9 protein-coding genes and 1 pseudogene (2 of these 10 running past the window's edge) are annotated in these 57,671 nt (G+C 74.3%); 4 read left to right on the top strand and 6 right to left on the bottom strand.

The window, feature by feature from the left end; translation table 11 throughout:
* The 3 genes and pseudogenes from ACF09J_RS11685 to ACF09J_RS11675 all read right to left on the bottom strand — a co-directional run.
* A protein-coding gene (locus tag ACF09J_RS11685; protein ID WP_392305216.1) for an SDR family NAD(P)-dependent oxidoreductase crosses the window boundary here: on the bottom strand, positions 1-29,539 show its 5' portion. It extends 3,182 nt beyond the left edge of the window; the window shows 29,539 of its 32,721 coding nt (coding positions 1-29,539); it begins with the start codon at positions 29,537-29,539; its stop codon lies beyond the left edge, outside the window.
* A gap of 17 nt (positions 29,540-29,556) precedes the next feature.
* The gene (locus ACF09J_RS11680; RefSeq protein WP_392305215.1) at positions 29,557-39,144 is read right to left on the bottom strand and encodes a type I polyketide synthase; all 9,588 of its coding nucleotides are present in this window, start codon (positions 39,142-39,144) and stop codon (positions 29,557-29,559) included.
* 45 nt (positions 39,145-39,189) lie between these two features.
* Positions 39,190-43,857, bottom strand: a pseudogene (locus tag ACF09J_RS11675) (type I polyketide synthase); the annotation flags it as partial.
* A gap of 382 nt (positions 43,858-44,239) precedes the next feature.
* Between ACF09J_RS11675 and ACF09J_RS11670 the strand changes: the two are divergent.
* The 4 genes from ACF09J_RS11670 to ACF09J_RS11655 are packed head-to-tail and all read left to right on the top strand — an operon-like array spanning position 44,240 to position 48,156.
* The gene (locus ACF09J_RS11670; RefSeq protein ID WP_392305214.1) at positions 44,240-45,631 is read left to right on the top strand and encodes a glycosyltransferase; all 1,392 of its coding nucleotides are present in this window, start codon (positions 44,240-44,242) and stop codon (positions 45,629-45,631) included.
* Between the two features lie 15 nt (positions 45,632-45,646).
* Complete coding sequence (locus tag ACF09J_RS11665; RefSeq protein WP_392305213.1) at positions 45,647-46,708, top strand: DegT/DnrJ/EryC1/StrS family aminotransferase; 1,062 nt, start codon at positions 45,647-45,649, stop codon at positions 46,706-46,708.
* On the top strand, positions 46,705-47,904 hold the full coding sequence (locus ACF09J_RS11660) for a cytochrome P450 (RefSeq protein ID WP_392305212.1): 1,200 nt from the start codon (positions 46,705-46,707) through the stop codon (positions 47,902-47,904). Before ACF09J_RS11665 ends, ACF09J_RS11660 begins: the two co-directional genes overlap by 4 nt.
* A 51-nt stretch (positions 47,905-47,955) precedes the next feature.
* Positions 47,956-48,156, top strand: coding sequence for a ferredoxin (locus ACF09J_RS11655; RefSeq protein WP_376551975.1), 201 nt, complete (start codon positions 47,956-47,958; stop codon positions 48,154-48,156).
* A gap of 111 nt (positions 48,157-48,267) precedes the next feature.
* Here the strand turns inward: ACF09J_RS11655 and ACF09J_RS11650 are convergent, their stop codons facing one another.
* The 3 genes from ACF09J_RS11650 to ACF09J_RS11640 all read right to left on the bottom strand — a co-directional run.
* Complete coding sequence (locus tag ACF09J_RS11650) at positions 48,268-49,458, bottom strand: cytochrome P450 (RefSeq protein ID WP_392305211.1); 1,191 nt, start codon at positions 49,456-49,458, stop codon at positions 48,268-48,270.
* 150 nt (positions 49,459-49,608) lie between these two features.
* Entirely contained in the window at positions 49,609-55,707 is a 6,099-nt protein-coding gene (locus ACF09J_RS11645) for a type I polyketide synthase (protein ID WP_392305414.1), read from the bottom strand.
* An 81-nt stretch (positions 55,708-55,788) separates the two neighbouring features.
* Positions 55,789-57,671 carry the 3' portion of an SDR family NAD(P)-dependent oxidoreductase gene (locus tag ACF09J_RS11640; RefSeq protein WP_392305210.1) on the bottom strand. The gene runs 15,001 nt beyond the window's last position, so only the last 1,883 of its 16,884 coding nucleotides appear in the window; its start codon lies off the right edge, out of view; its stop codon occupies positions 55,789-55,791.

Raw genomic sequence — 57,671 nt, 5'->3', positions numbered from 1 at the left:
CACGGACGTGACGCACCCAGTACTCCGGCGAGCACAACTCCTCGGCCGTGGCCAGGGAACCCGTCAGGTTCGACACCACCGGAATCACCGGGGCGGCGAAGGACAGTCCCTCGGCCACCGTGCGGAACTCGTCCAGCATCGGATCCATCAGCGGCGAGTGGAACGCGTGCGACACCCGAAGCGTCGTCGCCTTGCGGCCCTCCACCTCGAAGCGTGCCGCGACCTCCAGTACGGCACCTTCAACACCCGAAACGACCACGGACGTCGGTCCGTTGAGTGCGGCGATCGACACCTCGTCGCTGAGGTACGGGACGACCTCGTCCTCCGTGGCCTGCACCGCGACCATCGCACCACCAGCAGGCAGCGCCTGCATCAGACGACCACGGGCCGCCACCAGGCGGGCGGCGTCCTCCAACGAGAACACCCCGGCCACATGCGCGGCGGCGACCTCACCGATCGAGTGGCCGGCCACGAAGTCCGGCCTCACACCCCACGACTCCACCAGCCGGTAGAGAGCCACCTCAACCGCGAAAAGCGCGGGCTGAGTCCAACCCGTCTCGTTCAGCAGACCGGCGTCCTCACCCCACATCACCTCCCGCAGCGAACCCCCCAACTCACCATCGAGCACCGCCAGTACGGCATCCAGCGCCTCCGCGAACACCGGGAACCGGCCGTACAGCCCACGACCCATCCCCAACCGCTGCGAACCCTGACCCGAGAACAACGCCGCCGAGCGGCCGGACGCCACCGTGCCCGACACCGCCGTCGGATCGGTCGCGCCCGCCGCCAGGGCGGTAAGGGCCCGGACCGTCTCCTCGGGCTCACCGGCGAGCACCACCGCGCGGTGGGCGAACAGCGAGCGGGTGGCGAGCAGCGAGTGGGCCACGTCGACCGGACGCGGTGCCGGCTTCTCGGTGACCGCGGCGAGCAGGCGGGCGGCCTGGTCGCGCAGCGCTTCCGGCGACTTGGCGGACAGCACCCACGGGACCACCACGGGCTCCACCACGTCCGCCTCCGGCGCCGAGGCAGCAATCACTGTTCCCTGGATCACCTTCGCCGGCTGCTCCAGGATGACGTGCGCGTTCGTACCGCTGATGCCGAAGGACGACACACCGGCACGACGCACCCGGTCCGTCTCCGGCCACTCCGTCTGCTCGGTGAGCAGCTCGACCGCGCCTTCCGTCCAATCCACGTGGGACGACGGCGCGTCCACGTGCAAGGTCTGCGGGAGCACGCCGTGCCGCATCGCCATGACCATCTTGATGACACCGGCGACACCGGCCGCGGCCTGCGTGTGACCGATGTTCGACTTCACCGAACCCAGCAGCAGCGGCTGCTCCGGATCACGGTCACGACCGTAGGTGGCAAGGAGCGCCTGCGCCTCGATCGGGTCACCCAGCGTCGTCCCCGTACCGTGCGCCTCGACGACATCCACGTCACCCGCCGACAGCCCGCCGCTGGCGAGCGCCTGCCGGATCACCCGCTGCTGCGACGGGCCGTTGGGGGCGGTCAGACCGTTGGAGGCGCCGTCCTGGTTGACGGCCGAGCCCCGGACGACCGCGAGGATCTCGTGACCGTTGCGAATCGCGTCCGACTGCCGCTCAAGGACCAGCATGCCGACACCCTCGGACCAGCCGACACCGTCGGCCGAGTCCGAGAACGCCTTGCACCGTCCGTCGGGCGACAGACCCCGCTGGCGGGAGAACTCGACGAAGGTGCCCGGGGTGGAGATGACCGTCACGCCGCCGGCCAGGGCGAGCGAGCACTCGCCCGCCCGCAGTGCCTGCGCCGCGAGGTGCATCGCCACCAGGGAGGACGAGCACGCGGTGTCGACCGTGACCGCGGGACCCTCGAAGCCGAAGGTGTACGAGACCCGGCCGGAGGCGACGCTGCCCGCGCTGCCCTGGCCCTGGAGGCCCTCGAACTCCTTGCCGCCGAGGATGGAGCCGTAGTCGCTGTACATCACACCGGCGAACACACCGGTCGCGCTGCCCCGCAGACCGACCGGGTCGATCCCGGCCCGCTCGATCGCCTCCCACGACGCCTCAAGGAGCAACCGCTGCTGCGAGTCGGTGGCCAGCGCCTCACGCGGGCTCATCCCGAAGAAGCCGGGGTCGAACTCCCCCGCGTTCCGCAGGAATCCGCCGGAACGGGTGTACGACGTGCCGAGGTGCTCGGGGTCCGGGTCGTAGACCGACTCGATGTCCCAGCCGCGGTTGGTGGGGAACTCGGTGATGGCGTCCGTGCCTTCGAGGACCAGTCGCCACAGGTCCTCGGGCGAGGCGACGCCGCCCGGGTAGCGGCAGGCCATGCCCACGATGACGATCGGGTCGTCGGTCGTGGTCGGCAGCGGCTTGACCGGGAGGGCCGACTGGGTCTCGGCGCCGAAGAGTTCGTCGTGCAGGTGGTTCGCGAGCGTGGCCGCGTTCGGGTAGTCGAAGACCAGCGTCGCGGTCAGGCGGAGTCCGGTGGCCGCGCTCAGCCGGTTGCGGAGTTCGACCGCGGTGAGCGAGTCGAATCCGACGTCCCGGAACTGGGCCGCGGCGTCCACCGACGCGGCGTCGGCGTGGCCGAGGACCAGGGCCGCCTGGGTGCGGACCAGGTCGAGGAGCGCCTCCCGGCGTTCCTCGGCCGTGAGCGCGGTCAGGCGTGCCACGAGCCCGTCGGCGGTGACGGTTCCGCCCGCGACCGTGCGCCGGGTGCGGGTCCGGACGAGACCGCGGAGCACGGCGGGCACCTCGCCCCGCGCGGCGAGCGCCGCCAGGTCGAGCCGGACCGGGACGACCAGGGCGGTGCCGGTGGTGTCCTCTGTGCCGGTGCCGGCCGCGAGCGCCGCGTCGAAGAGGGCGAAGCCCTGCTCGGCCGCGAGGGGCGGCATCCCGGCCCGCGCCAGCCGTTCGGCCTCGGCGTCCGAGAGGGTTTCCGTCATGCCGCCCGCCTGGTCCCAGGGGCCCCAGGCCAGCGACAGACCCGGCAGGCCGGCCGCCCGGCGGTGCTCCATGAGCGCGTCCAGGAAGGCGTTGCCGGCCGCGTAGTTGGCCTGACCCGCACCGCCGAGGACGCCCGCCACGGACGAGAACACGACGAACGCGTCCAGGTCCAGGCCGCGGGTGGCCTCGTGCAGGTTCCAGGCCGCGTCCGCCTTCGGGCGCAGCACCCGGGCGAGCCGCTCCCCGGTGAGGGAGCCGACGACGCCGTCGTCGAGGACGCCCGCCGTGTGCACGACCGCGGTGAGCGGGTGTTCCGCCGGGATCCCTGCGACCAGGGCGGTCACGGCGTCCGGGTCGGCGACGTCGCAGGCCTGGACCGTCACGTCGGCACCGTGGGCGATGAGTTCGGCGACGAGTTCCGTGGTGCCGGGGGCGTCACCGCCGCGCCTGCTGACCAGCAGCAGGTTGCGGACCCCGTAGGCGTCGACGAGGTGCCGGGCGAACTGGGCGCCGAGGCCGCCGGTGCCACCGGTGATCAGGACCGTGCCGTCGGCCTGCCACGCGGTGGGCGCGGCAGTGTCGGCGGGACGGGCCGTGCGGGTGAGCCGGGCGGCGTGCGGCCGGCCGGCGCGCAGCGCGAGCTGCGGTTCGGCGGAGCCGAGCGCCGCGGCGAGGGCGGCGGCGGACTCGGGGGTCCCGTCCAGGTCGACGAGGCCGAGGGCGCCGGGGTTCTCGGTCTGGGCCGAGCGGACCAGACCGTGGACGGCCGCGGCGCCGACGTCCCGGACGTCGGCCACGCCACGCGTCACGAGGACGAGGCGGGCGCCCGCGAGCCGGTCGTCGGACAGCCGGCTCTGGACGGTGTCCAGCGCGTGGGCGGTGAGCCGGTGTGCCGCGCCGGAGGCCGGCTCGTCGTCGTGCGAGGCGACGCCGAGGACGACCACGTCCGGCGCGGGCCGGTCGGCGGCGACCGTCGCGGCGACCAGGTCGGCGACGTCCGTGCAGGTACGCACGGTCGCGCCGGCGCCGGTGAGCGCGGCGGCGAGTCCGAGCGGGTCGCCGTCCGTGTCGAGGAGCGCGACGGTCGCGGGGGCCGACCCGGATGCCTGGACCGGTGTCCACTCGACGCCGAAGAGCGCGTCGCGCGGCAGCGTGTCGGCGCCCGTGGTGTCGAGTCCGGTGACGCTCCGGGTGACCAGGGAGCCCACCGAGACGACCGGTGTGCCGGACGGGTCCACGGCGGTGAGGGACAGCGTCCGGTCGCCGGTCGGCGTCAGCCGGACGCGGAGCACGGTGGCGCCGGAGGCGAGCAGCGAGACGTCCGTCCAGGAGAACGGCAGTCCGGCCGTGCCGCCGTCGGCGGCCGGGGTCAGCAGCAGGGCGTGCAGCGCGGAGTCGAACAGGGCCGGGTGCAGACCGAAGCCCGCGGCCGTGTTCTCGGTGCCCTCCGGCAGAGCCACCTCGGCGAACCACTCGTCGCCGCGGCGCCAGGCCGCGCGCAGACCCTGGAAGACGGGTCCGTACGCGAATCCGGCCTCGGCGAACTCCTCGTAGCACCCGTCGGCGTCGACGGCCTCGGCGCCCTCGGGCGGCCACACGGTCGTGTCGAGGGCGGCGGGGGCAGGACCACTGCCGGCGGGGGCCAGCACACCGGTGGCGTGCTGCGACCAGGCGGTGTCGCCGGTGCCCTCGGAACGTGCGTACACGCCCACGACGCGGCGTCCGGCGGCGTCGGGCGCCTCGACGGCGACCTGGACCTGGACGGCGCCCCGCTCCGGCAGGACCAGCGGCGCGGTGATGGTCAGTTCCTCGACCCGGTCGCTGCCGACCTCGTCGCCGGCGCGGATCACCATCTCCAGCAGGGCCGTGCCCGGCAGCAGGACGGTGCCCTCGACGGCGTGGTCGGCGAGCCAGGGGTGCGAGTGCAGTGCCAGCCGGCCGGTGAACAGCACACCCTCACCCGCGGCGAGTTCGACCGCGGCGCCGAGCAGCGGGTGCTCGGCGGAGCCGAGACCGGCGGCACGGACGTCACCGCCGCCGAGCGGTGCGGCGGGCCAGAACCACTGGTGCTGGAAGGCGTACGTCGGCAGTTCCGCGCGGCGCGCGCCGGTACCGGCGAACAGGGCCGACCAGTCGACCCGCAGTCCCCCGGTGTGCAGACGGGCGAGCGCGGCGACCGCGGTGGCCTCCTCGTCGCGGTCCTTGCGCAGGACCGGGACGGTGACGGCCTCTTCGCCGGTCAGCGACTCCTGCGCCATCGCGGAGAGCACTCCGTCCGGACCCAGTTCCAGGAACGTGGTCACACCCTGCTCTTCGAGCGTGGCCACTCCGTCAGCGAAGCGGACTGCCTCGCGGACGTGACGGACCCAGTACTCGGGCGAGCACAACTCCTCGGCGGCGGCGAGGGAACCGGTCAGGTTCGACACCACCGGAACCTCCGGGGCGGCGAAGGACAGTCCCTCGGCCACCGTGCGGAACTCGTCCAGCATCGGGTCCATCAGCGGCGAGTGGAACGCGTGCGACACCCGAAGCATCGTCGCCTTGCGGCCCTCCGCCTCGAACCGTGCGGCGACCTCCAGCACGGCTCCTTCGGTACCGGAAACCACCACGGACGCAGGTCCGTTGACGGCGGCGACCGACACCTCGTCGCTGAGGTACGGAGCGACCTCGTCCTCGGTGGCCTGGACGGCGACCATCGCACCACCAGCAGGCAGCGCCTGCATCAGACGGCCACGGGCGGCCACCAGGCGGGCGGCGTCCTCCAACGAGAACACCCCGGCCACATGCGCGGCGGCGATCTCACCGATCGAGTGACCGGCCACGAAGTCCGGCCTCACACCCCACGACTCCACCAGCCGGTAGAGAGCCACCTCAACCGCGAAAAGCGCGGGCTGAGTCCAACCGGTCTCGTTCAGCAGACCGGCGTCCTCACCCCACATCACCTCCCCCAGCGAACCCCCCAACTCACCATCCAGGACGGCCAGTACGGCATCCAGCGCCTCCGCGAACACCGGGAACCGGCCGTACAGCCCACGACCCATCCCCAACCGCTGCGAACCCTGACCCGAGAACAACGCCGCCGAGCGACCGGTGCGAGCCGGGCCCGACACGGCCGCGGGGTCGGACTCGCCCACAGCGAGGGCCGCCAGGGCGCGGGCCGCGGTGTCCACGTCGGTGGCGAGGACAACCGCGCGGTGCTCGAACAGCGACCGGGCGGTGACCAGGGAGGAACCGACGTCCACGAGCGGGCGGTCGAGGTGTGCCTCCACCGAGGCGAGCAGCTTCGCCGCCTGGCTGCGCAGCGCTTCCGGCGACTTGGCGGACAGCACCCACGGGACCACCACGGGCTCCACCACGTCCGCCTCCGGCGCCGAAGCACCGACCACCGTGCCCTGAATCACCTTCGCCGGCTGCTCCAGGATGACGTGCGCGTTCGTGCCACTGATACCGAAGGACGACACACCGGCACGGCGCACCCGGTCCGTCTCCGGCCACTCCGTCTGCTCGGTGAGCAGCTCGACCGCGCCTTCCGTCCAGTCCACGTGGGACGACGGCGCGTCCACGTGCAAGGTGCGCGGGAGCACCCCGTGCCGCATCGCCATGACCATCTTGATGACACCCGCGACACCGGCCGCGGCCTGCGTGTGACCGATGTTCGACTTCACCGAACCCAGCAGCAGCGGCTGCTCCGCGTCACGGTCACGACCGTAGGTCGCGAGCAACGCCTGCGCCTCGATCGGGTCACCCAGCGTCGTCCCCGTACCGTGCGCCTCGACGACATCGACATCGCCCACCGAGAGCCCGCCGCTGGCGAGCGCCTGCCGGATCACCCGCTGCTGCGACGGGCCGTTGGGGGCAGTCAGACCGTTGGAGGCGCCGTCCTGGTTGACGGCCGAGCCCCGGACGACCGCGAGGATCTCGTGACCGTTGCGAATCGCGTCCGACTGCCGCTCAAGGACCAGCATGCCGACACCCTCGGACCAGCCGACACCATCGGCCGAGTCCGAGAACGCCTTGCACCGTCCGTCGGGCGACAGACCCCGCTGACGCGCGAAGTCCACGAACACCGCGGGCGTCGACATCACGGTCACACCGCCGGCCAGCGCGAGCGAGATCTCACCCGAGCGCAGTGCCTGCATCGCCCAGTGCATCGCCACCAGGGAGGACGAGCACGCGGTGTCGACGGTGACCGCGGGACCCTCCAGGCCCAGCGTGTAGGACACGCGGCCCGAGGCGAGGCTCGGGGAGCTGCCGCTGCCCTGGAAGCCCTCGAACTCGGGGCTCGCCAGCATCGCGCTGTAGTCGCTGTACATCACACCGGCGAACACACCGGTCGCGCTGCCCCGCAGACCGACCGGGTCGATCCCGGCCCGCTCGATCGCCTCCCACGACGCCTCGAGCAGCAACCGCTGCTGCGAGTCCGTCGCCAGCGCCTCACGCGGGCTCATCCCGAAGAAGCCGGGGTCGAACTCCCCCGCCTCGTGCAGGAATCCGCCGGAACGGGTGTAGGCGGTGCCGGGGTGGTCGGGGTCCGGGTGGTACAGGTTCTCCACGTCCCAGCCGCGGTTGGTGGGAAAGCCGGAGACGGCGTCGGTGCCCTCGGTGACCAGGCGCCACAGGTCCTCGGGCGAGGCGACCCCGCCGGGGTAGCGGCAGGCCATGCCCACGATGACGATCGGGTCGTCCGCCACAGCCGCCGTGCCGCGCCGCACGAGCTGCACTTCGACCTCGGTGCCGAGGAGCTCGTCCAGGAGGAAGTCGACCAGGACCTCGACGGTCGGGTAGTCGAACACCATCGTGGCCGGCAGGCGCAGTCCGGTGACCGTGTTCAGGCGGTTGCGTAGTTCGACCGAGGTGAGGGAGTCGAAGCCCAGGTCCCGGAAGGCGCGCGTGGGGTGGACGGCCGTGGCGTCGGCGTGGCCGAGCACCAGGGCGACCTGGCCGCGGACGAGGTCCACGAGCACTTCCCGTCGCTCGACCGCGTCCAGGACGGCCAGCCGGTCGCGCAGACCGGTCGCCGTCGCCGAGCCCGCGACCGCCGCACGGCGCGAGCGGCCCCGGATCAGCGAACGGAGCAGCGGCGGCACCTCGCCCTGACCGCGCAGGGCGGGCAGGTCGAGCCGTACGGGCACGAGCGCGGCGTCATCGGTGGACAGCGCTGCGTCGAAGAGGGCCAGACCCTGTTCGACGGCGAGCGGGGGCACTCCGGAGGCGGCGAGCCGTTCGAGCTCCGCGTCGGAGAGCGTGCCGGTCATGCCGCCGGTGCCGGTCTGCTCCCAGGGGCCCCAGGCCAGCGACAGACCCGGCAGACCGGCCGCACGCCGATGCTCCATCAGAGCGTCCAGGAAAGCGTTGCCGGCCGCGTAGTTGGCCTGACCCGCATTGCCGAACACACCGGCCACCGACGAGAACACCACGAACGCGTCCAAGTCCAGACCGCGCGTGGCCTCATGCAGGTTCCACACCGCGTCCACCTTCGGACGCAACACGGCCGACAACCGCTCCGCAGTCAGCGAGACGACCATGCCGTCATCCAGCACACCGGCCGAATGCACCACCGCCGACACCGGATGCGCGGCCACCAACCCGGCCACCGCCACACGGTCCGTCACATCACACGCCACCACCGTGGCCCGCGCACCCGACTCCGCCAGCTCCGCCACCAACTCGGCCGCACCCACGACCTCACCACCACGACGACTGACCAGCACCAGCTCACGCACACCATGCACAGCCACCAGATGACGCGCCAGCACCGCACCCAGACCACCGGTACCACCCGTCACCAGCACCGCACCCTCCCCACCGAACGCGGAGACCGCCTCGGTGGCAGGAACAGGGCGACGGACCAGACGGGCCGCACGAAGTTCATCGCCCCGCACCGCGAGCTGCGGCTCATCGCCCAGAAGGGCGGCGAGCGGGAGCGGACGGGTGGTCTCGGCGTCGAGGTCGATCAGGCCGAAGCAGCCGGGGTTCTCGGACTGGGCGGAGCGCACCAGGCCCCAGACCGCGGCGGCGGCCGGGTCGTGGCCGGTGGTCGCACCCCGGGTCACGAAGACGAACTTCGTGGCGGCGTGGCGCTCGTCCTCAAGGCGGGTCCGCACCAGTTCCAGCACGTCCCGGGTGAGGGCGTGGGTGACGGCCGGGATGCCGGCCGCCTCCTCGTGCTCCTGGGCGGTGACGGACAGCAGCAGCAGGTCGGGCAGTTCGGCGTCGTCCGCCAGGGACGCGCGCCGGCCGATCCCGGTGCCGGCCGCCCGCAGGCTCTCGGCGAGCCCGAAGGGATCCTCGCCCACGATCTCCGCCGTCGGCTCCGCGGACTCGGCCGGGGTGACCGGGGTCCAGTCGAGGCGGAACAGGGAGTCGCGGACGAGTGCCGCGGCGGAGCTGAGCGCCTCCGCGGACACGGCGCGCATGGTGAGCGCCCGGACGGCGGCCACGGGGGCGCCGGTGGTGTCGGCGACGGCCAGCGTCAGCGTGCCGTCGGTGTCGCGGCCGAGCCGGACGCGGACTGACGAGGCGCCGGAGGCGACCAGCGAGACACCGTTCCAGGAGAACGGGACGCTGCCGGTCGTGCCGTCACCGGTCGGGGCCGCGAGCCAGGCGGCGTGCAGGCCGGCGTCGAGCAGCGCCGGGTGGAGGCCGAAGCCCTCGGCTTCCTTCTGCGTGCCGTCCGGCAGCGTGATCTCGGCGAACACCTCGTCGCCGCGGCGCCAGGCGGCCCGCAGGCCCTGGAACACGTGACCGTAGGCGAAGCCCTCGGCCTCGCGTGCCTCGTAGAAGCCGGTCAGGTCGACGGGCTCGGCGTCCGCCGGCGGCCACGCCGTGGCGTCGAACGGGGCGGCGGCCGTCGGGAGCCCGGTGGCGAGGACGCCGGTGGCGTGCTGGGTCCAGGGGGCGTCGGTGGACCGCTCCGGGCGCGAGTGGATCGTGACGGTCCGGCGTCCGGCGGCGTCCTCGGCGCCCACCCGCACCTGGGTGCGGACCGCGCCCTGTTCCGTGAGGACCAGCGGGGCGGCCAGGGTGAGTTCCTCGACGTGGTCGCAGCCGACCTCGTCGCCCGCGCGGAGCGCCAGTTCCAGCAGGGCGGTGCCCGGCAGCAGGACGGTGCCCATGACGGCGTGGTCGGCGAGCCACGGGTGCGAGTTCAGCGACAGGCGCCCCGTGAGGACCAGGCCCTCGCCCTCGGCGAGTTCGACGACCGCGTTGAGCAGCGGGTGGGCCGCGGCGGTGATGCCGACGGAGTTGACGTCCGTCGCGCCACGCTTGCCGGTGGGCCAGAACGGCCGGTGCTGGAAGGCGTAGGTCGGCAGGTCGACGGTGCGGGCGCCGGCCGGGGCCAGGAATCCGGCCCAGTCGACGCGGGTGCCGGTGGTGTGCAGTCGGCCGAGGGCCGTCAGGGCGGCCGTCTCCTCGTCGCGGTCCTTGCGCAGCAGCGCGACGGTGACGGTCTCGTCGCCGGTCAGCGACTCCTGGGCCATCGCGGAGAGGACCCCGTCCGGGCCCAGTTCCAGGAAGGTGGTCACGCCCTGCGCCTCCAGCGCGGCCACCCCGTCAGCGAAGCGGACCGCCTCACGGACGTGACGCACCCAGTACTCCGGCGAGCACAACTCCTCGGCGGTGGCGAGGGAACCGGTCAGGTTCGACACCACCGGGATCTCCGGGGCGTCGTAGGACAGTCCCTCGGCCACCGTGCGGAACTCGTCCAGCATCGGGTCCATCAGCGGCGAGTGGAACGCGTGGGACACCCGAAGCCGGGTGGCCTTGCGGCCCTCCGCCTCGAAGCGTGCGGCCAGCTCCAGCACCGCGTCTTCCTCACCGGACACGACCACGGACGTCGGTCCGTTGAGTGCGGCGATCGACACCTCGTCGGTGAGGTGCGGGACGACCTCGTCCTCGGTGGCCTGGACGGCGACCATCGCGCCACCGGCCGGGAGCGCCTGCATCAGGCGGCCACGGGCGGCCACCAGGCGGGCGGCGTCCTCCAACGAGAACACCCCGGCGACATGCGCGGCGGCGATCTCACCGATCGAGTGACCGGCCACGAAGTCCGGCCTCACACCCCACGACTCCACCAGCCGGTAGAGAGCCACCTCAATCGCGAAGAGCGCGGGCTGAGTCCAACCCGTCTCGTTCAGCAGACCGGCGTCCTCACCCCACATCACCTCCCGCAGCGAACCCCCCAACTCACCATCCAGGACCGCCAGTACGGCATCCAGCGCCTCCGCGAACACCGGGAACCGGCCGTACAGCCCACGACCCATCCCGAGCCGCTGCGAACCCTGACCCGAGAACAACGCCGCACGACGGCCCGACGTGGCGGTACCGATGGTGACGGAGGGGTGGGGCTCGCCGTCGGCGAGGGCGGCCAGCGCGCGCACCGTCTCCTCGTGCTCACCGACCAGCACCGCACCGCGGTGGGCGAACAGCGAACGCCGGGTCGAGAGGGAGAGCGCCACGTCGACCGGACGCGGTGCCGGCTCCTCGGTGACCGCGGCGAGCAGGCGGGCGGCCTGGTCGCGCAGCGCCTCCGGCGTCTTGCCGGACAGCACCCACGGCACCACCGCGGGCTCCACCACGTCCGCCTCCGGCGCCGAGGCACCGACCACCGTGCCCTGAATCACCTTGGCGGGCTGCTCCAGGATGACGTGCGCGTTCGTACCGCTGATGCCGAAGGACGACACACCGGCACGGCGCACCCGGTCCGTCTCCGGCCAGGCGGTCTGCTCGGTGAGCAGTTCGACGGCGCCGGCGCTCCAGTCCACGTGCGAGGACGGCTCGGAGATGTTGAGGCTGCGGGGCAGCACACCGTGCTGCATCGCCATGACCATCTTGATGACGCCGGCGGCGCCGGCCGCGGCCTGCGTGTGCCCGATGTTGGACTTCACGGAGCCGAGCAGCAGGGGCCGGTCCTCCGGGCGGTTCTGCCCGTAGGTGGCGATCAGGGCCTGGGCCTCGATCGGGTCGCCAAGGGTCGTACCGGTTCCGTGCGCCTCGACGGCGTCCACGTCACTGGTCGAGAGTCCGCCGCTGGCGAGGGCCTGGCGGATGACGCGCTGCTGCGACGGACCGTTCGGAGCGGTCAGGCCGTTGGAGGCGCCGTCCTGGTTGACGGCGGAACCGCGGACCACGGCGAGGACGCGGTGGCCGTTGCGGATCGCGTCGGACTGCCGCTCGAGCAGGAGCATGCCGACGCCCTCGGACCAGCCGACGCCGTCCGCCGACTCGGAGAACGGCTTGCACCGTCCGTCGGGCGACAGACCCCGCTGGCGGGAGAACTCGACGAAAGTGTCCGGGATCGACATGACGGTGACACCGCCGGCCAGCGCGAGCGAGCACTCGCCCGACCGCAGCGCCTGCGCCGCGACGTGCAGGGCGACCAGCGCCGACGAGCACGCGGTGTCGATGGTCATCGCCGGGCCCTCGAAGCCGAACGTGTACGAGACCCGGCCGGAGGCGACGCTCAGCGCGCTGCCCTGGCCCTGGAAGCCCTCGAACTCGTCGCCGTCGAGCGCGGTGCCGTAGCCGCTGTACATGACGCCGGCGAAGACGCCGGTGCGGCTGCCCCGCAGGGTGACGGGGTCGATGCCGGCCCGCTCGATGGCCTCCCACGTCGACTCGAGCAGCAGGCGCTGCTGCGAGTCGGTGGCCATCGCCTCACGCGGGCTCATGCCGAAGAAGTCGGCGTCGAAGTCGGCGGCGTTGTGCAGGAAGCCGCCGGAGCGGGTGTACGACGTGCCGGTGTGGGCCGGGTCCGGGTCGTACAGCGAGTCGACGTCCCAGCCGCGGTTGACGGGGAAGTCCGAGATGACGTCGGCGCCTTCGCCGAGCAGTCGCCACAGGTCCTCGGGCGAGGCGATGCCGCCGGGGAAGCGGCAGCTCATGCCGACGATCACGATCGGGTCGTCGTCCGGGAGCGCCTCGGCCGGTACGGCCTCCTCGTCTCCCGGCTCGGTGTCGGGGCCCAGGAGTTCGGTGAGCAGGTGGTCGACGAGGGCGACGACGGTCGGGTAGTCGAAGACTGCTGTGGCGGAGAGGCGGACGCCGGTGGCGGCGCCGAGCCGGTTGCGGAGTTCGACCGCGGTGAGCGAGTCGAAGCCGAGGTCGCGGAAGGCGCGGGACGGGTCGATGCCGCCGCCGCCGGAGTGGCCGAGCACCAGCGCGGCCTGTTCGCGGACCAGGGTGAGCAGGGCGTCGCGCCGTTCGGCGCGCCGCAGCCGGGTGAGCCGCTCGACGAGCCCGGTGTCGCCCGTGGCGGCGGTGGCCGCCGCGCGCCGGGCGGGGGCGCGGACGAGCCCGCGCATCAGCGGTGCGACGGTTCCCCGGGCGCGCAGCACGGCGAGGTCCAGGCGGACCGGTACGAGGGCGGCGCTGCCGGTGGTGAGTGCGGCGTCGAAGAGGGCGAGGCCCTGCTCGACGGTGATGAGCGGCATCCCGGACTCGGCGGCCCGGCGGACATCACGCTCGTCGAGCCCGGCCGTCATGCCCGCACCCTGCGCCCAGGCGCCCCAGGCGAGCGAGAGGCCCGGCAGTCCGAGGGACTGGCGGTGGGCGGTCAGGGCGTCCAGGAAGGCGTTGCCGGCGGCGTAGTTGGCCTGCCCCGCGCCGCCGAAGACACCGGCGACGGACGAGAACACCACGAACGCGTCAAGGTCGAGGCCTCGGGTGGCCTCGTGGAGGTTCCAGGCGCCCTCCACCTTGGGCCGCAGAACGGCCGCGAGCCGCTCCCCGGTGAGGGAACCGAGCACACCGTCGTCCAGCACACCGGCCGTGTGCACCACCGCGGCGAGCGGGTGCTCCGCCGGGATCCCCGCGATGAGCGCGTCCACCGCGTCCCGGTCGGCGACGTCGCACGCCGCGACCGAGACCTCGGCGCCCAGGCCCTCAAGCTCCGCCACCAGCTCACGTGCGCCCGCGGCGTCCGGACCGGAGCGGCTGGTCAGCAGCAGACGCCGCACCCCGCGCTCCGTGACGAGGTGACGGGCCACCAGACCGCCCAGGCCACCCGTGCCGCCCGTCACCAGCACCGTCCCCTCGGACGACCAGGCGCGGGGCACGGTCAGCACGATCTTGCCGATGTGCCTGGCCATGCTCATGTGGCGGAAGGCGTCACTGGCGTGCCGGATGTCCCAGGCACGGACCGGCAGCGGGTGGAGGTGTCCGGCGGCGAACAGTTCCGTCAGCTCGCGGCCCATGGCGCCGATCGCCTCCGGGTCCACGTAGGCGAGGTCGAAGGACTGGTAGGTGATGCCGTCCGGGACCAAGTCGTCCTCGCGGATGTCGGTCTTGCCCATCTCCAGGAACCGGCCGCCCGTGCCGAGCAGCCGCATCGAGGCGTCGACGAACTCGCCGGCCAGGGAGTTCAGTACGACGTCGAGCCCGTTCTCGCCCGCGACGGCGGCGAAGGCCGCCTCGAAGTCGAGGGTGCGGGAGGAGGCGATGTGGTCGTCGGCGACCCCGAGGGAGCGCAGCACGTCCATCTTGGCCTCACCGGCCGTCGCGAAGACCTCCGCGCCGAAGTGGCGGGCGATCTGGATCGCCGCCATGCCGACACCGCCGGCACCGGCGTGGATGAGGACCTTCTCCCCCGCTGTCAGTCCGCCGAGTTCCTTCAGCGCGTGGTAGGCGGTGAGGAACACCAGCGGCAGGGAGGCGCCGGTCTCCCAGGTGCAGTGCTCCGGGAGGCGGGTGAGGCGGCGGGCGTCGGTCACGGCGAGCGAGGCGAAGCTGCCGGAGACCATGCCCATGACCCGGTCGCCGGGGGCGACATGGGTGACGTCCGGGCCGACCTCGACGACCACACCGGCGGCCTCGTGGCCGAACTGCCCGGCATCGCCCGGATACATGCCGAGGGCCTTGAGGACGTCGCGGAAGTTGAGGCCGGCGGCGCGGATCTCGATACGGGCCTGGTGGCCGGTGAGCGGCTCCAGGGCCTCCGGGTACGGGGTGAGGGCGAGGCCGTTGATGCTGCCCGGCGTGACGCTGTCGAGGCGCCAGGCCCGCTCGGCCGGCAGTGTGAGGGCGCCGGCGGAGTCGAAGCGGGCGAGGCGGCCGGCCAGGACCACGTCGTCGCGGAGCGCGAGCTGCGGTTCGCCGCTGCCGAGCGCCGCCAGGAACAGGCTCCCGCGTGCGGCGGCGTCGCCGGCGGCGTCGGCCGCTTCCCGGTCGACGAGCACGAAGGTGTCCGGGCTCTCGGACTGGGCGGAGCGCACGAGGCCCCAGACCGCGGCGGCTGCGACGTCGGTGACCTGGGAGCCGCCCGCCTCGACGGCGCCGCTGGTCGCGAACACCAGCCGGGCCCCGGCGAACCGGTCCTCGGCCGTCCACTGCTGGGCGAGGGCGAGGGCGTCGGCGGCCACGGTGTGCGCGGCCTCGGCGACCGGTGCGGCGGTGCCGTCGACGGTGACGACGACGGTGCCGGGGATGTCGGTGCCGTCCGCCGCGAGGGCGGTCAGGTCCCGGTGGGCCGTGACGGCGGCGCCGGCCGCGGTCAGGTCCGCGGCGAGCCCGGTGGTGTCCGGGCCGACGAGCGCGACGGCTGCCGGGATGTCGCCGTCCTGCGGGAGCGGGGTCCAGCCGAGGGCGAACAGGGCGTCGCGGGCGATGCCGGCGGCCTCGTTGAGCTGGTCGCCGGTGACGGGCCGTACCAGGAGCCGGTCGACGGAGGCGACCGGCTGACCGGCGGTGTCGCAGACGGCGATCGAGACGGACTGCCCGGCCTCGTCGGTCGGGGTCAGCCGGACCCGCAGCGCGGTGGCGCCGGTGGCGTGCAGCACCGCGCCCTCCCAGGCGAACGGCAGCCCGCCGTTGCCCTCCTCGCCGTCGTGGGCGACGAGCGAGGCGTGCAGGGCGGCGTCGAGCAGCGCGGGGTGCAGGCCGAAGCCGGACTCGTCGTCGGCGGCGCCGGCCTCCGGGAGGACGACCTCCGCGTAGAGGACGTCCCCGGCTCTCCAGGCGGCCTTCAGACCCTGGAAGGCGGGGCCGTAGCCGAAGCCGAGGGCGGTGAAGCGGTCGTAGCAGCCGTCGGTGTCGAGGGCTTCAGCGCCGGCCGGCGGCCACACGGTGGCGTCGAAGCCGGTGTCGCCGGGGGTGCCGCCCGGCACCAGGGTGCCGCCGGCGTGCTGCGTCCACGACACGTCGGCCGCGTCCTCGGGGCGCGAGTGGACGGTGACGGCGCGCCGGCCGGTCTCGTCGGCCACGCCGACCCTGACCTGGATCTGGACGGCGCCGCGCTCGGGCAGCACCAGCGGGGCGGCGAGGGTGAGTTCCTCGACGCGGTCGCAGCCGGCCTCGTCGCCCGCGCGGAAGGCGAGGTCGAGCAGGGCGGTGCCGGGCAGCAGGACGGTGCCGTGGACGGCGTGGTCGGCGAGCCAGGGATGCGACTGGAGGGAGAGGCGGCCGGTGAACAGCACGCCCTCGCCCTCGGCGAGCTGCACCGAGCCGTTGAGCAGCGGGTGTCCGGCGGCGGTGAGGCCGACGGCCGCGGCGTCCCCGGCGGAGTGCGCGCCGCTGGGCCAGTAGGTGGTGTGCTGGAACGCGTAGGTCGGCAGGTCGACACGGGTGGCGCCGGTGCCGGCGAAGAACGCGTTCCAGTCGATCCGCAGGCCCGCCGTGTGCAGCACGGCGAGGGCGGTCAGGGCAGCGGTCTCCTCGTCGCGGTTCTTGTGCAGGACCGGGACGGTGACGGTCTCGTCGCCGGTCAGCGACTCCTGGGCCATCGCGGAGAGGACCCCGTCCGGGCCCAGTTCCAGGAAGGTCGTCACACCCTGCTCTTCGAGCGTGGCCACCCCGTCAGCGAAGCGGACCGCCTCGCGGACGTGACGGACCCAGTACTCGGGCGAGCACAACTCCTCGGCCGTGGCCAGGGAACCCGTCAGGTTCGACACCACCGGGATCACCGGGGCGGCGAAGGACAGTCCCTCGGCCACCGTGCGGAACTCGTCCAGCATCGGATCCATCAGCGGCGAGTGGAACGCGTGCGACACCCGAAGCGTCGTCGCCTTGCGGCCCTCCGCCTCGAAGCGTGCCGCGACCTCCAGTACGGCGCCTTCAACACCCGAGACGACCACCGAGGCGGGTCCGTTGAGTGCGGCGATCGACACCTCGTCGCTGAGGTACGGGACGACCTCGTCCTCGGTGGCCTGGACGGCGACCATCGCGCCACCGGCCGGGAGCGCCTGCATCAGGCGGCCACGGGCGGCCACCAGGCGGGCGGCGTCCTCCAGCGAGAACACCCCGGCCACATGCGCGGCGGCGATCTCACCGATCGAGTGACCGGCCACGAAGTCCGGCCTCACACCCCACGACTCCACCAGCCGGTAGAGGGCCACCTCAAACGCGAAAAGCGCGGGCTGAGTCCAACCGGTCTCGTTCAGCAGACCGGCGTCCTCACCCCACATCACCTCCCGCAGCGAACCCTCCAACTCACCATCGAGCACCACCAGTACGGCATCCAGCGCCTCCGCGAACTCCGGGAACCGGCCGTACAGCCCACGACCCATCCCCAACCGCTGCGAACCCTGACCCGGGAACAACGCCGCACGGCGGCCCGGCCGGGTGCGGCCGGTGACCGTGGCGGGGTCCGTCTCGCCGTCGGCGAGGGCGGTCAGGGCGCGGAGGGCATCCTCCTGGCCGGTGGCCAGGACGACGGCGCGGTGGTCGAAGGCGGAACGGCTGGTCGCCAGCGAGTGGCCGAGGTCGAGCGGGCGCGGCGCCGTGGGCTCGCGGACCGTGTCGAGCAGGCGGGCGGCCTGGTCGCGCAGCGCCTCCGGCGACTTGGCGGAGAGGACCAGCGGGACGACGGCGGGTTCGGCGCCGTCCGCGCCGGCCGTCTCCGGCGCCGGTGCGGCGACCGGCTGCTCCAGGATGACGTGGGCGTTCGTACCGCTGATGCCGAAGGAGGAGACACCGGCGCGGCGCACCCGGTCCGTCTCGGGCCACTCGGTCTGCTCGGTGAGCAGTTCGACGGCGCCTTCGGTCCAGTCGACGTGGGACGACGGGGCATCCACATGCAGGGTGCGGGGCAGCACGCCGTGGCGCATCGCCATGACCATCTTGATGACACCGGCGACACCGGCCGCGGCCTGCGTGTGGCCGATGTTCGACTTCAGCGAGCCGAGCCACAGGGGCTGCTCGTCGGTGCGGTTCTGGCCGTAGGTGGCGATCAGGGCCTGGGCCTCGATCGGGTCGCCGAGGGTCGTACCGGTGCCGTGTGCCTCGACGGCGTCCACGTCGCCGGCCGAGAGTCCGCCGCCGGCGAGGGCCTGGCGGATGACGCGCTGCTGGGAGGGGCCGTTGGGGGCGGTGAGGCCGTTGGAGGCGCCGTCCTGGTTGACGGCGGAGCCGCGGACGACCGCGAGGATCTCGTGGCCGTTGCGGATCGCGTCGGACTGGCGCTCGAGGAGGAGCATGCCGACGCCCTCGGACCAGCCGACGCCGTCCGCGGACTCGGCGAACGCCTTGGAGCGGCCGTCGGGGGCGAGCCCCCGCTGGCGGGAGAACTCGATGAAGGTGCTGGGCGTCGACATGACGGTCACGCCGCCGGCCAGGGCGAGCGTGCACTCACCGGACCGCAGCGCCTGGGCGGCCCAGTGCAGGGCGACCAGGGAGGACGAGCAGGCGGTGTCGACCGTGACCGCGGGACCCTCGAAGCCGAAGGTGTACGAGACCCGGCCGGAGGCGACGCTGCCCGCGCTGCCCTGGCCCTGGAAGCCCTCGAACTCCTTGCCGCCCAGGAGGCTGCCGTAGTCGTGGTACATGACGCCGGCGAAGACGCCGGTGCGGCTCTCACGGAGGCTCAGCGGGTCGATACCGGCCCGCTCGATCGCCTCCCAGGAGGTCTCGAGGAGCAGGCGCTGCTGGGAGTCCGTCGCGAGCGCCTCGCGGGGGCTCATGCCGAAGAAGCCGGGATCGAAGTCGCCCGCGTCGTGCAGGAATCCACCGGAACGGGTGTACGAGGTGCCGGTGTGCTCGGGGTCCGGGTGGTAGAGGCCGTCCACGTTCCAGCCGCGGTTGGCCGGGAAGTCGGTGATGGCGTCGGCGCCCTCGCTGACCAGGCGCCACAGGTCCTCGGGCGAGGTGACGTCGCCGGGGAAGCGGCAGGCCATGCCGACGATCACGATCGGGTCGTCGCCGGCCGGCGGCAGCAGCGTGACCGGGGTCGGTGTCTCGGTCTCGGCGCCGAACAGCTCGGTGAGCAGGTGGTCGGCGAGAGCGGACAGCGTGGGGTGGTCGAAGACCATGGTGGCCGACAGGCGCAGACCGGTGGCGGTGCGCAGGCGGTTGCGGAGTTCGACGGCGGTGAGGGAGTCGAAGCCGAGGTCGCGGAAGGCACGGTCGGCGTCGATGTCGGAGCCGGCGGCGTGGCCGAGGACCAGAGCGGCGCTCGCGCGGACCAGGTCGAGCAGGACCTCGTGGCGCTGCTCCCGGTCGAGCCGGGAGAGCCGCTGGACGAGTCCGGCGTCCGCGCCCTCGGCGGCCCCGGTCGCGGCGGTGCGGCGCACGGGGGTGCGGATCAGCCCGCGCAGCAGGGCCGGGACCTCCGGACGGCCGCGGAAGGCGGCGAGGTCCAGGCGGCTGGTGACGAGAGCGGCCTCACCGGTGGTCAGGGCGGCGTCGAGGAGGGCGAGACCCTGCTCGGCGGTGATGAGCGGCATCCCGGACTCGGCGGCCCGGCGGACATCACGCTCGTCGAGCCGGGCCGTCATGCCCGCACCCTGCTGCCAGGGACCCCAGGCGAGGGAGACGGCGGGCAGGCCGAGGGCCTGGCGGTGGGCGGCGAGGGCGTCCAGGAAGGCGTTGCCGGCCGCGTAGTTGGCCTGACCCGCGCCGCCGAAGACACCGGCGACGGACGAGAAGACCACGAACGCGTCCAGGTCCAGGTCACGCGTCGCCTCGTGCAGGTTCCACGCGCCGTCCACCTTGGGCCGCAGCACCGTGGCAAGACGCTCGCCGGTCAGCGAGCCGAGCACACCGTCGTCGAGAACACCGGCCGTGTGCACGACCGCGGTCAGCGGGTGCTCCGCGACCAGCGCGGTCACCGCGTCCCGGTCGGCGACGTCACACGCCACGACCGAGACCTCGGCACCCAGTCCCTCAAGCTCCGCCACCAGCTCACCGGCGCCCGCGGCGTCCGGACCGGAACGGCTGGTCAGCAGCAGACGCCGCACCCCACGCTCGGTGACCAGGTGACGGGCCACCAGACCACCGAGACCACCGGTACCGCCCGTCACCAGCACCGTCCCCTCCGACGACCACACGGCCCCGGCCGCGGGATCGGCGGTGGCGCGGGTCAGGCGGGCGGCAAGGGCACGGCCGCCGCGCAGCGCGAGCTGCGGCTCGTCAAGGGCCAGCGCGCGAGCGAGAACGGAGTGGGAGGCACCGTCAAGGTCGACCGACCCGAAGGCGCCGGGGTTCTCCGTCTGCGCGGTACGCACCAGACCCAGCACAGCGGCGGCGGCAAGGTCGGTCACCGGGGCGTCGTCGGTGGCGACGGCACCCCGGGTGACAAGCACCAGACGGGAACCGCTGAGCCGGTCCTCCGTCAGCCACTCCTGGAGAAGGGCCAGAGCCGCAGCGGTCCGCGTGTGCACGGAGCCCGGCGTGTCATCGGCGTCGGAACCGGCCGGCAGCGGAACCAGCACGGCACCGGGAGCCGGCGCGTCGGCAGCGAGCAGATCGGCCAGAGTCGCATACCGGACGGCGCCGTCGCCGAGGGCTTCGGCCAGGTCGTCGGTGTCCGGGCCCAGCAGGGCGAGGCCCGCTGAGCCCGTGCCCTCCGGCAGCGGGACCGGGGTCCAGTCGAGGCGGAAGAGCGCGTCGCGCAGGTGTCCGGCGTCGCCGGTCAACCGGCCGGCGTCGACCGGGCGGGCGAGCAGCCGGGCGATGGAGACCACGGGCCGGCCGGCCGGGTCGGCGGCGGTGACGGACAGCGCGTTCGGCCCCGCCGGGGCGAGGCGGACGCGCAGCGCGGTGGCACCGGAGGCGTGCAGGCTGACGCCCTCCCAGGAGAACGGGAGGCCGGCGTCGTCGTCGGTGAGCAGCGCGGGGTGCAGGGCGGCGTCGAGCAGGGCGGGGTGCACGGCGAAGCCGGCCGCGTCCTCGTTGTCCTCCTCGGGCAGCACGACCTCGGCATACAGCGCGTCACCGGTCCTCCAGGCCGCCGTAAGGCCCTGGAAGAGCGGACCGTAGGCGAAGCCGCGCGCGGCGAAGCGCTCGTAGCAGTCCTCGGCGTCGACGGCCTCCGCGCCGGCCGGCGGCCACACACTGGTGTCGAAGTCGGTGCCTGCGGGGGCGGTGTCGGACAGTGTGCCGGTGGCGTGCAGCGTCCAGACGCCGTCCGTGGCGTCCTCGGGACGCGCGTGCACGGTGACGGTGCGCCGGCCGTCGTCGTCGGCACCGGCCACGCGCACCTGGAGCAGTACGGCGCCGTCCTGCGGCAGGGTCAGCGGCGCCGCGAGGGTGAGGTCCTCGACCTGACCGCAACCGACCTCGTCACCCGCGCGGATCGCGAGGTCGACGAAAGCCGTGCCCGGCAGCAGCACCGTGCCCATGACCGCGTGGTCGGCGAGCCAGGGATGCGACGGGAGGGACAGCCGACCCGTGAACAACACGCCTTCCCCAGCGGGGAGTTCCACGGCCGCGCCGAGCAGCGGGTGGGAGGCGGAGCCGAGTCCGGCGGCGCGCATGTCGTGCGGATGCGCCGCTCGGGCCGTGGGCCAGTACCAGCGGTGCTGGAAGGCGTAGGTCGGCAGGTCGACGCGGGCGGCACCGCCGCCGGTGAACGCGGACGCCCAGTCGGCGTCGATGCCGAGGACGTGCAGCCGGCCCAGGGCGCTGAGGAGGGACTGCTCCTCGTCCCGGTCCTTGCGCAGCAGCGGCACGGTGACGGCGCCCTCGGTGGCGGACCGCTGTGCCAGGGCGGACAGCACGCCGTCGGGGCCGAGTTCGACGAAGGTGGTGACGCCGTGCTCGCCGAGGGTGCCGACGCAGTCGGCGAACCGGACGGCCTCGCGGACGTGACGCACCCAGTAGTCGGCCGAGCACAGTTCCTCGGCCGTGGCGAGGGCACCGGTCAGGTTCGACACCACCGGGATCGCCGGTGCCGCGAACACCAACCCCTCGGCCACGGAACGGAACTCGTCGAGCATCGGCGTCATCAGCGGAGAGTGGAAGGCGTGGCTGACGCGCAGCCGGCTGGTGCGCCGTCCCTGCTCGGTGAAGTGCTCGGCGACCGCGAGGGCGGCGGCCTCGGTGCCGGAGACGACCACGGACGACGGTCCGTTGACCGCGGCGAGGGAGACGTCGTCGGTGAGGAGCGGGCGGACCTCGTCCTCGGTGGCCTCGACAGCGATCATGGCGCCGCCCCGGGGCAGCGCCTGCATGAGGGTCGCGCGGGCGGCGACGAGACGACAGGCGTCCTCCAGGCTGAGCACCCCGGCGACGTGCGCGGCGGCTATCTCGCCGATGGAGTGACCGGCCACGAAGTCGGGCCGCATGCCCCACGACTCCACCAGACGGTACAGCGCCACCTCGACGGCGAACAGCGCGGGCTGGGTCCAGCCGGTCTCGTTCAGCGGACCGGCGTCCTCACCCCACATCACCTCCCGCAGCGAACCCTCCAACTCGCCGTCCAGGACGGCCAGTACGGCGTCCAGCGCCTCCGCAAACACCGGGTAGCGGCCGTACAGCTCACGGCCCATGCCCAACCGCTGGGAGCCCTGGCCGGAGAACACGAACGCGGTGCGGTCGCCGCGGGCGGTGCCGGTCAGCAGCGCGCCGTCGTCGGCGCCGGCGGCGAGGGCCGCGAGGGCGCGCAGCGCCTCGGTGCGGTCGGCGCCGGCGACGACGGCGCGGTGGTCGAAGACGGAACGGCTGGTGAGCAGCGAGTACGCGATGTCGGCCGGGTGGGCCTCGGGGTGGGCCTCGACATGGGCGAGCAGCCGGGCGGCCTGGTCGCGCAGCGCCTCGGGGGTCTTCGCGGACAGCGCCCAGGGGGCGGCCGGGAGTTCCCCGGCGGGGCCGCGCGGGGCGGCCGGGGCCGGGGTGGCGGCCGGCTGCTCGATGATGACGTGGGCGTTGGTGCCGCTGATGCCGAAGGAGGAGACACCGGCACGCCGCACCCGGTCCGTCCCGGGCCACTCGGTCTGCTCGGTGAGCAGTTCGACGGCTCCGGCGTCCCAGTCGACGTGCGAGGACGGGGCGTCCACGTGCAGGGTCCGCGGGAGCACACCGTGCCGCATCGACATGATCATCTTGATGACGCCGGCGACGCCCGCGGCGGCCTGGGTGTGTCCGATGTTGGACTTCACGGAGCCGAGCCACAGGGGCCGCTCGGGGTCGCGGTCGCGGCCGTAGGTGGCGATGAGCGCCTGGGCCTCGATGGGGTCGCCCAGGGTGGTGCCGGTGCCGTGCGCCTCGACGACGTCGACGTCGTCGGGGGACAGTCCGCCGCTGGCGAGGGCCTGGCGGATGACCCGCTGCTGGGAGGGCCCGTTGGGGGCGGTGAGGCCGTTGGAGGCGCCGTCCTGGTTGACGGCGGACCCGCGCAGCACGGCGAGGATCTCGTGGCCGTTGCGGATCGCGTCGGCCTGCCGCTCCAGGACGAGCATGCCGACGCCCTCGGACCAGGCGACGCCGTCGGCGGCCTCGGCGAACGCCTTGGAGCGGCCGTCGGCGGCGAGGCCGCGCTGGCGGGAGAAGTCGACGAAGGTGCTGGGTGTCGACATGACGGTGACACCGCCGGCCAGGGCGAGCGTGCACTCGCCCGTGCGCAGGGCCTGGGCGGCGAGGTGCATGCCGACGAGGGAGGAGGAGCAGGCGGTGTCGACGGTGACGGCCGGGCCCTCCAGGCCAAGGGTGTACGAGACGCGTCCCGAGGCGACGCTGGGGGCGCTGCCGTTGCCGCGGAAGGCCTCGTACTCGTCGCCGGTGAGGATGGTGCCGTAGTCGTTGTACATGACGCCGGCGAAGACGCCGGTGCGGCTGCCGCGCAGGCTGAGCGGGTCGATGCCGGCCCGCTCGACGGCCTCCCAGGACAGTTCGAGCAGCAGGCGCTGCTGGGAGTCGGTGGAGAGTGCCTCGCGCGGGCTCATGCCGAAGAAGTCGGCGTCGAAGGAGCCCGCGTCGTGCAGGAATCCGCCGGCGCGCACATAGGTGTGCCCGGGGCGGTCGGGGTCCGGGTCGTAGAGGTTGTCGACGTCCCAGCCGCGGTTCACGGGGAACGGGCCGGTGGCGTCGACGCCCTCGCTGACCAGGCGCCACAGGTCCTCGGGCGAGGTGACGCCGCCCGGGTAGCGGCAGGCCATGCCGACGATGACGATCGGGTCGTCGGTGGTGGCCGGGAGGGTGCCGGCGGGGGTGGGCAGGGGTGTGTCGTCGGCGGTGCCGAGGAGTTCGTCGCTCAGGTGGTCGGCGAGCGCGTTCGGCGTCGGGTAGTCGAACACCATGGTCGCGGGCAGCCGCAGACCGGTGGCGGCGTTGAGTCCGTTGCGCAGTTCGACCGCGGTCAGCGAGTCGAAGCCGAGGTCCTGGAACTGGCGCGCGGCTTCCACCTGGTCGGCGTCGGCGTGGCCGAGGACCTGGGCGATCTGGGTGCGGACCAGGCCGAGGAGGGTCTCGCGGCGGGCGGCGGCGTCCAGGCCTGCCAGTCGCTGGGCGAGGCTGTCGGCGGTCACCGAGGCCTGGGCGGCGGCGCGGCGCACGGTGGTGCGGATCAGTCCGCGCAGCAGCGGCGCGATCTCGCCCTGGGTGCGCAGCACGGCCAGGTCGAGGCGGACCGGCAGGAGGGCGGGGCCGCCGGTGGTGAGGGCCGCGTCGAAGAGGGCGAGGCCCTGTTCGACGGTGAGCGGCGGCATGCCGGAGCGGGCGATGCGCTCGACGTCGATGTCGGACAGCGTGCTGGTCATACCGACGCTCTGGGTCCAGGGCCCCCAGGCGAGGGAGGTGGCGGGCAGGCCGAGGGCGTGCCGGTGGGCGGCGAGGGCGTCCAGGAAGGCGTTGCCGGCCGCGTAGTTGCCCTGTCCGGGGCTGCCGAGGGTGGCGGCGACGGAGGAGAAGAGCACGAACGCGTCCAGGTCCAGGTCCCGGGTGAGCTCGTGCAGGTGCCAGGCGGCGTCGGCCTTGGGCCGCAGCACGGTGTCGAGGCGCTCGGCGGTGAGGGAGCCGATGACGCCGTCGTCGACCACGCCGGCGGTGTGCACCACCGCGCTCAGCGGGTGCTCGGCGGGCACCCGGGCGAGGAGCGCGGTGAGCGCCTCCCGGTCGGCGACGTCGCACGCGGCGATGTCGACGAAGGCGCCGAGTGCGGTGAGTTCGTCGGCGAGGGCGCGGGCGCCGTCGGCGGCCGGGCCGCGGCGGCCGGCGAGCAGCAGATGGCGGACGCCGCGTTCGGTGACGAGGTGACGGGCGAGGACGCCGCCGAGTCCGCCGGTGCCGCCGGTGATCAGGACCGTGCCGTCCGGGTTCCAGTCGGCGGGGGCGTCGGGCGCGGGCACCCGGGCCAGCCGGGCGGTGAGTACGTCGGAGCCGCGTACGGCGAGGTCGGGTTCGTCGTACGCGGCGGTCAGGGCGGCCACCAGCGCCGCGGGGGCGATGGGCGCGTCGGCGGCGAGGTCGAGGAGGGCGAAGCGGCCGGGGTTCTCGGTGCGGGCGGTGCGGATCAGACCGGCGGCCGCGGCGGCCGGCAGGTCACCGCCCGCGGTGGCGTCGCGGGTGACGAGGACGAGCCGGGCGTCGGCGAACCGGTCCCCCGCCAGCCAGTCCTGGGCCAGGCCGAGCACGGCGGCGGCGGTGGAGTGGGCGGCGTCGGCGGCGGGGGTGTCCTGCTCCCCTGGCACGGTGGTGAGGACGATCCCGGGCACCGGGGCGGTGTCCGCGGCCAGCGCGGTCAGGTCGGGGTGGACGGTGACCTGGACGCCGTTGGCGCGCAGCGCGTCGGCGAGCCCGTCCGGGTCGGCGCCGACGAGGGCGACGGTCTCCGGGAGCTGCCCGGACGGGCTGCGCAGCGGGGTCCACTCGACCCGGAAGAGGGAGTCGCGGTGGACGGCTCCCGCGGTGCCGGGGCTGTCCTTGGGGACGGCGCGGGAGACCAGCGAGTCCACGGACAGGACGGTGCCGCCCGCGGTGTCGTACACGGCGATGGAGACGGTGTCCTCGCCCGAGGAGGTGATCCGGGCGCGGACGGTGGTGGCGCCGGAGGCGGCGAGGTGCACGCCCTGCCAGGCGAACGGCAGTCCGCCCCGGCTGATGGCGCCGAGGTCGGTGTAGGCGGCGGCGTGCTGGGCGGCGTCCAGGAGCGCGGGGTGCAGGCCGAAGTCGGCGGGGTCGGTGCCGGCGTTCTCGGGGACGGCGACCTCGGCGAACACGTCGGTGCCGCGGCGCCAGGCGGCGCGCAGGCCCCGGAAGGCGGGCCCGTAGTCGAAGCCGAGGCCGGCCAGGCGCTCGTAGCAGCCGTCGAGGTCGACCTGCTCGGCGCCGGCGGGCGGCCAGACGGTGGCGTCGAAGGCGGCGTCCGGGGCGCCGGCGCCGGTGGTGAGGACACCTGTGGCGTGCTGGGACCAGGGCAGGTCGAAGCCGTCCTCGACGCGGGAGAAGATGCCGAGCGTGCGGCGGCCCGCGGGGTCGGGGGCGCCCACCCGGACCTGGAGCTGGACGGCGCCGCGCTCGGGGAGCACCAGCGGGGCGGCGAGGGTGAGTTCCTCGACGCGGTCGCAGCCGGCCTCGTCGCCCGCGCGGATGGCGAGTTCGACGAAGGCGGTGCCGGGCAGCAGGGCGCGGCCCTGGACGCCGTGGTCGGCGAGCCAGGGGTGGGAGTGGACGGAGAGCCTGCTGGTGAACAGGAACCCTTCGTCGTCGGCGAGTTCGACGGCCGCGCCGAGCAGTGGGTGGTCGGCGGAGCCGAGTCCGGCGGCGGTGACGTCCTGGGTGGAGCGGCCCGCGGCCGGCCAGAACCGCTGGTTCTGGAAGGGGTAGGTGGGCAGGTCGGCGCGGAGGGCGCCGGTGGTGTCGAAGAGGCGGGCCCAGCGGACGGTGAGGCCGCGGACGTGCACCCGGGCGAGTCCGGTGAGGGCGGACTCCTCCTCGGGGCGGTCCTTGCGCAGCAGCGGGACGGCGGCGGTGCCCTCGGGCAGCGACTCCTGCGCCATCGCGGACAGCACGCCGTCGGGGCCGACTTCGAGGAGGGTGGTGACGCCTCGGGCGGCGAGGGTGGTGACGCCGTCGGCGAAGCGGACCGCCTCGCGGACGTGACGCACCCAGTAGTCGGCGGTGCACAGGTCCGCGGGGTCGGCGACGGTGCCGGTCAGGTTGGAGACGACCGGGATGCGCGGCTCGTGGTAGGTGAGGCCGCGGGCGACGCTGCGGAACTCCTCCAGCATCGGGTCCATGAGCGGCGAGTGGAAGGCGTGGCTCACCTTGAGCCGGGTGGTCTTGCGGTCCTGCGCCTCGAAGTGCGCGGCGATCGCGGCGACTTCGTCCTCGTCACCGGCGACGACCACCGCCGACGGCCCGTTGACCGCCGCGATGGAGACCCGCTCCGTCAGATGCGGGGCGACCTCCTCCTCGGTGGCGCGCACCGCGAGCATCGCACCGCCCCGCGGCAGTTCCTGCATCAGGCGGGCGCGGGCGGCGACCAGCGTGCACGCGTCCTCCAGCGACAGCACCCCGGCGACATGGGCGGCGGCGATCTCACCGACGGAGTGGCCGCCGACGTAGTCGGGGGTGACGCCCAGGGAGGAGACGAGGCGGTAGAGGGCGACCTCGATGGCGAACAGCGCGGGCTGGGTCCAGCCGGTCTCGTTCAGCAGGCCGGCGTCGGAGCCCCAGACGACGTCGCGCAGCGGGCGGTCGGTGTGACCGTCGAGCAGGGCGGCGATCTCGTCGAAGGCCTCGGCGAACACCGGGAATCGGGCGTGCAGTTCGCGGCCCATGCCGAGGCGCTGCGAGCCCTGTCCCGAGAACAGGACGGCGGAGGCGCCGTCGTCGACCGAGCCGTGGGCGATCTCGGTGGCGCCGGAGGCGTCGGCGCCGTCGCAGAGCAGGACGGCGCGGTGCTCGAAGGTGGCGCGTCCGTCGGCGAGCGCGAAGCCGATGTCGAGCGGGTCGGCGCCCGGGTGGCTCGCGAGGTGGGCGGCGAGGCGCTCGCGCTGGGCCGCGAGCGCGGCGGCGGTGCGGCCGGACAGGGTCCACGGGACGAGCGCGGGGCGTACGGCGGGGTCCGGGGCGGGGCGCTCGGGCTCGGCGGGGGCCTGTTCGAGGATGAGGTGGGCGTTGGTGCCGCTGATGCCGAACGAGGAGACACCGGCCCGGCGGGCGCGGCCGGTCTCGGGCCAGTCGACGGCGCGGTCGAGGAGTTCGACGGAGCCGGCGGTCCAGTCGACGTTGCTGGTCGGCCGTTCGGAGTGGAGGCTCCGGGGCAGGACGCCCTGCTGGATCGCCATGATCATCTTGATCACGCCCGCGGCGCCGGAGGCGGCCTGGGCGTGGCCGATGTTCGACTTGACGGAGCCGAGCCACAGCGGCCGTTCACGGTCCTGGCCGTAGGTGGCGATCAGCGCCTGCGCCTCGATGGGGTCGCCGAGGGTGGTGCCGGTGCCGTGCGCCTCGACCGCGTCGACGTCCGCGCCGGTCAGGTGCGCGCTGTCCAGGGCGGCGCGGATGACGCGCTGCTGGGACGGGCCGTTGGGGGCGGTGAGGCCGTTGGAGGCGCCGTCCTGGTTGATGGCGGAGCCGCGCAGCACGGCGAGGACCGGGCGGCCCTCGCGCTGGGCGTCGGACAGCCGCATCAGGACGAACAGGCCGGCGCCCTCGGCCCAGCCGGTGCCGTCGGCGTCGTCGGAGAACGGCTTGCAGCGGCCGTCGGCGGCCAGTCCGCTCTGCGAGGTGAACGCGATGAACGGGTGCGGCGTCGCCATGACGGACGCGCCGCCCGCCAGGGCCAGGGAGCACTCGCCGCCCCGCAGGGCCTGCACGGCCAGGTGCAGGGAGACCAGCGACGAGGAGCAGCCGGTGTCGACGGTGACCGCCGGGCCCTCGGCGCCCAGGAAGTAGGAGAGCCGGCCGGAGATCACACTGGCGGCGTGGCCGGTGGTGGAGTACACCTCGGCGTCCTCGTCGGACGCCTTGATGACCTCCGCGTAGTCCTGGCCCGTGGTGCCCATGAACACGCCCGTGCGGCTGCCGCGCAGCGTGGAGGGGTCGATGCCGGCCCGTTCCAGGGCCTCCCAGGCGATCTCCAGGAGGATGCGCTGCTGCGGGTCCATGGCGACGGCCTCGCGCGGCGAGATGCCGAAGAAGGCGGGGTCGAACCCGGCGGCGTCCTGGAGGAAGCCGCCGACCTGGGCGAGGCTGCTGCCCTCGCCGCCGCCCGCCAGCCGGTCCAGGTCCCAGCCGCGGTCGGTCGGGAACGGGCCGATGACGTCGCGGCCCTGGGCGACGAGCTCCCACAGGTCCTCGGGGGAGGCGACGCCGCCGGGGAAGCGGCAGCCGATGCCGACGACGGCGATCGGCTCCGCCGCCGAGGCGACGAGCTGCTCGTTCTGCTTGCGCAGCCGCTCGATCTCCTTCAGGGACGACCGCAGCGCCTCGACGTACTTGTTGGGGGACGTGCTCATCGTGTTCCAGCTCTCTTTCAGTTCGCCGAGTTCTCGGCGGCCAGCCGCAGCAGGGCTTCGGCGTCCATGTCGTCGAGGTCGAGGAGGTCCGCCGCGTCGTCCGCCGCGGTGGCGCCGTCCTCGGTGTCGTCGGACTCGGCGAGTTTCAGAACCATGTCGAGGAGGCCCGCCTTGCGCAGCCGTCCGATCGGGACGGTGGCGAGGGCCTCACGGATGCGGGCGTCGGGGTCGTCCGCGCGGCCGGTGTCCGCGTCATCGGGTGCGGTGCCGTAGAGCAGCGAACCGATGTGCTGGGCCAGGGCCGTGGGAGTCGGGTAGTCGAAGACCAGGGCGGCCGGCAGCGGCAGCCCGAGGGCGGAGCGGAGCCGGTTGCGCAGTTCGACGGCGGTGACGGAGTCGAAGCCGACGTCGCGGAAGGCGCGCGAGGCGGGCACCGCGTCGGGGCTGTCGTGGCCGAGGGTCGCGGACGCCTCGGCGCGGACGGCCTCGACGAGGGCCCGGCCGCGCTCGGCGGTGGGCAGCCCGTCCAGGCGGGCACGCAGCGGCGGCGCGGCCGCGCCCGAGCCGTCGGAGGCCGGAGCCTCGTCGGTGAGGGCCGCGACGGCTTCCGGGACGGTGCTCAGCAGGGCGCTGGGGCGGTTCGCGGTGAAGGCGGGCGCGAACATCTCCCAGTCCATCAGGGTGACGGCGAGCGCGGTGTCGTCGTCCTCCAGCATCTGGTCGAGCGCGCCCAGCGCGTGTTCCGGTTCCATGGCCAGGACGCCCTGGCGGACGAGCCGGTCGTGGACCTCCGGGTCGGTCGCCATGCCGACCTCGCCCCAGGTGCCCCAGGCCACCGACGAGGCGGTCAGGCCGAGGGACCTGCGGTGCTCGGCGAGGGCGTCGAGGTAGGCGTTGGCCGCCGCGTAGCCGGGCTGGCCGCCGCTGCCCCAGACCGCGGCGCCGGACGAGAACAGCACGAACGCGTCCAGGTCGAGGCCGGCGGTCAGCTCGTGCAGGTGCCGGGCGGCGGTCAGCTTGGCACGCATCAGGGCGTCGAGCTGTTCGAGCGTCAGGTCGGCGACCGGGGCGTCGTCGTGGGCCACCCCGGCGGAGTGGAAGACGGCGGTGAGCGGCGCGTCCTCGGGCAGTCCCGCCAGGAGCGCGGCCAGCGCGTCCCGGTCGGCGGCGTCGCACGCGGCGATCGTCACGCGCACGCCCAGCTGCTCCAGTTCGCCGCGGAGTTCGGCGGCTCCCGGGGCGCCGGCGCCGCGCCTGCTGGTCAGCACCAGGTGTGCGGCGCCCTGTTCGGCGAGGCGGCGGGCGACCCGGCCGCCGATGCCGCCGGTGCCGCCGGTGACGAGGACGGAGCCGCGGACCGGCGGACGCTTCCCCGAGCCGGGAACGGCCGGGGCGGCGTGGGCGAGGCGGCGGGCGAGCACCCCCGAGCCGCGGATGGCGAGCTGGTCCTCGCCGCCCGCGTCGGCGAGCAGTCCGGTGAGCCGGGCGGCGGTCCGGGTGTCGACCGTCTCCGGCAGATCGATCAGACCGCCCCACCGGTCGGGGTGTTCGAGGCCGATGACCCGGCCGAGGCCCCACAGCGCGCCCTGCTCGGGGCTGCTGAGGATGTCGCCGCGGCCGGCGGCGACACCGCCCCGGGTCAGGCACCACAGGGGCGCGGTGAGCTCCGCGTCGCCGAGGGCCTGGACGAGGGCGAGGGTCTGGGCGAGGCCGAGGGGTACGGATCCGTAGTCGGTGTGGAGTGCCTCGGCGGCGGCGAGCAGCGAGACCACGGCGTGGAACTCCCCCTCGTCCTCGCGGAGCTGGGCGAGCTGCGCAGCCCAGGCGGCCCGGTCGGTGCCCTTGGCCTCGAAGCGGACGGTGTCCGGGCCGAGCGCGTCGAGGACGGCGGCGATCCAGGGGGCGCCCGCGTGGTCCGGCGAGATCACCGCGAGGAGCCGGCCCGCGGGCCGGGAGGCGCCGGGTTCGGCGACGCGGTTCCACTCCACGTGGTAGCGCAGGGCGTCCACGCGGGAGCGGGTGAGGGAGCGGGTGCGCCAGGCGGACAGCGCGGGCAGCACGTCGCCGAGCCGGGAGGCCCCGTCGTCGGCGGGGAGGCCGAGTTCACCGGCGAGCGCGTCGAGGTCCTGGTTCTCGACCAGTTCCCAGAACGCGGTGTCGGAGGCGTCGGCGGTGCCCGCGGGAGCGGCGGCCTTCGGCTCCGGCCAGAAGTCCTGCCGCTGGAACGGGTAGGTCGGCAGGTCGACCGGCGCGTACGCGGGGCGGTCGAAGACGGTGGTCCAGTCGACGGCGATGCCGTGGGTGTGCGCCTCGGCGAGCGAGGTGAGGAACCGGCGGCGGTCGCCGTCGTCGCGGCGCAGCGTGCCGAGGACGGCGGCGGTCTCGGCCGCCTCCAGCCCTTCCTCGGCGACGCTCTCCTGCGTCTCCTGGATCGGGGCGGCCAGCACCGGGTGGGGGCTGATCTCGACGAACACGCGGTGTCCGGCGGCGATGAGGGCGCGGGTGGCGTCCTCCATCAGCACCGTCTGCCGCAGGTTGGTGTACCAGTAGGAGCCGTCGAAGGCGGCCTCGTCGAGCCGGGCGCCGGTGACGGTCGAGTAGAACGGCACCTCGGGGGTGCGGGGGCTGACGGGGGCGAGGACGCGGGCGAGTTCGTCGCGCACGGCTTCGACGTGCCGGCCGTGCGAGGCGTAGTCCACGGACACCTTGCGGGCCCGTACGTTCTGCTCGCGGCAGGTTTCGAGGAGTTCGTCGAGGGCGTCGGCGTCGCCGGAGACGATCACCGAGGAGGGGCCGTTGACGGCGGCGATGGACAGTGCCTCGCCCCACGGCTGAAGGAGTTCGGTGACGCGTTCGGCGGGCGCGGAGACGGACATCATGCCGCCGAGCCCGGACAGCTGGGGCAGGGTCTGGCTGCGCAGCGCCACGACGAGGGCGGCGTCCTCCAGGCTGAGCGCCCCGGCGACGCAGGCGGCGGCGATCTCGCCCTGCGAGTGGCCGACGACGGCGGCCGGTTCGACGCCGTGCGCCCGCCACAGCGCGGTGAGGGCGACCATCATCGAGAACAGGGCGGGCTGGACGACGTCCACGCGCTCCAGGAGCTCCGGGTCGCCCTCGCCGGCCAGCACCTCGTGCAGGGACCAGTCGGTGTACGGGGCGAGCGCCGCGGCGCAGTCGTCGACGGCGGTGCGGAACACCTCGGAGCCGGCGAGGAGTTCGCGGCCCATCCCCCACCACTGGGAGCCCTGGCCCGGGTAGACGAAGACGGGTCCCGCGGAGTCGGGTCCCGCGGTGCCGGTGACGACGCCGGGGGCGGACGCCGAGGACACCACGGCCTCCAGGCCGCGGGCGAAGTCCTCGGGCCGGCTGCCGAGGACGACGGCGCGGTGGTCGAACGTGGACCGGGTGGTGGCCAGGGCGTGCCCGACACGGGCGGGCGCGGCGGTGGCGCCGGCCGTCGCGGTCAGCAGCCGGGACGCCTGCTCGCGCAGCGCCTGCGCGGACTTGGCGGACAGCAGCCAAGGGACGAGCGGGCCGTTCTCGGCGTCCCCGGCGGGCTCTTCGGCGGGCTGTGCGGCGGGCTCCTCGGCGGGCGGGGCCTGCTCCAGGAGGAGGTGGGCGTTGGTGCCGCTGATGCCGAAGGAGGAGACACCGGCCCGGCGGGGGCGGTCCCCCGCGGTGGGCCAGGCGGTGCGCTCGCGCAGCAGGGTGACGGCGCCGGAGGTCCAGTCGACGTGGCTGGAGGGCTCGTCGATGTGCAGGGTGCCGGGCAGTTCGCCGGCCTGCATGGCCATCACCATCTTGATGACGCCGGCGACGCCCGCGGCGGCCTGGGTGTGGCCGATGTTGGACTTCACCGAGCCGAGCAGCAGCGGCTGCCCGCCGTCGCGGCCCCGGCCGTAGGTGGCGAGCAGGGCGCCGGCCTCGATGGGGTCGCCGAGCTTGGTGCCGGTGCCGTGCGCCTCGACCACGTCGACGTCGGCGGCGCCGAGTCCGGCGTTGGCGAGGGCCTGGCGGATGACGCGCTGCTGGGAGACGCCGTTGGGGGCGGTCAGGCCGTTGGAGGCGCCGTCCTGGTTGATGGCGGAGCCGCGGACGACGGCGAGGACCCGGTGGCCGTGGCGGCGGGCGTCGGACAGCTTCTCCAGCAGGACGACGCCGACGCCCTCGGCGAGGGTCATGCCGTCGGCGGCCTCGGCGAACGGCTTGCAGCGGCCGTTCCTGGCCAGCGCGCGCTGCCGGCTGAAGCCGACGAACGCGTGCGGGGTGGCCATGACGGCGGCGCCGCCGGCCAGGGCGAGGCTGCTCTCGCCGCTGCGCAGGGACTGGCAGGCCAGGTGCATCGCGACCAGGGACGAGGAGCAGGCGGTGTCGACGGTGACCGCCGGGCCCTCCAGGCCGAGCAGGTAGGAGACACGGCCGGACAGCACGCTGGCCGCGGTGCCGGTCATCATGTGCACCTCGGTGCCCTCGGTGCCGTTCTGGACGCTGCTGGAGTAGTCCTGGTAGCTGGCGCCGAAGAAGGCTCCGGTGGCGGTGGAGCGCAGCGACTCGGGGTCGATGCCGGCCCGCTCCAGGGCCTCCCAGGAGGTCTCCAGGAGCAGCCGCTGCTGCGGGTCCATGGCGAGCGCCTCGCGGGGCGAGATGCCGAAGAACCCGGCGTCGAAACCGGCGGCCTCGTGCAGGAACCCGCCGTGCACGGAGTAGGTGCGGCCCTGCCGGTCGGGGTCCTGGTCGTAGAGGCCATGGGCGTCCCAGCCGCGTTCGGCGGGGAACTCGGAGATGACGTCGGCGCCGTCGAGGGCGAGCCGCAGCAGCTCCTCCGGGGTGTTCGCGCCGCCGGGGAAGCGGCAGCTCATGCCGACGATGACGATCGGGTCGTCGTCGGCTCCGGCGGTGACCGCGGCGGCGGGCCGGTCGCCGGACGTGCCGGTGGTGCCGAGCGCGGTGGCCTTGAGGAACGTGGCGAGCGCGACCGCGTTCGGGTGGTCGAAGACCATGGTGGACGGCAGGGAGAGCCCGGTCGCGGCGACGAGGCGGTTGCGCAGGTCGACGGCGGTCACCGAGTCGAAGCCGATGTCGCGGAAGGCGCGGCGCTCCGGGACGGTGTCGGCGGAGGCGTGGCCGAGGACGGCGGCGGTCTCCTCGCGGACCAGGGCGAGCACGATCCGGTCCTGCTCGGCGGCGGACACGCCCTGGAGGCGGGCGGCCAGGCCGCTGCTCGCGGTGGCGGTCGCGGCGGGCGCGGCCCGGTCGGCCAGCAGCCGGGCGACCTCGGGGATCCGGTCGAACAGGTGCGAGGGGCGTCCCGCGGTGAAGACGTCGTGGTACGTGCCCCAGTCGATGTCCATGAGGCCGATGACGGTCTCGTCGTCCTCCATGACACGGGTCAGGGCGGTCAGCGCCAGCTCCGGGTCGAGGTACTCGAGGCCGCTGCGGCGGATCTGGTGCGGGTCGGCCAACTCGCGTTCGAGGTCGTCGGGCCACTTGCCCCAGTGGACGGAGGTGGCGCGGGCGCCGCGGGCGCGGCGCTGTTCGGCGAGCGCGGACAGGTAGGCGTTGCCCGCGACGTACGCGGCGTGCACGCCGCTGCCCCACATGCCGGCGGTGGAGGAGTACAGGACGAAGTCGTCCAGCTCCTCGTCGTCGAGGAGTTCGTCGAGGATCCGGGCGCCGGTCACCTTGGCGTGCACGACCTCGGCGAACGCGTCGACGGTGGTGTCGGCGAGGGCGGACAGCTCGATGACGGCGGCGGTGTGCACGACCGTGCGGACGGTGCGGCCCTCGGCCTTCAGTCCTTCGAGCAGCGCGGCGACCGCGTCGCGGTCGGTGATGTCGCAGGCCGCGAACCGGGTCTCGGTGCCCGCCGCCCGGAGTTCGGCGGCGAGTTCGGCCGCGCCGGGGGCGTCCGCGCCGCGCCGGCTGAGCAGCACGAGGTGCTCGGCGCCCCGGGCGGACAGATGGCGGGCGAGTCCGGGGGCGAGGGTGCCGGAGCCGCCGGTGATCAGGGTGGTGCCGCGCGGATTCCAGGAGCGGGCCTTGCGGCGGGTGTCGCCGCTCGCGCGGACGATGCGGCGGGCGAGGACGCCGGCGGGCCGGACGGCGAGCTGGTCCTCGTCGCCGAGCACGCCGGCGAGGGCGGCGACGAGCCGCTGGGCGGCGCGCGCGTCGAGGGCGGCGGGCAGGTCGACCACGCCGCCCCAGCGGCGGGGGTGCTCGACGGCGACGGTCCAGCCGAGACCGGCGACCTGGCTCTGCAGCGGCCGGGTGACGGGGTCGGAGGGGCCGGTGGAGAAGGCGCCGCGGGTCAGGAACCACAGCGGGGCGTGGACGCCGGCCTCGCCGAGGGCCTGCGCCAGTGACACGGACAGCGCGAGCCCGAGGGTCAGTCCGGGATGGCGGACGGAGTCCTGTTCGGCGTCGGCGAGCACGGAGACGATGCCGGTGAGGCCGTCCGTGTCGGTGAGGTGCTCGCGCAGGACGGCGGGGTCGGTGCAGGTGTCGTCTAGGACGAGGCGGCGCACCTGGGCGCCGCCCGTCTCCAACGCCTCGGCCACGTCTGTGTCGTCGCCGCCGCCGGCGGCGGCGGACACCAGGAGCCAGGTGCCGTCGAGGGTGGCCCGGGGGACCTGGGCCAGCGGCTCCCAGGTGACCCGGTAGCGCCAGGAGTCGACGGTGGAGCGCTCGCCGCGGGTGCGGCGCCAGGAGGCGAGGCCGGGCAGGATCGCCGCCACGGACTCCTCGTCCGTGCCGAGCGCCTCGGTGAGGGCGGAGACGTCCGCCTGCTCGACGGCCGCCCAGAACTCCGCGTCCATCGGCGCGGTGGCCGAACGGTCCACGACGGCACGGCTGATCCAGTAGCGCTCGTGCTGGAAGGCGTACGTGGGCAGGTCGACGCGGGTCGCGCCGGTCCCCTCGAACAGCGGGGCCCAGTCGACGTGCACGCCGCGGACGAACACCTGGGCGGCGGACAGCAGGAAGCGGTCGAGACCGCCGTTGTCGCGGCGCAGGGTGCCGGAGGCCACGCCGGCCACTCCGGCGTCGTCGATCATGTCCTGGACGGACATGGCGAGGACGGGGTGGGAGCTGACCTCGATGAAGGCACGGTGCTCGGCGGCGAGCAGACCGCGCACGGCGTCGGCGAACAGGACCCGGCCGCGCAGGCTGCGGTACCAGTAGCCGGCGTCCATGGCGGTGGTGTCCAGCCAGTCGCCGGTGACCGTGGAGAACAGGGGGATCCCGGACGCCCTCGGAACGACCTCCGCCAGCAGTTCGAGGATCTCGTCGTGCAGGTCCTCGACATGGTGGGAGTGCGAGGCGTAGTCCACGGGGACGCGGCGCACGCGCACGTCCTCGGCGGTGAGCAGGTCGGCCAGCTCGTCCAGGGCGCCGGGTTCGCCGGAGACCACGCAGGAGCGGGGGCCGTTCTCGGCGGCGACGGACACCCGCCCGCCGAACGCCTCGAGCCGGCCTTCCACATCGGCGACCGGCAGCGCCACCGACATCATGCCGCCCCGGCCGGCCAGGCTGCGGCCGATCGCCTGACTGCGCAGCGCCACCACCCGGGCGCCGTCACGCAGCGACAGCGCACCGGACACCACGGCGGCGGCGATCTCACCCTGCGAGTGACCCACCACCGCGTCCGGCTCGACACCCTGCGCACGCCACACCGCCGCCAGGGACACCATCACCGCGAACGACGCGGGCTGGACCACGTCGACGCGCTCCAGCGTCGGCGCACCCTCCACGCCCCGCAGGACGTCCTCCAGCGACCAGTCGGTGAACTCGGCGAGCGCGGCGGCGCACTCGGCGATCCGCTCGGCGAACACCGGCGACTCGTCCAGGAGTTGCGCGCCCATGCCCACCCACTGGGAACCCTGGCCGGGGAAGACGAAGACCGTACGGCCGTCGATGTCGGCGGCGCCCTCGACGAGTCCGTTCCAGGACTGGCCCCCGGCCAGCGCGCGGCTGCCGGCGAGCAGGTCGTCGCGGCCGGCCGCGACGACGACGGCCCGGCGCTCCAGCAGGGCACGTGAGGTCAGCAGGCTGTGGCCGACGTCCTGGGGGCGCGGCTCGGTGTCGGCGTCGAGGCGGGTGACGAGGGCGGCGGCCTGGTCGCGCAGCGCCTGCTCGGAGTGGGCGGAGAGCAGCCACGGCAGGGCGCCCGGCACGACGGCCGGCTGCTCCGGGGCGTCCTCGGCCCCGGCGTCCTCGGCGGGCACGGGGGCCTGTTCGAGGACGGCGTGGGCGTTGGTGCCGCTGATGCCGAACGAGGACACGGCGGCCCGGCGCGGACGGCCGGTGTCCGGCCAGGTGACGGCCTCGTCCAGGAGGCGGACGTGGCCCGACTCCCAGTCGACGTGGCTGGAGGGCGATGCGGCGTGCAGGGTCGGGGGCAGGACGCCGTGGCGCAGCGCCATGACCATCTTGATGACGCCCGCGACGCCCGCGGCGGCCTGGGTGTGGCCGATGTTGGACTTCAGGGAGCCCAGCCACAGGGGCTGTTCGGGGCCGTGCTCCTGGCCGTAGGTGGCGAGCAGGGCCTGGGCCTCGATGGGGTCGCCGAGGCGGGTGCCGGTGCCGTGCGCCTCGACGGCGTCGACGTCGGCGCCGGTGAGGCCGCAGTTGCCGAGGGCCTGGCGGATGACCTGTTCCTGGGCTCGGCCGCTGGGGGCGGTCAGGCCGTTGGAGGCGCCGTCCTGGTTGACGGCGGAGCCGCGCAGCACGGCGAGCACGGGGTGGCCGTTGCGGACGGCGTCGGAGAGCCGCTCGACGACGAGCACGCCGACGCCCTCGCCCCAACCGGTGCCGTCGGCGTCGTCGGAGAACGCCTTGCAGCGGCCGTCGGGGGCGAGGCCGCCCTGGGCGCTGAACTCCACGAAGACGGACGGCTCGGCGAGGATGGTGACGCCGCCGACGACGGCGAGCGAGGACTCGCCCCGGCGCAGCGACTGGGCCGCCATGTGCAGGGCGACGAGGGAGGAGGAGCACGCGGTGTCGACGGTGACCGCGGGGCCTTCGAGGCCGTAGACGTAGGAGAGGCGGCCGGACAGCACGCTGGCGGCGGTGCCGGTGAGGGCGTGGCCGTGGAGTTCGGCGGCGGTGTCCGCGGAGGGGGCGCCCCAGTGGTAGGAGCCCACGAACACACCGGTCGAGCTGCCGCGCAGGGAGGTGGGGGCGATGCCGGACCGCTCCAGGGCCTCCCAGGAGACTTCCAGCAGCAGGCGCTGCTGCGGGTCCATGGCGGTGGCCTCGCGTGGCGATATGCCGAAGAAACCCGCGTCGAAGTCGGTGGCCTCGTAGAGGAATCCGCCCTCGTGCGTGGAGCTGCTTCCCTCGCCCTTTCCGGTGAGTGCCTCGATGTCCCAGCCGCGGTCGGCGGGAAATCCGGAAATGGCGTCCCCGCCGGATTCCACGAGTTCCCACAGGGATTCCGGCGAGCTCACTCCGCCGGGCAGCCGGCAGCTCATTCCGACGATCGCGACGGGCTCGTTGTCGCGGGATTCCAACTCGCCTATACGACGGCGGGCGCGCCGCAGATCGTTGGTGACCCGGCGAAGGTAGTCGACAACTTTTTCCTGCTGGTTCTGCTGGGGTTCCGGCATCGGGTCCGTCCTCGTCATCGGGTCGCGAACGAAAGCTGAGATCCGCTATGTGGTTTCGAACTCTTCATCGATGATGTCGAGCAGCCGGTCGACCGGCACCGAATCGATGTCCTCGTCGGAGAAGTGCTCCCGCGGGGCGGAGTTCCGGCGGAGCGAGGCGACGAGTGCGTCCAGGCGGTCGACGACGGCCCGGCGTTCGGGGTCGTCGTCCGGCAGGGTGCGCACGATGGCCTCGAACCTGGTGAGTTCGTCGTCGCACGATCCCTGCGGCGGGGAGGCGGATGCGACGAGGAGTTCCCCGATGCGCCGGGCGGCGAGTTCGGGGGTGGGGAAGTTGAAGACGAGGGTGGCCGACAGCCGCAGCCCGGTCAGCGCGGTGAGGCGGTCGCCGAGTTCCACGCCGGCCAGCGAGTCGAAGCCGAGTTCCTTGAAGACGGCGCGGGGTCCGACCGCGTCCGGGCCGGGGTGCCCGAGGACCGCCGCCGCCTGGGTGCGCACCAGGCCGGTGAGCCGGCGTTCGCGCTCGGCCGGGGCCAGGGCCGCCAGTTCGGCCGCGAAGGTGTCGGGCGCGGGGGCCGGTTCGGCGGGGGCGGCGCCGGGCGCGGCGGCGACGGGCCGGGTGCGGCGCGGCGCGGCGGTGTCCTGGACCCGGGTGCGCGTGGGCGGCCGGGGGGCGGTGCGCTCCTGCTCGGTGAGCTGCCGTACGACGACGGCGTCCGCGGTGAGCACCGGGGCGCCGGTGACGTCGGCGGCGGTCAGGGCCAGGGTGCCGTCGTCGGCGGTACTGATCCGCACCCGCAGGGCGGTGGCGCCGACGGCGTGCAGCCGGACCCCGTGCCAGGCGACGGGGAGGGTGCCGGTCGTGGTGAGGGCGGCGTGCCGGGCGGCGTCGAGGAGCGCGGGGTGGATGCCGTAGGCGCCGGGGCCGTCGGTGGTGCCGGAGGGGAGTTCCACCTCGGCGAGGACCGCGTCGTCGTGGCGCCAGGCGGCGCGCAGGCCGTGGAAGGCGGGGCCGAGGTCGAGGCCGTCGTCGGCGAGGCGCTCGTAGTGGTCGTCGAGGTCGAGGGGTTCGGCGCCGGGCGGAGGCCAGGCGGCCGCGAAGGAGGTGTCGGGGGCGGCGGCGGTGCCGGGCTCGGTGCCGAGGAAGCCGCCGGCCCGCAGGGTCCAGGGCTCGGCGGCGGCGCTGCCGGGGCGGGAGTGGACAGTGACGGTGCGCCGGCCGGTCTCGTCGGCGGGGCCGACCCGGACCTGGAGGTTCAGGGTGGCGCCGTCGTGCAGGACGGGCGCCTCGACCAGGGCGAGTTCGTGCAGCACGTCGCATCCGGTGTCGTCGCCCGCGCGGACGGCGAGTTCGACGAGCACGGCGGCGGGCAGCAGGAGGCGTCCGGCCACGGCGTGGTCGGCGAGCCAGGGGTGGGTGGCGACGGCGAGCGCGGCAGCCGACACCGTGCCGCCGTCGGCGAGTTCGACGGCCGGGCCGAGCAGCGGGTGGCCGCCGCCCGCGGGGGCGGTGGCGCCGGGCCGGGCCGGGGCGGGCCAGTGCCGGGCGCGCTGGAAGGCGTACGTCGGCAGGTCGGTGCGGCGGGCTCCGGTGCCGGTGTAGAGGGCGGACCAGTCGACGGGCACGCCGAGGACGTGGAGCCGGCCGAGCGCGGCGGTGAGGGACGTCTCCTCCGGCTGGTCCTTGCGGAGGGTGGGTACGGCCTCGACCATGGTGTCCGGGCCGAGGACGGTGCGGGCGAGGGCGGTGAGGACGCTGCCGGGGCCCAGTTCGACCAGCAGGTCGGTGCCGTGCTCGCGCAGGGCCGTCACGCCGTCGGCGAAGCGGACGGTGCCGCGCACGTGCCGCACCCAGTAGTCGGGGGTGGCGATCTCGGCGCCTGCCGGTTCACCGGTGAGGTTGGACACGACCGGCAGCGTCGGCTCGTGGAAGGTGAGCCCGGCGACGACGTCCCGGAAGGCGTCGAGCATCGGCTCCATGAGCGGCGAGTGGAAGGCGTGCGAGACCGGGAGGCGGCTGGTGCGGCGGCCCCGGGCGGCGAACCGGGCGGCGACCCGCTCCACGGCGTCCTCGGCGCCGGAGACGACGACCGCGGTGGGGCCGTTGACGGCCGCGAGCGAGACGTCACCGCCGAGCAGGGGCAGGACCTCGTCCTCGGACGCCTCGACGGCGGCCATGGCGCCGCCGGCGGGCAGCGCCTGCATCAGGGTGGCGCGGGCGGCGACCAGGCGGGCGGCGTCCTCCAGCGAGAGCACCCCGGCGACGCGCGCGGCGGCGATCTCGCCGACGGAGTGGCCGCCGACCGCGCCGGGGCGCAGCCCGAAGGACTCGGCGAGCCGGTGGAGGGCGACCTCGAAGGCGAACAGCGCGGGCTGGGTCCATCCGGTGCGGTCGAGCTCGGCGGGGTCCTCGCCCCACATCACGGACCGCACCGGACGCTCCAGCTCCGGGTCGAGTGCGGCCAGCACGGTCTCCAGCGCCTCGGCGAACACCGGGAAACGGGTGGCGAGTTCACGCCCCATGCCGAGCCGCTGGGAGCCCTGGCCCGAGAACAGGACGGCGGTCGTACGGGGGGCGGCCTCACCACGGGCACGCACCACGACACCGTCACCGGACGGCGTCAGCACCGCACGGTGCCGCAGCGCGGCCCGGCCCGTGGCCAGCGAGTGCCCGACGTCCAGCGGATCGAGCCCGGGGCGGGCGCGGACGAAGGAGGTGAGCCGCTCGATCTGCGCGTCGAGCGCCTGCGGACAGGCCCCGGACACCGGCCACACCACGGCGTCGGCCGCGGGCCTGGCGGCGGCGGGCCGCACGCCGGGCCCGGCGGTGGTGGAGGCAGCCTCGGCCGCAGGGGCGGCGGCGGAGGCAGCGGATCGGGCGGCAACGGTGACGGCAGGCTCGGCCGCGGACTCGGCGGGCCGCTCGGCGGGCTCGCCGACGACGGCACGCAGGGCGGCGGGCACGACCGCCGACTCGGCGGGGCGAGCGGCGGGCCCGGCGGCGGGAGCAGCGGGCCGCTCCACGGGCTCGCCGACGACGGCACGCCGGGCGGCGGGCACGACCGCCGACTCGGCGGGGCGAGCGGCGGGCCGGGCGGCGGAGGCAGCGGGCCGCTCCACGGACTCGCCGACGACGGCACGCCGGGCAGCGGGCACGACGGCGGCTGGGGCGGGGAGTTGGGCGGCTGACTCGGCGGCGGGGACGCCGTCGGCAGAAGCGGCGGCGACAGCGCGGTCGGCGGATCCGGCGGCAACAGCGGCGGCGGGAGCGTCGACGGGCTCCGCCGCTGGTGCAGCGGGCCGCTCGGCGGACCCGGCGGCGACGGCCGCGGGCTCGACGGCGGAGGCCGCGCGTCGGGCGGTCGACTCGCCGACGACGGCGGTGCGTCGGGTGGTGGACTCGGCCGAGCCGTCGGCCGCAGGGTCGGCGGCCGGGGCCTCCTCCACGATGACGTGGGCGTTGGTGCCGCTGATGCCGAAGGAGGACACCGCGGCCCGGCGCGGGCGGTCGGTGGCGGGCCAGGGCTGGGCCTCGGTGAGGAGTTCGACGGCGCCGGCCGACCAGTCGACGTGCCGGGTGGGGGCGGAGACGTTCAGAGTGCGCGGCATCAGGCCGTGGCGCATCGCCTGGACGGCCTTGATGAGTCCGCCGATCCCGGCGGCGGCCTGCGCGTGCCCGAGGTTCGACTTCAGGGAGCCGAGGCGCAGCGGCCGGCCGCCGTCGCGGTCCTGGCCGTAGGTGGCGATCAGGGCCCTGGCCTCGACGGGGTCGCCGAGCCGGGTGCCGGTGCCGTGGGCCTCGACGAGGTCGACGTCGGCGGGAGAGAGCCCGGCGTCGGCGAGGGCCTCGCGGACGACACGTTCCTGGGCCGGCCCGCTGGGGGCGGTGAGCCCGTCGGAGGCGCCGTCCTGGTTGACGGCGGAGCCGCGCAGCACGGCGAGCACCCGGTGCCCGGCGGCGCGGGCGGCGGACAGGCGCTCCAGTACGACGATGCCGGCGCCCTCCGCCCAGGTGGTGCCGTCGGCGTCGTCGGAGAAGACCTTGCAGCGGCCGTCGGCGGCGAGACCGCCCTGCCGGGTGTAGGCGACGAACCCGACCGGCGTGGACATCACGGTGACGCCGCCGGCCAGGGCGGTGGCGCACTCCCCCGACCGCAGCGAGCGCAGCGCGTAGTGGAGGGCGACCAGGGACGAGGAGGACGCCGTGTCGAGGGTGACGGCGGGTCCTTCGAGACCGAGGAAGTGGGCGAGCCGTCCGGAGGCGATGCTCGGCGACAGTCCGGTCAGGGCGTGTCCGGTGAGGTCCTCGGAGGAGGCGTTGGTGACGGCCGCGTAGTCCTGGCCGCCCGTGCCGACGAAGACGCCGGTGCGGGTGCCGTACAGGGTGTGCGGGTCGATGCCGGCGTGTTCCAGGGCCTCCCAGGAGGTCTCCAGGACGAGCCGCTGCTGCGGGTCGGTGGAGACGGCCTCGCGGGGCGACATCCCGAAGAAGCCGGCGTCGAAGTCGGCGGCCGCGGCGAGGAATCCGCCCCGGTGGGTCACGCTGCGGCCGGGCCCGTCGCCGGTCAGGGCGGCCAGGTCCCAGCCGCGGTCGCCGGGGAACGGCCCGGTGGCGTCGCGGCCGTCGCGGACCAGCTCCCACAGGTCCTCGGGTCCCTCGACGCCTCCCGGGAAGCGGCAGGCCATTCCGACGACCACTACCGGGTCCTCGTCGGCTCCGATCGTCATGCCTCGCTCACCCCTGCGGAAAAAGTCGGTCCGGTGGACACCTCTGCCTGCCGGATCGTAGGGGCGCAAAGGCTGTACTTTTCCCTAAGGAATCTCTCCGTTCGGAGCCCGGCCGCGCCCGGACGGCGCGAAAACACCCCGCTCCGGGGCGAAGACTAGGGATTCTCCGGACCCTGGCGTGAGACGAAGTCAGCGGCACGCTTCTCCCGCGCGGCACAGCGCTCCGCGCGGCGGGGTCGGCGGTGTCCTGTGACGGCGTGCGCGACAGGCGGCGGCGTCTGCGAAAGCGGTCATCCGGCGACATTCGGTGGGTGGACGCGAGGCGTGCGGGCCCGCGTGGTCCGCCACTTTCCGGAGGGTGTTGTCCATGGGCGCGCACAGGCGGCCGATCCTGTTCGTCAGTTATGCCGAAAGCGGTCTTCTCAATCCGCTCCTCGTACTGGCCGAGGAATTGTCCCGGCGTGGTGTGGAGGATCTGTGGTTCGCCACGGACGAGAAGGCGCGGGACCAGATCGAGTCGTCCTCGGTGGACAGTGAGCTGCGGTTCGCCTCGCTCGGCGACACCGTGTCGCAGATGTCGGCGGTCACCTGGGACGACGAGACCTACGCCGAGGTGACGCAGCGTTCCCGCTTCAAGGCGCACCGCGCGGTGATCCGGCACTCCTTCGCGCCCGAGACCCGGGTGGAGAAGTACCGGGCCCTGGAGAAGGTCGTCGAGGAGGTCCAGCCCGCCCTGATGGTGATCGAGAGCATGTGCCAGTTCGGGTACGAGCTGGCGATCACCAAGAAGATCCCGTTCGTGCTCGGGGTGCCGTTCCTGCCGAGCAACGTGCTGACCTCGCACGTGCCGTTCGCCAAGTCGTACACGCCGTCCGGGTTCCCGGTGCCGCACTCGGGCCTGCCGGGCAGGATGACGATCGCGCAGCGGGTGGAGAACGAGCTGTTCCGGGTGCGCACGCTCGGGATGTTCATGACGAAGGAGATGCGGGAGGTCGTCGAGGAGGACAACCGCATCCGCGGCGAGCTGGGCATCTCCCCCGAGGCGCGGCAGATGATGGCGCGCGTCGACCACGCCGAGCAGGTGCTGTGCTACTCGGTGGCCGAACTGGACTACCCGTTCCCGATGCACGAGAAGGTGCGGCTGGTGGGCACGCTGGTGCCGCCGCTGCCGCAGGCGCCGGACGACGACGGTCTCTCGGACTGGCTGAACGAGCAGAAGTCCGTGGTCTACATGGGCTTCGGCACCATCACCCGGCTCACCCGTGAGCAGGTCGCCTCGCTGGTGGAGGTGGCCCGCCGGCTTGAGGGCGAGGGCCACCAGGTGCTGTGGAAGCTGCCGAGCGAGCAGCAGCACCTGCTGCCGCCGGCCGAGGAGCTGCCGGCGAACCTGCGGATCGAGAACTGGGTGCCCTCGCAGCTCGACGTGCTGGCGCACCCGAACGTCAAGCTGTTCTTCACGCACGCCGGCGGCAACGGCTACCACGAGGGCCTGTACTTCGGAAAGCCGCTGGTGGTACGGCCGTTGTGGGTGGACTGCGACGACCAGGCCGTGCGCGGCCAGGACTTCGGCGTGAGCCTGACCGTCGACCGCCCCGAGACCGTGGACACGGACGACGTCCTCGACAAGGTCACCCGCGTCCTGAACGAGCCGTCCTTCACCGAGCGCGCCGAGCACTACGCCGGGCTGCTGAAGGCCGCGGGCGGTCGTACCGCCGCCGCGGACCTGCTGCTCGGCCTCCCCCTCCTGGCGAACGACTGACCGAGGAAGTCAAGGATGTCCTATACGTATCCGGTCTCCATGCCGTGGCTGAAGGGCCGCGAGCTCGAGTATGTGACGGAGGCCGTCGGCGGCGGCTGGATCTCGTCGCAGGGTCCCTACGTCCGGCGGTTCGAGGAGGCGTTCGCCGCCTACAACGACATGCCGCACGGGGTCGCCTGCTCCTCGGGCACCACCGCGCTGACGCTGGCGCTGCGGGCGCTGGGCGTCGGCCCCGGCGACGAGGTGATCGTCCCGGAGTTCACGATGATCGCCTCCGCGTGGGCGGTCACCTACACGGGGGCCACCCCGGTGTTCGTGGACTGCGGCGACGACCTGAACATCGACGTCTCCCGCGTCGAGGAGAAGATCACCTCGCGCACCAAGGTGATCATGCCGGTGCACATCTACGGCCGGCAGTGCGACATGGACGCCATCATGAACCTGGCGTACGAATACAACCTGCGGGTGGTCGAGGACTCGGCCGAGGCGCACGGGGTGCGGCCGGTGGGCGACATCGCCTGCTTCTCGCTGTTCGCCAACAAGATCATCACGGCGGGCGAGGGCGGGGTGTGCCTGACCCGGGACGCCCATCTGGCCGAGCAGATGGCCCACTTGCGGGCGATGGCGTTCACCAGGGACCACAGCTTCCTGCACAAGAAGCTGGCCTACAACTACCGCATGACGAACATGCAGGCCGCGGTGGCGCTCGCGCAGACCGAGCAGCTCGACACGATCCTCGCGGCCCGCCGCGACATCGAGAAGCGTTACGACGACGCGCTGCGGGACGTGCCCGGCATCACGCTGATGCCCGCCCGCGACGTGCTGTGGATGTACGACCTGAGGGCCGAGCGGCGCGAGGAGCTGTGCGCGTACCTGGCCGACCAGGGCATCGAGACCCGGGTGTTCTTCAAGCCGATGAGCCGTCAGCCGGGCTACTTCGACGCCGACTGGCCGTCGCTGAACGCCTCCCGGTTCAGCGAGGACGGGTTCTACCTGCCGACGCACACCGGACTGACCGCGCAGGACCAGGAGTTCATCACCGACCGGATCCGCGACTTCTACGGAGTCAAGCGATGACCGCCGACGCCGAGACGACGACGTACGCGCCGGGCTGCCCGGTCGCCTTCCCGCTGCGGCGGCCGGGACGCCCGTTCCCGCCGCCGGAGTACGCCGACTACCGGGCCGGCGAGGGCCTGGTCCGCTCCGAACTGCCCGCCAGCGGCCCGGTGTGGCTGGTGACGCGGCACGAGGACGTGCGGGCCGTGCTGACGGATCCCCGGATCAGCGCGGACCCCTCCCGCCCCGGCTTCCCGAGGGCCAGGCGCACCGGCGGCGCCCCCTCGCAGTCGGAGATCCCGGGCTGGTTCGTGGCGCTGGATCCCCCGGAGCACGACCGGTTCCGCAAGACGCTGATCCCGGAGTTCACCGTGCGCAAGGTGCGGGAGCTGCGTCCGGCGATCCAGCAGATCGTGGACGAGCGGATCGACGCGCTGCTCGCCGCCGGCGACTCGGCCGACCTGATCGCGGACTTCGCGCTGTCCGTGCCGTCCCTGGTCATCTCCGACCTGCTCGGGGTGCCCAAGGCGGACCGGGACTTCTTCGAGGCGAAGACGAGGGTCCTGGTGACCCTCTCCTCCACCGACGAGGAGCGCGACGCGGCCTCCAAGGCGCTGCTGCGCTATCTGAACCGGCTCATCCAGATCAAGGGCCGCCGCCCCGGCGAGGACCTGATCAGCCGGCTGATCCAGGCCGGCACCATGTCCCGGCAGGAGCTGTCCGGGGTGTCGATGCTGCTGCTCATCGCGGGACACGAGACCACGGCGAACAACATCGGCCTGGGCGTCGTCCAGTTGCTGACCAACCCGCAGTGGATCGGCGACGACCGCATCGTGGAGGAGATGCTGCGCTACTACTCGGTCGCCGACCTGGTGTCCTTCCGGGTGGCGGTGGAGGACGTGGAGATCGGCGGCCAGTTGATCAAGGCCGGTGAGGGCATCGTGCCGCTGATCGCGGCGGCCAACCACGACGGTTCCGTCTTCGACAAGCCCGAGGAGTTCAACCCGGAGCGTTCCGCGCGCTCCCACGTGGCGTTCGGGTACGGCGTCCACCAGTGTCTCGGGCAGAACCTGGTGCGGATGGAGATGGAGATCGCCTACCGGACCCTGTTCGAGCGCATCCCGACCCTCGAACTGGCCGTGCCCGTCGAGGAGTTGCCCCTGAAGTACGACGGCGTGCTGTTCGGTCTGCACGAGCTGCCCGTCACCTGGAGCTGAGCGACGGGCCGGCCGCCGCGGCGGCCGGCCCGGTGGAACGACCCTGGAGGAATGATGGTGCGCGTCAACGTGGACATCGATCGCTGCGTCGGTGCCGGACAGTGCGTGCTGACCGTGTCGGACGTGTTCGACCAGGACGACGACGGCCTGGTGACCGTCCTCGGCCAGCCGTCGGACCCGGCCACCCTGGACGCGGTCCGCGAGGCCGCGGTGGTCTGCCCGTCGATGGCGATCACGGTGGTGGAGGACTAGGACCTCCACCCGTACGGCCCTTCGTACGGTCTTTCGTACGGAAGAGCGGAAAGAGCGGCGGCCCCCACTCGTCAGGCAGTGGGGGCCGCCGCTGATGTCGGGGGGCGGGTGTCACCAGGTGACGGGGAGTTCGGTGAGGCCGCCGTTGAGCTGGCCCGACGTCACCTGGAGCTCCTCCACGGGGCGGGCCAGCCTCAGGCCGGGCAGCCGGGTGAAGAGCTGGGTGTAGGCCGTCTTCAGCATCATCCGGGCCAGCGGGGCCCCGATGCAGTGCCACATGCCGTGCCCGAACGTCAGGTGCTCGTTGGGCGCGCGGCGGATGTCGAAGACCTCCGGCTCGTCGAAGACGGCCTCGTCGAAGTTGACCAGCGTGAAGTCGAGCAGCACCAGGTCGCCGGTGCGCATGGTGACGTCGCCGATGGTGATGTCGTCGGTGGCGTAGCGCGGCAGCGCGGCACCGGAGCCGCCGGCCTTCGCGGCCCGCAGGATCTCCTCGACGCCGCTCTTCATCAGCTTCTCGTCGGCGAGTGCCTCCCGCAGCTGGTCGGGGTACTGCGTGAACAGCACGACGCCCAGGTCGACATGGGTGGCGACGCTGTCGAGGCCGGCGAAGAGCAGGCTGGCGGCGATGGGGCCGATGCGCTCGTCCTCGGGGACCGTCTGACACAGCCGGGAGATCACGTCGTCGCCGGGCTCGGCCCGCTTGCGGCCGGCCAGCTCGACCAGCAGCCCGAACAGCTTCGCCTGGCTCCTGGCGACGCTCTCCGCGTCGTTCAGCGTGGCCATCTCGCCAAGCACCGCCAGCAGTTGGCCCTGCTCCTGCATCGGGATGCCGATCAGGGCGCACAGCACGGTCAGCGAGTACGGCAGCGAGAAGTTGCCCCGCAGGTCGGCGGGGCGCTCCTGGGCGGCGAGGCCGTTCAGGATCTGCTCCGCGATCCCCTCCACCATGGGCATCATGTTGAGCACCCGGCGGGCCGAGAACTGCGGGGTGAGCAGGGTGCGCAGCTCGGCGTGCGCGGCGCGGGCCGCCTCGACGTCGTCCATGATGAGCAGGTCCATCAAGGGGTTCTTGACGTAGCGGGGCGCGTTGGCCGGGTCGGTGTGCGCGCGGGCCAGGCGCTCGTCGTGCAGCAGTTGCTTCAGCTCGGCGTGCCGGGTCACCAGCCAGCCCTCGTCGCCGGCCGGGGTGGTGATCTTGGTGACGGGAGCGCGCAGCTGGAGCTCGCGCAGCAGCGGGCTGAGGCGGAGCACCGAGGGCGCGCCGTCGTCGAGGGAGGGCGGCGGGGTGGGGTTGAGCATGGGACTGCTACTCCTTGGGGCGGTGGTGGTGTGCGCCGGTCCCGGGCTGCGGGGCCGCTGTCGCGTCCGGGGCGACGCCGTGCAAGAGGGCGGCGCCCCGGACGCGGTGGGAGGACGGGAGGGAACCGGCCGGGACCGGCCGGACCCGGCTCAGGCGTCGCCGTCCGGAAGTTCGGCGAGCCAGTTCTCGATGGCCTCGGCGGTCAGCGCCGAGTGCTCCATGGCCAGGGACAGGTGGTCGGCCTCGATGTCGCGTACGGCGTCGGCGGGCACCGCGGAGGTGTCGAGCATGAAGCCGTTGTTGGCCTGCGTGGCGCGCAGGAGCAGGGTGGGGGCGGTGGTCGCGGGCGCGTCGATGTCCGTCATCAGCATGAACCAGTGCGCCATCGCGGACATCCGGGCGCTGTTGAGCGTCACGGACGGCGAGTCGATGTCGGCCAGGTAGAAGCGGGTGGTCTGGTCGAGGTTGTTTCCTTCCGAGGGGTCGTACCGGATGGACGCCGTGTCGAGCAGGACGACCGCCTCCGGCTTGACGCCCCACGTGTCCTCCAGGACTCCGGCCGCGAGGTAGGCGAGGGAACCACCGGTGGAGTGGCCGACCATCACGAACGGTTCGCCGTCGCTCGCCATCAGGACGCTCTCGGCGACGATCCGGGCCGCCGCGTCACTGGTGGCGGGGAGCAGCTCGCCGGGGGCGAAGCCCATCAGCGGCAGCGCCGACACATGGCGGCTGCCGCGGAAGTGGGCGGCGATGCGGGCGTACTGGTGGACACCGCCGGTGGCGCCGGGCGCGCTGACGAAGATCAGCCGCGGGGAGCCCGGGCCGGTGGCCAGGGTGACGGCCTCGGACAGCTCCTCCAGGTCGGCGGGCGTCTCGAAGGTGGGCCGGGTGTTGGCGACGGCCTTCAGCATCCGCATCGCCTCGACGAGCTTGCCGCCGCGCACCGCGTTGTGGAACAGGCCGACCAGGGTGTCGTCGGGGTGCACGGTGGTGCCGGCGACGGCGGTGCCGGACGCCTTGCCGGGAGCGGACAGGTCGCCCAGTTCCTCGTTGAGGTGGCGGGCCAGCTTCACCGGTGTCTTGCTGTCGAAGACCACCGACGTCGGCAGGCGCAGTCCGAGGAGTTCGCCGAGCTGGTTGCGCAGGCTGACCGAGACCAGCGAGTCGAAGCCCAGCTCCAGGAAGCCGCGTTCGGGGTCGACGGCGGCGGGGTCGGCGTGGCCGAGCAGGCCCGCGGTGAAGCCGACGACCAGTTCGGTGAGCAGCTTCTCCCGGCCGGCGGTGTCGAGCGTGCGCAGCCCGTCGAGCACGGTCTTGGGCGAGCGGTCCGCGGCGGCGGCGCGCCGGGGGCGCGGCACCAGGTCGCGCCAGAGGGCGGGCAGCGTCTGCTGGACCTGGAGTCCGGCGACGTTGATCCGGGTGGGCACGAGCACCGGCTCGGGGCGGGCGAGCGCGGCGTCGAACAGGGCGAGGCCGTCCTCGACGCTCATCGGCGGGGTTCCGCCGCGGTCCATCCGTCCCAGGTCGGTGTCGCTGACCTGGCTGGTCATGCCGCTGCCGCGGCCCCAGGGGCCCCAGGCGAGGGACACGCCGGGCAGACCGGCCGCCCGGCGCCGGTGGGCGAGGGCGTCGAGGGAGGCGTTGGCGGCGGCGTAGTTGCCCTGGCCGGGGCCGCCGATGACGCCGGAGATCGAGGAGTACAGCACGAAGGCGGCGAGGTCCTGGCCGAGGGTGGCCTCGTGCAGGTGCAGGGCCGCGTCGGCCTTGGGGCGCAGCACACCGGCCAGTTGTTCCGGGGTGAGCGAGCCGATCAGGGCGTCGTCCAGGACGCCCGCGGTGTGCACGACGGCGGTCAGCGGGTGCGCGGCCGGCACCGACGCGACGAGCGCGTCGACGGCGTCGCGGTCGCCGACGTCGCAGGCGGAGACGGTCACCTGGGCTCCCAGGCCGGTAAGTTCGGCGACCAGTTCGGCCGCGCCGGGCGCCTGCGGGCCGCGACGGCCGGCCAGCAGCAGGTGCCGGGCGCCCCGGGTGGTGACCAGGTGGCGGGCGAGCGCGGCGCCGAGACCGCCGGTGCCGCCGGTGATCAGGACGGTGCCGTCGGGGTTCCAGCCGTGGGCGGCGGGGGCGCCGTCGGCCGTGCGCGGCAGCCGGGCGAGCCGGGCGGCACGCACCTGGTAGTCGCGGACCGCGAGCTGCTGCTCGTCGAGCGTCAGGATGTCGGGCAGCACGCCGGCGGACAGGAACGTGTCGTCGAGGTCGATGAGCAGCAGGCTGCCGGGGTTCTCGGTCTGCGCGGAGCGGACCAGGCCCCAGACGGCCGCGGCGGCCGGGTCGAGGACGTCCTCGTCGTCGAGGGCGACGGCGCGACGGGTGACGAAGACGAGTCGGGTGCCCGCGAGCCGGGGCTCGGACAGCCACTCCTGGAGATGGCCGAGGACCCGGGCGGTGAGGGCGTGCACGCCGTCCGCTCCGGCGTCCTTGTCCCCCGGGAGGCCCCCCGCCAGCGGGATCAGGAACACGTCGGGTGCGACACCGCTGTCGCCGATGGCGCCGCCCAGGGACTCCGCGTAGGCAGTGACGGTCTCGTCGGCGCGGTGCATGGCGTAGCCGAGGTCGAGTTCGTCGGAGCCGACGACGGCCCAGCGGGTGCCGGTGGCGCGGCCGGAGGCCTTGACGGGCGCCCACTTCAGCGCGAACAGGTCGCCCCGGCCGGTGGCGGCCGGGGTCCCGGCGGTGCCGTCAGGGGTACCCAGGCGCACGGTGTCGGCGGTCAGAACGAGGTTGCCCGCGGGGTCGGCGGCGGTGAGGGCGACGGTGTCGGGTCCGGTGGTGCTCAGCCGTACGCGCAGCGCGGTGGCGCCGGTGGCGTGCAGCGTGAGCCCGTCGAAGCCGGCCGGCTCGGGGACCGCGGCGCCGTCGAGGGCGGCGGCGGCGCGCAGGGCGGTGGACAGCAGCGCGGGGTGCAGTCCGAAGCCGCTGTCGGGTCCCGCGGGCAGCTCGGCCTCGGCGAACACCTCGCCCTCGTGCCGCCATACGCCGGTCGGGCCGCTGAACAGCGGTCCGAGGGCGCGCCCGTCGGACGGGAGCTCCTCGACCGGGACCTGGCGGGCGTCGGCGGGCGGCCACTCCACGAGGTCCGTGGCTGTGTCCTCGGCGTACTCGGCGCCGTCGTCGGGGGCGAGGACGCCACGGGCGTACGTGGTCCAGGGGGCGTCGTCCGCGGACGCCGGGCGGGCGTGCACGGAGAGCCTCCGGTGCCCGGAGGCGTCCGCGGGGCCGACGCGCACCTGGAGCAGGACCTCGTCGCGGTCGCCGAGGGTCAGCGGGGCGAGCAGGTCGAGCCGGTCCAGGCGCGGGGTGCCGTTGTCGTCGCCCGCGCGGACCGCGATCTCCACGAAGGCTGTGCCGGGTACGGTGATCCGGCCGTCGACGCGGTGCTCGGCGAGCCAGGGGTGGGTCAGCGGTGAGAGGCGTCCGGTGAGGACGGACTCGTCGGCGTCGGCGAGGGCGACGGTGGCGCCGAGCAGCGGGTGCGCGGCGGCGCCGAGGCCGAGCCCTGCGGGGTCGCCGGAACGGGCCTGCACGTTCGGCCAGTACCGGCTGCGCTGGAAGGCGTACGTCGGCAGGTCCACGGGGTCCGGGCGCCCGGGGAGGGCGCCCTCGAACACGGCGTCCCAGTCGGTCCTGGCGCCGCGGGTCCACAGGGTGCCGAGCGCGGCGAGGGCGGAGGCCTCCTCCGGCTGGTCCTTGCGCAGCGCGGGCACGGCGGTGACCCCGGCCTCCTGGGTGTTCTCGGCGACGAGCGCGGACAGCACGCCGCCCGGGCCGAGTTCGAGGAAGGTCCGCGCACCCTCGTCGACGAGGGTGCGCACGGCGTCGGCGAAGCGGACGGCCTGCCGGGCGTGGCACACCCAGTAGTGCGGCGTGGCCAGTTCCTCCGCGGTGACGACGTCGCCGGTGAGGGTGGAGACGACGGGCAGCGACGGCTCGCCGAAGGTGAGCTCGGCGACGACGTCCCGGAACGCGTCGAGCATCGGGTCGACGAGCGGCGAGTGGAAGGCGTGGCTCACGGAGAGCCGCGTGGTGCGCCGGCCCTGCTCACGGAAGTGCTCGGCGACGGCGAGGACGGCGTCCTCGTCGCCGGAGACCACCACGGACTCGGGGCCGTTGACCGCGGCGAGCGAGACCCGCTCGTCAAGGAGCGGCCGCACCTCGGCCTCGGTGGCGCTCAGGGCGGCCATGGCCCCGCCGGCCGGCAGGTCCCGCATGAGGCCGGCGCGGGCGGCGACCAGCGTGCAGGCGTCCTCCAGGGACAGTGCGCCGGCCACGTGCACGGCGGCGATCTCTCCGACGGAGTGCCCGGCGAGGTGGTCGGGGCGCAGCCCCCAGGAGGCGAACAGGCGGTGGAGGGCGACCTCGACGGCGAACAGGGCGGGCTGGGTGTGGCCGGTGTCGTCGAGGGCCGCCGGGTCCTCGCCCCAGATGACGTCGCGCAGCGAGTGGCCGAGGCGCCCGTCGAGGAGGGCGAGGGTCTCGTCCAGGGCGGCCGCGAACACCGGAAAGCGGGCGTGGAGTTCACGGCCCATGCCGAGGCGCTGGGCGCCCTGCCCGGAGAAAAGGACGGCGAGGCCGGGGCGGTCGCCGGAGGGGACGGTGCCGCGGGCGGCCTCGGTGAGGCCGCCGTCCGCGGCGACGAGCAGCGCCCGGTGTTCGAAGGGGGTGCGGGTGGCGGCCAGCGCGTGGCCCACGGCGACGGGGTCGGCGCCGGACGCGGCGAGCGGACGTACCCGTTCCAGCTGGGCGTCGAGGGCGGCGGCGGTACGGGCCGACACGGGCCAGGGCACGGCGCGCGGGACGACCGGCGCGGGCCGCGGCTCGGCGTCGGTGTCCTCCTCGGCCGCGGGGGCCTCTTCGAGGATGACGTGGGCGTTGGTGCCGCTGATGCCGAACGACGACACCCCGGCCCGGCGCGTCTGCTCGCCCTCGGGCCAGGGGGTGGCCTCGGTGAGCAGGCTGACGTGGCCGGCGTCCCAGTCGACGTGCGTGGAGGGCGCGTCGACGTGCAGGGTGCGGGGCAGCAGCCCGTGGCGCAGCGCCAGGACCATCTTGATGACGCCCGCGGCGCCCGCGGCGGCCTGGGTGTGGCCGATGTTGGACTTCACCGTGCCGAGGCGCAGCGGGCGGCTCGCGTCGCGGTCCTGGCCGTAGGTGGCGAGCAGGGCCTGTGCCTCGATGGGGTCGCCGAGGGTGGTGCCGGTGCCGTGCGCCTCGACGGCGTCGACGTCGGCGGGCGAGAGCCCGGCGGAGGCCAGCGCGTCGCGGATGACGCGCTGCTGGGCGGGCCCGTTGGGGGCGCTGAGGCCGTTGGAGGCGCCGTCCTGGTTCACGGCGGAGCCGCGCAGCACGGCGAGCACCGGGTGGCCCTTGCGCCGGGCCTCGGAGAGCCGCTCGACGAGGATCATGCCGACGCCCTCGGACCAGCCGGTGCCGTCGGCGGAGTCGGCGAACGCCTTGCAGCGGCCGTCCGCGGCGAGGCCGCCCTGGAGGCTGAAGCCGACGAAGCTCGAGGAGGTGGTCATGACGGTGACGCCGCCGGCCAGCGCGAGGTCGGCCTCTCCGGAGCGTACGGACTGGGCGGCCAGGTGCAGGGCGACCAGGGCCGAGGAGCACGCGGTGTCGAGGGTGACGGCGGGTCCTTCGAGGCCGAGCGCGAAGGACAGCCGGCCGGACATCACGCTGGCGGCCAGGCCGTTGCCCGCGTAGCCGCCCATGTCGTCGTCGGAGGCGAGGACGAGGTGGGCGTAGTCCTGCGAGTTGGTGCCGACGAACACGCCGGTGCGGCTGCCGCGCAGGCTGCCGGGGGCGATCCCGGCACGCTCGACGGCCTCCCAGGCGGTCTCCAGGAGCAGCCGCTGCTGCGGGTCCATGGCCAGCGCCTCGCGGGGCGAGATGTCGAAGAAGCCCGGGTCGAAGTCGGCGACGTCGTGCAGGAATCCTCCCTTCTGCGTGCTGCTGCCGCCCTCTCCGTCACCGGCGAGCGTCTCCAGGTCCCAGCCGCGGTCGGCCGGGAAGCCGCCGATGGCGTCGCGGCCGTCGGCGAGCAGCTCCCAGAGGTCCTCGGGGGATCGCACACCGCCCGGGAAGCGGCACGCCATGCCGACGATCGCCACGGGCTCGTGGCGGCCCGACTCGGCTTCCTGGAGGCGCCTGCGGGTCTGGTGGAGATCCGCCGTGACCCACTTCAGGTAATCGACGAGCTTGCTTTCGTCCGGCATCGTCCGTGAACCTTCCTCAGATGTTTCGCGCGTAGGTGGGGTGGGCCCAGGTCAGGAGTTCGACGACCGGCCGAGTTCGTTGTCGATGAAGGCGAAGATCTCCTCGGCGCTCGCCGCCTCGATCCGTTCGCCGACGGCCGGTCCGTCCCCGGCCGGGCCGGTGGCGTCCCAGGCGGCCAGCAGCCGCCGCAGCCGTCCCGCGACGCCGCGGCGGGTGGCCTCGTCCATGCCGTCGGCGGACAGTTCCGCCTCCAACCGGTCGAGCGCCGCCAGCGGGGACGCGGACGTGCCGCCCTGCTCCCCGCCCGCCAGGGAGCCGGCCAGGTGCCGGGCGACGGCGGTGGGCGTCGGGTGGTCGAAGACGAGCGTGGACGGCAGCCGCACTCTGGTGGCCGCGGAGAGCCGGGTGCGCAGTTCGACCGCCATCAGCGAGTCGAAGCCCAGCCGGCTGAAGTCCCGGTCGGCGGGGACCGCGTCGGCACCGGAGTGGCCGAGCACGCCGGCCGTCTCCTGGCGGACCAGGGCGACGAGGGTCTCGTGCCGCTGCTCGGCGCCGAGGCCGGACAGGCGGCGGGCGAGCCCGTCGGCGCCGGCCGTGGCCGCCGCGCGGCGCCGGGCGCGGACCAGGGAGCGCAGCACCGCGGGGACGTCGCCGGTGTCGGGGGCCGCGGCGGACCGGGAGACGCGGAGCGCCACGGCGAGTGCCTCGTCCCGGGCGTTCGCCGCGTCGAACAGGGCGAGGCCCTGGCGTTCGGTGAGCGGCGGCATCCCGGAGCGTTCCATGCGCTCGATGTCGGCGTCGGTGAGCGTCCCGGTCATGCCGGCGCCCTGGCCCCACGGTCCCCAGGCGAGCGACAGGGCGGGCAGGCCCCGGGCCGCGCGGTGCGCGGCGAGCGCGTCGAGGAACGTGTTGGCGGCGGCGTAGTTGCCCTGTCCGGGGCCGCCGGTGACGCCGGCGACGGAGGAGTACAGGACGAATCCGGCGAGCGGCAGGGCCGAGGTCGCCTCGTGCAGGTGCCAGGCGGCGTCCGCCTTGGGCCGCAGCACGGTGTCGAGCCGGTCGGCGGTGAGCGAGCCGATCGTGGCGTCGTCGAGGACGCCGGCCGTGTGCACGACCGCGGTCAGCGGGTGCTCGGGCGGCAGCGTGGCGAGCAGCGCGTCGACGGCGGCCCGGTCGGAGACGTCGCAGGCCCGTACGGTGACCTCGGCGCCCAGGGCGGAGAGTTCCTCGGCCAGGGCGGCGGCGCCGGGTGCGTCGGGTCCGCGGCGGCCTGCCAGCAGCAGGTGCTTGATGCCGTGACCGGTCACCAGGTGGCAGGCGAGGACGGCTCCGAGGCCGCCGGTGCCACCGGTGATCAGTACGGTGCCGTCGCGGTCCCAGGCGCGGACCTGGTCGGCGGCCGCCGTGGCCGCGGACTCATCGGCCGTGGACCCGGTGCGGGTGAGGCGGGCGACGGTGAGCGCGCCGCCGCGGACGGCGGCCTGGGTCTCGCCCGCGTCGAACAGGGCGGGCAGCGCGGCCAGGACGGCGGGGTCGGTCGCGTCGGCGCCGTCGGCCGGGTCGAGGTCCAGGAGCAGGAAGCTGCCCGGGTTCTCGGACTGGGCGGAGCGGACCAGGCCCCAGACGGCCGCCGCCGCCAGGTCGGTCACGTCCTCCCGGCCGGCCGCGACGGCGCCACGGGTGACGATCGCGAGGCGGGAGTCCGCGGTGCGGGGTTCGGAGGTCCAGCGGCGCAGCAGGTCGAGCACCGTCGTGGTGGCGGCGCGGACCGCGGCGGGCAGGTCGTCCCCGGCGGCGGGGCCGCCCTCGACCGGCAGCAGCATCAGCGACGGCAGGGGCGCGCCGCTGTCGAGCAGTTCGGCGAGCGACCGCGCGCGGCCGGCGAGGACGCCGTCCACCGCGGCGAGCGCGGTGTCCAGGCCGGGCAGCCCGT

The organism is Streptomyces sp. NPDC014889, from assembly GCF_043081205.1.
Taxonomy (GTDB): domain Bacteria; phylum Actinomycetota; class Actinomycetes; order Streptomycetales; family Streptomycetaceae; genus Streptomyces.
Note: the sequence above shows the minus strand (reverse complement) of the source record. Positions and strands in the feature narration are given on the sequence as shown.

Bases quoted from the DNA above. Each gene is read 5' to 3' on its own strand.
- ACF09J_RS11680 (WP_392305215.1), bottom strand. From the start codon at position 39,144: ATGCCGGAACCCCAGCAGAACCAGCAGGAAAAAGTTGTCGACTACCTT.
- ACF09J_RS11670 (WP_392305214.1), top strand. From the start codon at position 44,240: ATGGGCGCGCACAGGCGGCCGATCCTGTTCGTCAGTTATGCCGAAAGC.
- ACF09J_RS11665 (WP_392305213.1), top strand. From the start codon at position 45,647: ATGTCCTATACGTATCCGGTCTCCATGCCGTGGCTGAAGGGCCGCGAG.
- ACF09J_RS11660 (WP_392305212.1), top strand. From the start codon at position 46,705: ATGACCGCCGACGCCGAGACGACGACGTACGCGCCGGGCTGCCCGGTC.
- ACF09J_RS11655 (WP_376551975.1), top strand. From the start codon at position 47,956: ATGATGGTGCGCGTCAACGTGGACATCGATCGCTGCGTCGGTGCCGGA.
- ACF09J_RS11650 (WP_392305211.1), bottom strand. From the start codon at position 49,458: ATGCTCAACCCCACCCCGCCGCCCTCCCTCGACGACGGCGCGCCCTCG.